Below are 57,671 nucleotides of genomic sequence, written 5' to 3'. Positions count from 1 at the left end.
AGTCCGGTGAGTTCTTGCAGCCAAAATGGAAGCAAATAGCATATGTAATTACGCGTGCTGTCTTCCCGCAACGGATTAAAACGCGCCAGAAAGTCCAAACCCTCTTGTTGAAAGGGAGCTGGAAACGTGGACGTCCGTTCCTCTGCTTGACGAAATACTTTTTCCAATTCGTCTTTGTATGCAAAATACCATTCCATCGCCATCACCTGCATCTCTTATGAATATTTTTATAGCGATTTCTAGTTGTTACCCGCCATTATACAACAGATTGCAAATTTCAATATTTTGTTATTTTTACATTGAGAATGTTGTAAAAAGGATATCGACAAAAATCCCGGCTGGGAAGATCCCGCCGGGATTTTGTTTTTTCAAAATTAGATGATCTCTAAATAGTCAATATAAGCATCCCATGTTCCATCATCGGCTGTTACAACAAGCTCAATCTCTTGATTTCCGGTTCCATGGCTGACATTGTTTAAAGTATAGACCGCAGGACTGCTCCCGCCGTAGTAGAAGGTACCCTTCGTTTGTCCACCAATTTTCAAGTCAACTTTGGCCATGTTGGAATTATTTGAAGCACCACGGAGTGAAAAACTATGGGTGCCGCTGGTAAAATTCTGTGTGAATTTCACTGAATCATTGTTGGAGTATAAAGCCACTCCGTTGAACGGCGAGCTGATATTTGAAGTATACTGACCGCCTTTGGTCATATTTTCTGCTTCCACTTTTGTGCCTTTGTTTGGCGGCGTTTCGCCGTTTCCGCCATCAGGCGCTACCGCCCGGCCATTGCTTGGTGAGATCATACCAGAGCAAAGGTTACGGTTTTTGAGGTTCTGTGCAATTTGTGGAATAGCTTGGAGTGTAGTCTGGTACTGATCATGCATCAGGATCACATCGCCGTTTTTAAGTTTGCCCGCAGCAGCTACGATCTGTGCGGTGGAGGCGCCGTTCCAGTCTTGGGAGTCAACGTTCCACAATACTTCGGTAAGACCGTTTTGGGTCTCAATGGATTTGAGGGTTGCGTTGGTCTCGCCATACGGAGGACGGAACAACTTTGGTGCCGTGCCAGTAATGGACTGTATCGTTTGCTGCGTGCGTGTAATTTCCGATGACATCTGCGATGTGCTCAGTTGTGTCATATGCGGATGTGACCATGAATGATTACCGATCCACATGCCTGCTGCTTGCTGGTCACGTACAAGCGAAGGATTATTCTGCGCGTTTTGTCCAAGATTAAAGAGCGTCGCACGTAAACCGTTTTGCTTCAGAGCACTGAGCAGCGCTTTGGTGTTAGAGGGATTGGGACCATCGTCGAAGGTTAACGCTACATAACCGCTCGAGCAATCAGCCGCAAGCGCCTGGTTGCTCGAGATCACCAGCGAGCCTGTGAATAAAGACAAGGTGATTGCCATAATCGCCGTCCATTTTCCTGCTTTAGCTATAAACATGGGTCTACCTCCTAGCTATTTTAATATAGTATGGATGTTCCGATACTCCGAACCGATTCAACTCTTTACTAGATTTGAAATTTTAGTCGATCTCCAAATAGTCAATATAAGCATCCCATGTCCCGTCATCGGCTGTTACAACGAGCTCGATCTCTTGGTTTCTGGTGCCATTATTGCCGCTAATCGTAATTGTATTACTAGTTACATTGGCACTCCGACTGCTTTGGTATCCCTCTACAGTAAGTGAAGCTTCATACATCTTGTCCATGTTTTCTCACTTTTTGAAGTGCTCGCTGACCGAAATGGTTTTGCTCGTGCGTTTGGATGTCCATAAAAATAACCTTATTTTTTTGTTTCATTGGACTTTCCTCCTGTAGCCTCACTATGATGCAGTGCATTCTGTAGTAGCTTGATGCAACATGTCTTTCAAAAATCAATTGTAAGCGTTTACGATTTGATTTTATCATATTTTCCTTAATATATAACTTGAAAAATTTCAAGTTATATTGTAGAAAGTATAGTTATTCATTCTTACTCACTCTACAGGATAGGGTTCCCAAGGAGCGCGTGTAGATCGAAGGTTGGGTGTAATTGTGATAGCAATGTTCATAATTTCTTTTTCCCGTCTTATGGTTACTTAACAGGCGAAAATATGAATAAAAATAGCGGGAAAAGAAAATATTATTTTAAAAAGGATGAAAGAAGGGTCTGCAACATGAAAAAACAATGGAAATTGACCGCTGCTATTCTGTATGGAGGAGTGATGATGTATGGCACTGCGGGTGCAGCAGGAGCTTCCGGGACCGAACCGGGTAATTCGTTGCAAACTCTCACTCCCAACGGTTCTATCCAAGGGGCAGCCCACCAATGGAATGTTGAACCACAGGACGACCACGGACATGGGCATGTTCACAGACATAGGCACGGCAAAAGGCCTGGCGGCTTGAATCACCATCTCAACGAGAAAGTAGCTAGGTTGCTGGGCATTACTCCTGTCCAGTTAGAGAAAGAGCTGGGACAAGGGAAGTCGTTGGCCGAGGTTGCTAAAAGCAAAGGCATCAAAGAAGATCAGCTCATTGATAAATTGAAGAATGAAATGACTATGGATCTGAAACGACTTGTGAACCGTAAAGGCCCGATTACATTCGATCGTAAGTCCGGCGCTTCGAATGAAGCTCAATTAAAACATGAGGCAGGGACGCCCTCAACCTCGGCTAACGAAAACTAAATGTATCTTTTTGCACTAAAAAACCTTGAGAATGGCGGTCCTCAAGGTTTCCATATTCACCGGGCGGTCCGCATCGGATTCCTGCTCTCGCAGGGTACCTTGGTCTGGCACAGTCCGCAACCAGCACCCGATTTGGCCTCGCCGCCGTTTAGAACCGCAAAGTCCCGTGATGCCTGGCCGTACACAAAATTCATGCAGGCGATTTTGTCATGTCCGCCGTCTTTGCTGATGGCCTGCACAGGGCAGCGGGTAATGCATACACCGCAGATGCCCTTGCTGCATAGCAGGCAGTTACCAGTATGTCCTGTGGCTGATATTCTGGCATCAGGCGGCACCTTGAGATCGGTCACCACGGACAGCAGGCGGATGGCAATTCCTTTTTCGGTGATGAAGCCGTCATTGATACTGAAGGTGCCGAGACCCGCAGCATATGCAATGTGGCGCTCCGACCAGTTGGAGATCGGCCCCCCCTCGGCGCCATGGATGCTGTACCAATCCGTATCCAGCGGTGCAACCGCACGGTAACCAAGGCCTGTTAAGTATCCCGCCAAATGCCGCCTTGCAGACTGTACAAAATATTCATCGCCAAAGGTCCGCAGCAGCGCCCATTCCCTTGAGGCTCTTTCTTTTTGCGCACGATTAGCCTTACGGATCGTCTCGCTGATCGGCAGCACAACGCTGATAACGGTGCCTCCATCAAAACTCTCCGTTCCAAAGGAACGTTCAAATGCTTCCTGCGGCGTGGCGTGATCGGGCCCCACTACTCTTTTGTACTCCTCAAACAAAGGATCATTAGCCGCAGCAAATTGGATAATCGGCTCCTCGTAATAAGGACTCCGCAGTTCTTCACAAACATTGCCTTTGTCTTCGCTCACATAGGTTTTCATCTCGGCTGCGATGTTTTCTCTCATATCCGGTACGGATTCAACCATCCTATCCACATCCCTCTCCGTGGTTATTGTTCACAGTAAAGCTTCCCTTGATACGGCAATAAACATTTCGATCTTTTTCGTGTATATACACGAATTGAACACAACTCCACCTGGATGAGGAGCCGTCTAATATCCATCCAAATTTTCAATCTTGGATAAGAGTGTGTTGAGTATCTGCAACTGTCCGATTCCCAATGACTCCTGCAAAAAACGTTGCGCCTCCTCCCAAAGCCCTGCTGCGTCATTGTATACCGTTCTTCCCCTCTCCGTCAGAGTAAGGCAGCGGTTGCGACTGCCCTCAGCAGATGTATCCTCCACATACCCGTTATGCTCCAGCGCTTTCAAATTGCGAACAATCGTGGTCCGGTCGAGCCGCATCTCCAGCGCCAATTCACTTACACTTGCGGGGCCCAGTGCAGTTAAGTGCTTGAGCAGCGAGAATTGGCTAATATTGAGTCCGCTCGGGGCCAGATACCGGTCATACAGTCCTGTAATAGCCATCGAGGAACGGCGCAGATTGATGCAGGTACAGACTGAGGCTGATCGCTTCTGCGAAGATTTCTTATTCTTTCCTGTCGTTTTCATAAGTTCTCCATTCGTGTACTGTTTCGTGTATCTACACCATCTCAAAAGTGGTAGGTTTTGTAAGCGATATTTGTCACAGCAGTCAGTTCTGTCGGTCTATCATGATTTATCCCCTGTAGTCCTTCCTACTAATGAAAAGTTGAAATAACCAGTCGCACGAAATCAACCAGCGACTGGTTATTTAGCTTTGCTAGAATATGAGTTGAGCGCTACCTATAATAGCTTTTTAAGCTGGGAAATACGGCCTTGGGATACGCCGAGCCATTCAGCATATTCGCCTTGCTTGGCTGTTGGATGCTCGCGCATGAGTTTTCTTAGATTTTCAACTAATTGTTATGAAGACGACCGATGGTTACTTTTTTCTTTGTACGCAGATTTCTTTACGACAGGAACAGGTAATGGACTTACACCTATATTTCCCTTCAGATCGTTTATGCATTTTTTACATAAAAATGAATCCCTGAAATAGCTTAAATCCTGAATCGAATAGCATAAGTGACAGCAGACTCCAATATACTTCCGCATACTCAATAAACCTGTTTCACAATCTAAATAAAATTCTAAGGACTCACCAGCTTGAATACCCATAGAGGTTCGCATCTCTTTAGGAATAACAATTCGACCTAACGTATCCAATGGACGTGTCATACCTGTATTTTTCAAGTGATCTTCTCCTTCCATTGTCCAACATCCAATGATCTCCTAATAAAAATATAAAAATCAATAAAGTAAAAGCATTTATGTTTGTTCCAAAAGATGGTATTATCGTGAAGGAAAATCAATAATTATACTATTAGTTTCCAAACTATATTGTTTATTGAAATTGAAATTGAAATTTTATGAAAATGCTGAAAGGGTGGTTTATCCATGGAAATCACACCTACGATACAGGCAGAAATTCAAACCTATTTGAAACGAAAAGGCTTAACGATGACCAAGTTTGGTCACACGATTGATTTGAATGTAGGTACAGTTAGTAGCATTGTGACCGGTAACCGATCTATTTCTGTTCACCAACTGGATAGCATTACTGCGGGAATGAATTTACCACCGGATTATTTTTACGAACGTTATATTGAAGAATGTATTGAAGAATCTCCGCTCAACTGGAAAAAAATTAGCCCTTTCTTATACCGATGTATTGAGCTAGGACGACTGGACTGCTTGCAGCGAGTTGTAATTCTGTTATTGGATAACCCTAATTATCCGCCATCGCTCTTTGAAGTTGCCGAAAATGTATACAAAGACGGTTACAATGAAGCAGCGGCTTACCTTTACAAAAAAGTGGCTGAAAGTGAGAAGCAGCAGCATTCAGAGCGATTGGCGATCTGCCAGTATCGTTTGTTCCAAATCAATATTGGACAAGATAGAGCTATAAATCTTCAAGCTGCCATTGAATTTGCCCCTTTTGTTGATCGTTTAGACGAGATAGAGCAATTAGATGCATTAAAAGATTTGGCGAACGTGTACAGATCATTAAGTATGTGGGACAAGGTGTATGAATTTGCACATCAAATGGGTCAAATGGGAAAGATCCAATATAATTTGGTTCATAACTCTAAGCGAAAAGGAACAGAGCCACGAAAAAAGCTAAGCAGGCCACTGTTTGTATACATAGTTTACTCCGAATTGCTGTGTGCTAATGCTTGCGATGCAAAAGGCGATCATGAACAGGCATTAGAACATATCCGAGGTTATGCCGATCTAAGTTGGGTAAAGGAGAAGGACCCTGATTCACTTTATTGGAAGAAACAATATCAGCAATGGGCAAAAATTAATACTTACGTCAATAGGCTTATGTCCGGGGATATTAGTGTTCTCCCCGATTACGTAGAACATATGGCTGCCGAAAATGAGATTTTTGCCGAGCTACTAAACGTTCTTGAAGTTGCTAATCGGTACAATGTAGATGTAGACCATATCCTTCAGCGTTTTGAATCCCAAATTGAGGCTTATCAAGAACCGTCATCTTCAGACATGTATACACAGCAGGTTTTACCGGAAGAGTACGTACGCTTCTGGTACAAAATGGCTAAATACAGCCTAAATAAAGGCAGATACCTATATGGTTTCAAATGTTTAATAAACGCGTTTGAAAAAGCTGTTACAATTAATCATGTACTACTTATTGCCAATTGTTTTGGATTATTTTTTCACTTCAAAACACATGCGGCTCCCGAAACACAGACACAGTTCCAATCTATTTATGAGGAGGTGTGGGAGAAAAATGATCAAAAGGATGGCTTTCTTCTTGGCGGTAACTAGCTTTTTACTGGTGTTCACAGTACCAGTCCAAGCTGGAAATCTAAGCCATGGCACGATCCAAACACAAGGACACGTTGGTGGATCTTGACCAAACACTAATTCATTACTATTGACCAGCTTATGGCTGGTCTCTTTTTGTATTATTTTGTAATTTTTCGACTCAAAAAAGATATGACGTATTTGTACATCCCTCCTTAAAATGAGATTCATTAGGAGGTATGCAGGATGAACAGGTATGAAACGGTAACGTTAATTCAACAGATGGAACACGCCAGACAACATTTGCATGATCTTTACGAAGAGTATGGTTTCGGACATGCTTGTGTACTTGAGCAGTCTATGCTTTTGGATGAACTGATTAATCAGTACAACCGTATGTATCAGACCAGAAAGCAGCCTCACCATGTTTTGGATCAGAACATTAACAACGACGATGTTATGTTCAGTACATCCTCCCCTTTCTCTTTATGCAAAACTGTGGCTTCTCCCACGTAACGTTTATTATTATTCTATATAATGACTTATTTTAAAATAAAATACATATTCATGTCATAAAATGTTAATCACTTTTTTGAGGGGACGGCATACTAAGGCACAGAAAAGCAGAGCTCAATAAGTGAGCCCTGCCAAAGTTCATTGGAATCATAACCCCATGCTGAAACACAGACGCATAAGATTAGCCAAGCTCCTGCGTGCTTTTGGAAGCACGTTTGGAGGAAAAGAACTGGAAACGAAACGAATGCCAGTTCAACCGCTGTCTGCCTTTGGAACCAACAATCCAGTTGCCGCCGGGCAGATGGGCAAAAAGCCAGCTGATGCCCAGAGAAACACTTGCCACGACGATAAACGTAATGAGCGTAGCTGTAAAATGATGATCGCCCAGTGCAAGCGAGCGGGTGTAGTAGGATATGAAGGCCAGCACGAGCGCATGGGCCAGATATCCTCCAAAAGAATAACGCCCGATCCAGTTCAACATACGGCGAAACGGCTCGGATCGTGTATCTTTTTGCAAATGGAGCAGCAGTCCGTACAATAAAAGCAGCTGCGACACAATGAGCACAAAGGTGCTTGGCTTCAAATAGGTGGAAATATTAAGATTGATCGTATCGCCCGACTGGATCAGCATCGTGTGACCCATGAGCATGAACAAACCAATGAACACAAATACATTCCACGGCAACGTCTGTTTGGCCAGTCCACGCCACGTGTCTGTCATGTAAGCACATACTGCGCCTAGCATAAAATAGAAAAAGTACATGACAAAGTTATAGGTGCGATAATCCAGCAGAGTCTGCCAAAAGGATGGCAACCCAGTGCTCCATGCAGACATGTCATAGTAGGACCATTGTAACAGCAAAGCATAAGCTGTAGCGGCAATCAGCATAATAGCCACAACAAGCTGTTTGCGTCTTTTCGTGCTGTAACGACGTAGAAACGCTTGAACCTGCCCGGCTGCTTTTGCAAATAAAGGAAACAAAATATAAAACTGAAAGATCATCACTACAAACCATAGATGATATCCGCTGACGGGTATGATCATTTCCTCGAACATACCTTTGTAAAAATAAATATTTCCCCACTGCGCCGTTGACCAGTTTTGAGTACATACCCAATAAATAACAGTCCAGCAAAGGAAAGGAACATAAATATCTCGAAACCGCCTGCCAATATAGCGAGGATAGCCAATCGGTTTGTTGCCGTTATAAAATAGCAGCGCCGCAGACAGGAAAACGAACGTCGGTGTGCCAAAACGTGTCAAATGATACAGCATCGCGAGCATAACAGAATCTGGCTGTTGGATGTCGCTGCGATAAATATATTCGCCAATGCAATGCTGAAGCACGACAGCGAGGTAGGCAAGGCCCCGTAGTTCTGTCCACTCCGCGATACGCGGCTTACTCATCCATATCACTCCTTTTCCGCAAGATACGCACATGTTTTTCCTAGCACAATTGTAGGTATTGTAACGTAGAAACATTAGTGCAGGATTAACGCCACCTGAAAGTAAGAAGAGTGAAGTAGTTCCAATTTAATATGATTGCGTTTACAATCTAAGTAAAACTAGAATAAATTAAAGTGAATTTATAACTTAAGGATACACACAGGAAGAGGAGAGGAAGGATGAAAAAAACGCTGCTGGTATATATGCTATTGATTGCGGCCTTTGCTCTCTATGTGTTCAGGTATGAACAATCTGGCCCGTTGAATGGCACTTGGGAGGATAAAGGGCTGCGAGGCAGTATCGGAGAGACCTATATAATGATTACGTTCCAGTCCGGTTTGGAGTATTGGAAAAGCGGGCTCAAGGGCTTCGAGGATGCGGGTGATGCTTTGGGGGTGACTGTGGAGTATCGGGGAGCTACCCGTTATGATGCGCAGGAGCAGACGACCGTTATTGAGCAGGCGATTGCTCGTAAACCCGCAGGGATTGCCATATCAGCGATTGATCCTCACTCTTTGATTCCTGTGATTAATAAGGCGCTGGATGCGGGCATTCCTGTGGTATTGTTTGATGCCGAAGCGCCGGGGAGCCGGGCGTATTCCTTTTTGGGCACGGATAATTATAAGGCGGGCGTGACCGCTGCGGATAAAATGGCAGAGCTGTTGGGACGAGAAGGTCAGGTCGCTGTTCTGACGCTGCCTGGACAGCAAAATCATGAAGAACGCTCGCGTGGCTTTCGCGATACCATTCAACGGCAGTATCCTGCGATGAAGGTGGTGGAAGTCGCAGATGGCCGCGCAGACGCGATGGTCTCCCGGGATGAGTCGCAGAGACTGATGAAAGCTTATCCGAAACTGGCGGGCATTTTTGTGACTGATGCAACGGGAGGAACAGGTGTGGGTGAAGCGGTACTGAGTCAAAAAAACAGCCATCCGCTGAAAATCATTTCTTTTGATACGAATAAAGCGACACTGGATATGATTCGTGGTGGGACGATTTCGGCAACGATTGCCCAGGGAACATGGAATATGGGTTATTGGTCGCTTCAATATTTGTTCCATCTGCATCATCATTTGACGATTCCTGCACCTTCTTCCACTGGAGACAACACTCCGTTGCCCGTGCGGGTAGATACTGGGATTTCCGTGGTCACCCGGGCGAATGTAGATGATTATTATGCGAAATAAATTTTGGGAGCGTATCCAATTAGGGGTGCGCCAAATGATGCCGCGGTTACGCTTGCGCAATATGCCTTTACGTTATCAGCTCATGCTGCTGTTCCTGTTGTTTGGCATTGTGCCTTCGCTGGGATTAGGTCTGCTGGTCAATTGGACGGTGGAACGGATTATTGAGCGGCAGGTGGAAGATCATACGATGCAGTTGATTGGCAAGGTGAACGAAGCGCTGGATACCAAAATGGAAAATTTGCAAAACATGACGTATCTGATTGCTTTTAACCCCGATATCGGGGAGTTCTGGAAAGGGAAGACGCTGGCTGACGGCCACGCGGGTCATGCGAGTATCGTAACGCCGGAAAACCAGACTCTCACTTCCAAGCAGGCATTAAGTTCTGTACAGGAGCAGGATACGCTGTATAAAATGAAGCAATTTTTGCAGGGCTATACCACGTTATATCCTGAGATTGCAGGGATTCTGATCGTGAACGAAAAAGGCGACTATATCAGCAACGAAATGTACGCTCGAAGCACGCGTAGCCTGACGGAAGAAGGCTGGTACCAACAGGCGGCGCAGCATGCAGGCATATTCACTGTGCTAGGACAGCCGAGCCACCGTAATGTGACCACTCATGTCCGGTACAAGGACAGTGAAATTGTCTCCGTCGTTCGCTCGGTTACAGATCCGGAAACCGGACGCGTGCTAGGCACGATTATGATTGACCTCAAGCTGCGGGCTGTGTCGCAGGCTGCCAGAGATGTAACCCTGGGCAAAAGCGGGTATTTAATGGTGACAGATGCTGAGGGGCGCAGCGTGTACAGGCCGGATATGCCTTTGATTGAGCGTATTCCGCCGCAATGGTTCGGGGCAGGTGACAGCGGGATGTTTACCCGTGAAGCTGGGGGCAGGGAATTGCTGTTCATGTTCAGGGCTTCCGAATTCACGGGCTGGAGAACAGTGGGGGTATTCCCGGCACGCGAATCTACACTGGAAGTGCGGCAAATTCAGTTCTATGTCATCTGTTTTGTTTTCATTGTATGTCTATTTGGGTTAACGGCATCCTTGCGATTGTCGAGTTCCATTGCGCAGCCGATTTTCCGGCTGATGTCCTATATGCGGACGGCAGAGACAGGGGATCTTACAGTTCGCCAATGGAGTGACCGTGGGGATGAAGTTGGAATGCTGGGGCGGAGCTTTAACCGAATGCTGGAGCAAATTCGCCGTCTCATGTCACTTAGCGAACTGAGGGAACGGCAAAAACGGGATGCCGAGCTGCGCAGCCTTCAGGAGCATATTAAGCCCCATTTTCTATACAATACGCTAGATACGATTCATTGGATGGCCCGAAAAAATGGAGCAGACGACGTGTCCGATATGGTGGGAGCGCTATCGAGATTGTTCCGTCTCGGGCTGAGCAAGGGGGATGACTTTATTCCACTGCGCTCCGAGATTGAGCATATATCTAGCTATATGCAAATCCAGCAAACCCGCTATCGTGACCGACTTCGCTGGGAATTGAATCTACCTGACGAGCTAAAGGATCTGTTCGTGTTGAAGTTAATGCTTCAGCCTGTAGTGGAAAACGCGATTTATCACGGCATCAAGGCCAGACGTGGCCCAGGCACGATTTGGATAGAAGCTAAAGCTGAGGACGACAAGCTGCTGCTGACGGTACGTGACGATGGCGCAGGGATGACGGCGGACCGTCTGCTTGAATTGCGTGAATGGCTGGAAATACCCCTGGAGGCGATGGAAGTAAAGCAGAAGCAAAAGGGAGTTAGTACCCATGGCAGAAGCTATGGCATGCTGAATGTACAAGCGCGTATCCGGTTATCTTTTGGCGAGGAATATGGAATTGTACTGGAGAGCAAAGAAGGGACAGGTACCTGCGTGACGATCACTCATCCGTTGCTGCTGGATATGGCGCAACTGAAGAAGCCTTATGAAAAAGGAGAGGGTCAGGATGACGAAATCAAAGGCCACACACAACTCGACAACGGCGAGTCTGATTGACCAGGCCATAACAGAAGTGACCATAGGAACGGCAAAACGTTACCAAGTATTGATCGCAGATGATGAGCCGATCATTCGTGAGGGGATTCGAGATTGCATAGATTGGGCGGCACTGGGCATGGAGGTGGCAGCAGAGGCGGAGGACGGAGAAGAAGCGCTGGAGCTGGTGGGTCAGCTTCATATCGACATCGTGCTGGTCGATATGAATATGCCGTTCATGGACGGGATTGAACTGATTCGGCGGCTGCGGGAAGATCGTCCGGAATGCCGCTGTCTGATCATTTCCGGGCATGATGAATTTGCTTATGCGCAGGAGGCTGTCCGACTTGGCGTAGAGGATTATATTTTGAAGCCGGTAAATGCGGATCAGCTTCATGCTGCACTGTTGCGGCTTCGTCAGCGAATGGACGAAGAGTATAAGCGTGCCGCCTATGTAGAACAAGCTGCTGGTCAGATTGAACGGAATATTCCGCTGCTGCGCCAGCGGTTTTGCCTGGAATGGCTGGAAGGCCAACACACAGGGAAAGACATCATGGAACAGTTGGCGTTTTTACGGCTTCCATCGCGACCGCCTGCTCAGATCGGTGTGGTGCGGTGGCCTGCGGCAGAGGCACGGCAGACGATTATGCGTGAGAATGACCGCCAGTTGTTTCTTTTTGCCGCTGAAAATATTATTGGCGAACTGCTGGAGGACCGACCGCATGTGTTGTTCCGCGATGCGAACGGGCTGATCGGCATATGCCTGTGGCAGGGGGCACCCGAGACGATAGGCGCTTCCATGGAACAGGCGATTGGACGCTACCTGAATATAGCGGTTCATACGCATGTGGAGTCCAACGCGGGTGGACTAGAAGGTGCAATTGACGCGTACCGGGTGAGTCGGGATCGAGTGTATGGCGAATCGCAGCTGTCTCCCATCGTACGTCGGGCCCGGCAGCTCATTCAGGAAGGTTACGCCGATCGGGAATTAACGCTGGAAGCCCTTGCTTCGCGGCTACAAGTATCCGCCGTATATCTCAGCCGCGTGCTCAAAAAGGAGCTCAACGACAGCTTCGTGACCCTCGTCACGCGTGCCCGTATCCGTAAAGCAGTGCAGCTGTTGGATTCCACGACGTTGTCTATCTATGATATAGCAGAACGTACGGGTTACGACAGTCAGCACTATTTTAGCACCGCTTTTAAAAAGACTATGGGCGTGTCCCCTGTGCAGTACCGTAAAGGCGGGGGAATTCAAGAAAACACGGTGGAGTAGGAAGGATTGAAATGGGGGATGAGTCCCACACTGTCTAATAATAAACTGTAAGAAAAAATGTGTGTGTAATCACACCTACGCATTCAGGGGTTTGTTACGCTGGGGATAACGAACAAATATCTATCAATATTTGGAGGAAAACGATATGTTTTGTTATCAGTGTGAACAGACGCCGAGTGGCGGGTGTAAAGTAGTTGGGGTGTGCGGGAAGGATGAGACGATAGCGAGCTTGCAGGATACGATGATTTTTGCATTAAAAGGGATCGCTGCCTATGCGACACATGCTCGTCAGTTGGGATATAGCGATCCTGAGGTGGATCGGATCACGCACGAAGCGTTATATATGACCTTAACCAATTCTAACTTTAATGTACAAGAGCATTTGGAAATGGCGATGAAGGTCGGAAATGCGGCTGTACGGATCATGGATGTGCTGGATCGTGCGCATACGGATCGTTTTGGTATTCCGCAGCCGATTACCGTCAGTCAGAATAAAATCGAAGGCCAATGTATCGTCGTGACTGGACATAATTTATATGCGCTGGAGGAATTGTTGCGGCAGACGGAGGGTAAAGGTATCAACATCTATACCCACTCAGAAATGCTGCCTGCCCACGGCTATCCGGCATTGAAGAAATATGCACATCTCAAAGGGAATATCGGTAAAGCCTGGTACGATCAGCGTAGACTGTTCGAGGAGTTCCCGGGTGCGATTCTCGCCACGACGAATTGTGTTATGCCGATTAAAGGCACGTATGCAGACCGCTTCTTCTCTTATGAAGTAGCTGGGCTAGAGGGAGTAGCCAAGATCATGGACGACGACTTTTCACCATTGATCGAGCGTGCGTTAGCCCTGCCAGCCGCAGATGTAGATTCGGAGCAGGTGCTTACGACAGGATATCATCACGAAACGGTTATCGGGCTGGCTCCTGAGATTATTCAGGCGGTTAAAGACGGGCATATCCGCCGTTTCTTCGTCATTGCAGGCTGCGACGCACCGGGCAAAGGCGGCAACTATTACCGCGAGCTAGCTACATCCTTGCCGAATGATACGGTCATTCTGACCACTTCCTGTGGTAAATTCCGCTTTAATGACGTGGATTATGGCACCGTTGGAGATACCGGCATTCCGCGTTATATTGATTTGGGGCAATGCAACAATTCGGGTTCTACTGTGAAAATCGCTCTGGCATTAGCGGATGCTTTCGGTTGTACGGTGAACGAGCTGCCTGTCAGCATTGTACTGTCCTGGTTTGAGCAAAAAGCGGTTGCCATCCTGCTGGGCTTGTTCAGCCTTGGCATCCAGGATATTCGCATTGGACCGAAGCCGCCTGAGTTTATTTCTTCTGGCGTACTGGATGTGCTGGTGGAGATGTTTGGCTTGAAGCTGATTACAACAGCAGAGGAAGATATGAAAGCGATGTTGGCATTGTCGTAAGGGATTGGTGGGGAACTGCAAAGTGCAGTTCCTTTTTTTGTTTCATCGTTCATCGATTCTTATAAAGATGTCTGTAAGAATCTTTAATGCCAGCTCAGTATCTTTGGATTCACGAGTTCTTAGGAGAGTCAAAATGGTTTTTATACTCGAATCTTCTTCGGTAAGCTCATCATTGTCCTTTACATATGTAAGCAACTGATAGACGCCCACGTTCAATGCCTTCGCTATTTTCTCCAGATTTTTCAAAGATATATTTCTCTCCGCACGCTCAATGAAACCAATATAACTCGAATTGAATCCTGCTTTTTCGGCTAAAGCTTCTTGGGAAAGTCCTTTAGACTTTCGAATATCTCGAATACGCGTACCGACTAATTCTAAAAGTTCTGACATGATTACACCTCTCTATAGTAAGAATTTCACAAAATTCGATTCCAATCGCTCCGAAATGTAATATATAGACGAACGAGATCATCTCGATCTATATATTATTTATTGGAAGTCGCTTATTGGATTTTGCAAAATCCTCTAGTTAGAAGTGTAGAGAAAGAGTTACATCTAATTAATAAGTGTTAGTAAGTAAATTGAATTAAAAACTACTATATAGTAGTATTCATTATGAAGCTTGTCCGATAGCTAGAAAATTATACATCTTGATGGTTACATAATTGTGCTACGTTGCTCACATTTGTTTCAGGATTTTGCAAAATTCTCGTTTATGAAATTTTAATTCAGGAGTTGATTCCCCTTGAAACATTACTCCTTAAGTCCCCAACTACATAGTGATTCCGATTTCAAATTGCCTAAGTACAGCGACACCTACATATTGAACTGCATGATGGATTTTCAAAAGCTTGCCGAATACCAGATCAAGCTCGCACAGATGATGCGCGACCATCATCAGTTTCACAACTGCCTCATTCTTTGTGATCGAGCGATGTTTTCGATGGCTAAGGCCATTTATGTTCATCGAAACCAAATCATACCATTGTATATTCGTTTATCCGTGACTGACCTGTTCCCTTTAATTCACACAGAGGCTGAGCCTAATTTAGATATGGTGCTGTTTATCGGTACGGTACATTATCTGGTTTCGGGAGAAGATGATGTATCTAAAGAGCCGATGAAGCTGGGGGAAGTAGACAAGTTGCTTTATAAAACGGACTCTATTCTAGAGTCTCTGTCACAGCGGATCGTAGCTGATCCGTCTAAGCGGTATCCGTCTATTTATAAAGGAAATCCATTTAATGAGTCGTTAGATCTTTTATCAATAATACCCGATTCTTTTTGAGCCAATGATATAATGACGAAAAGGAAGATGTTGGATGCAGGCTAACGCTTCCACATCAGAAAGGGTGTTATTTCATATGCCTACATACAACAAACTGGTGCGGGATCGGATTCCGCATATTATTATGTCTCAGGGCAAGGAATGTCGGACACGCATTTTGGATCCTGAGGAATATAAGCAGGAGCTGAGAACGAAGCTTCGTGAAGAAGCAGAGGAATACTTTGAAGCGGACAAAGATCAGGATGCGCTGGAAGAGCTGGCGGATATACTGGAAGTCATCCGAGCGCTGGCAGAAGTACATGGGGCGAATGCAGAAGAGCTGGACAAGCTGCGGGCAGACAAAGCCGAGGCACGGGGCGGATTTCAGGAACGGGTGTTTTTAATTGATGTGGATGAAGCTTAATGTCAAGCTCATTACGGATAATTTAGTTGATGGGCTTATAGCCGGGGTACAATATGCTTCTAGGATGAACCGCTGAGATCTGCTTAACGTCTTTTTCATTTTCAGAAGTATAAGAGGAAACGTATTACAAATGAAGCAAATCATCAATATCAAAGGAGTGAATATTTATAAAGAAAGGCGAAATTTCTATGGGGTGCTCGCTACTTGTTCTTGTGGAAATAAGCTTGTACGAGAAATGAAGTAAACAAGTTTGAAGGTGTATTTTTGTGAAGATAATTTTTATTGCAAGCAATACGGAGAATGCTCACAGCAAGAAGGATAACATTATTTTTAGGAGATCAGATGAACAGCTGAGTATAGTGTTATAATTTGTAAAGGCACAGCGTCTCAGATGTTTAAGGTCGGGAGCTAAAGCCAAAGATAGTAAGAAAATTATTGATGGGGGATCGCCATTATGAATACACTAAAAAAAAATTTAGCTGAATTACAACAACTAGCTAAAGAGCGGACCGTTAAAACGCAAAGTATTGAATATGATTTGGAAACTTTAGTGAAAAAAATTACTAGGAACACAATTAAACTTGATCCAGAGTACCAAAGAAATCATAGATGGAACGAAGAAACTTCTTCAAAGTTAATTGAAAGTTTGATACTAAACATTCCTGTTCCTTTGGTATATCTATCACAGGATGTGGACGTGGATGATGAGGCTGACGATTTGGCTCGGTACTCTGTAATAGATGGGCAACAACGATTAACTGCAATTTTTAATTTCATGACAAACAAGTTGGTTTTAGAAGGGATGGAAGTATTAAAACCTTTAAACGGATCATTCTATAAAGATTTACCGCCGTTTCTGATTAGAAGATTGGAGGAAAGAACAATTAAGTGTTTAAGAATCGACTCCACCCTTGATCCACAAGTGAAATATGACATATTTGAGAGGTTGAATTCTGGTTCTGTTAAGTTGGAAGCGCAAGAATTACGTAATGCTATATATAGAGGATCATTTAACAAGTTGATTAAGGAACTTGCTAAACACGATGATTTCAGAGTTTTAAACCAAATCAACTTGGAGAATCCAGATGAAAGTAAGAAAGTTCAAAAGATGGAGGATATAGAACTGGTTCTTCGTTTTTTTGCTTTACGGAATAACAACTATAAGAATTTAAAGAAGGGTTTCAAACTTTTCCTCTCTGAATCTATGGAAGAATTCAACAAATTGTCAGATGCTGAATTAGTACTACTAAGAGAAAAATTTCTAAAAACAATGAAAGTAATAAGAGAACACTTTGGAGATCAGGCCTTTGCAAAATATAGATTCGAAAATGGAGAATTTGTCCAAATGTCTAAATTTAATGCGGCGGTATACGATGCGTTAGCAATAGCTGTTGTAGATAGTATTGACTTAGACTCCCAAGATTTCTCAAAACTGAACAAGGACACTTTTCAAGCATTATTCAAAGATGCAACTTTCTTCGATACAGTATCTGGAAGTGTAAATGATAGAGAAAAGGTCACTAAACGAATTGATGCTGTTAAGGGGTTGCTCAAATGACTCCTTTTTACAATCATGTGAGCGAAGAAGGTGCAGAGTCTAGCACATTTGCTTCTCTGTTTATTATAGAATTAGAGGAGCGATGGTCAGAGATAGAGATACTTATAGAACAAATAAAATTACAAAGTAATGATGACGTAAAAAATGTTCTTTGTAGATCAGCTGTAGTTCTATTGGTTGCTCATCTTGAAGGATTTATGAAAGAAGCCGCTGATACTTTAATCAAGGACTTAAACAAGCATTGTAGTTTCGTGGAATTTCCAAAACGTATCCAAAAAACTTTCTGCTCTTTGTTTTTATCAACTATAAATGATAGCGGCGGTATTGATAATAGAATACAAGGGAAATTATTGGAAAAATTTGGGGAGTTAAACGCTCGACTTTCTGTGGAACCTTTTTTATTTGAACGCAATAAGAATCCATCTCCAACAGTTATAGAAATCATTCTCAATAACTTTGGAGTAAATGACTTCTTTAAACTACTACACAAGTCTTCTTTAGATATAGTGTTTGAAAATAATAGCTCAGAAACATTAACTCTTCTAAAAGATTTGAAAAATTATACGACACAAGCAGTTGTTAGTTATCCATATGAAATAAATTTAGAAAAATACAAAATGTCGATAATGGATGGAAAACTAGCAAGAGAAGATTCTCTATGGATAGTATTCATTGATGAATTATTAAAAAAAAGGCACTCTATTGCACATGGATCGAGTTTCCAAAATGAAATAGCTGTAAATGAGCTGGAGGATGCAAAAACTAAAGTTCAAATATTACAATATGCAATAGCGTTGGTATTATTTAATTCGGCATTATAAGTCCAGTTTTAAAGTAAAACAACAATTTAGTGAAAATAGTCTTGAAATTTAAGACTTGTAGTTTGTTGATGCACATGTAATTACTTGCAAGTATCTCCTTTTCAAATTAAATTTAACTAATCAGATTCTAATTGAACGCAGTAGCCGAAAAAATTGCTTCGAGGTTACCGATGATGAGGCCACAATTGAAAGTCAATTGAATTAGAACGGGACAATGTTGCTTGAGCTTAAATTTTAGCCACTGTAATCTCGCTCTTGAACGTAGCAGAGCTCATTGATATTGGAATGAAGAGAGAAATCATCGGAGAATTATGAGTTTACGAGCAATGTGGGAAGTTCTTAGTGTAAGATTGAAAAGAGAGGAAATTAATGAGAACTTTGCTCTAGCTGTTTTCTAATCGAACGAATTATATTATTACTGATATCTCTTACTCAAGGTAAACTTAACGTACTTTAACTTGAGAGGGTATTTTCTATGTCGTGGAGGCCTTTATCAATTTGGAACCAATATATTATATAAGGAACAGTCGTCGTATTAGTTGCAGCATCAATACGCTCCTGAGAACTCGGTTTTCTTGGTCGGAAGAAGCTTTTGAGATCGCCAAGCGCGAGAATAACCCATCTTCACTTCTATTCGGCATATCTACTCAATGACTCACATGTACTTGTCATTAGTAAGTTGTAAATATTTAGATATTGATATAATGATTCAACAATTTGAGACTTTGCCAATAGTAAAAAGGCCAAAGTCTTTTTGCATTTTCAAGGTATATGTGCGATCCTGTTGATCCTTATTCCAACTTAAATCCCTCCTCCTTCCCACACAAAGGTTAAAATTTTATAAAAAAAGTTCAAAACCAGCAAAGACCTTTCCCGGCCCGGAATGATACCATGTGTTTGCACATAAAAAAAGGAGAGGTACTCGTTGCCTCACTTATGTAAGCGCTATCTAATTTCAACTCTAATCAGCACTTACCTTCAAATTGACCCGCATCACATGAGGAAAGGGGAACTTCATATGAAAAAAGGAGCTGTTGTCGTATGGCTTCTGGTTTTGGCCCTGATGCTTTCGGCCTGTAATTTGGCAGAGAGTGGAACGGGCAGCAAGGAAAAAGGCTATGTGGGCATTTCCATGCCGACCAAATCGTCCGAGCGTTGGGTAGGGGACGGAGAGAATATGGTCCGGTTGTTTCAGGAGCAAGGCTATAAAACGGATTTACAGTACGCCGAGGACGTGGTGGAAAACCAAATCTCCCAAATCGAAAATATGATCACCAAGGGCGTCAATGTTATGGTGATCGCTTCGGTCGACGGAAACACGCTGACGGATGTAATTCAGAAGGCACACGACCGAGGCATTCAGGTCATTTCTTACGACCGGCTGATTCGCAACACACCGTATCTGACGTATTATGCAACCTTCGATAACTTTAAGGTGGGCGTGCTACAGGCGGCGTATATTGAGAAAAAGTTAGGACTTAAGGAAGGCAAAGGCCCATTCAATATCGAGCTATTCGGTGGTTCACCGGATGACAATAACGCTTATTTCTTCTTTAATGGTGCGATGTCCGTACTGAAACCGTACGTGGATTCCGGCAAACTGGTCGTGCGCAGCAAGCAGATGACGATGGCGCAGATCGCTACACTGCGGTGGGATGGAGCATTGGCCCAGTCGCGGATGGATAACCTGCTGAGTGCGTACTATTCGGGGGCTAATCTGGACGCGGTACTATCCCCTTATGACGGAATCAGTATCGGTATCATTTCATCCCTAAAAGGGGTCGGATATGGATCAGCGAACAAGCCGCTGCCGATCATTACAGGGCAGGATGCGGAGCTGGCTTCCATCAAGTCGATTGTGGCTGGGGAGCAGACGCAAACTGTATTTAAGGATACTCGCAAGCTGGCTGAGCAAACGGTCGTGATGGCCAACAGCATTTTACAGGGAAAACAAGCGGAAGTGAATGACACCGAATCCTATAACAACGGCAAAAAGATCATTCCTGCTTACTTACTTGATCCAATCTCGGTGGATCGGACGAATGTGGAAAAGGATATTGTCGGCAGTCACTATTACACCAAAGAGCAAATCGGACTGAAATAAGAGTAAGAATCCAACCGAAAGGAGCGTATCCCATGACTGGAATCATTTTGGAAATGAAGGGAATTACCAAAACCTTTCCCGGCGTGAAGGCATTGGAAAATGTAAATCTCAAGGTCAAGGAAGGCGAAATCCATTCCCTGTGCGGTGAGAACGGTGCAGGCAAATCGACGCTGATGAAGGTACTAAGCGGTGTATATCCGCATGGAACCTATGAAGGGGATATTGTTTTCCAGGGCAAAACGTGTGAGTTCAAGGATATCAAGCAGAGCGAGGAATTGGGCATTGTCATTATCCATCAGGAGCTGGCGCTGATTCCGTATCTCTCGATTGCTGAAAATATTTATCTGGGCAACGAACGCGCCAGTGGCGGTGTGATTGATTGGAAAGAGACTTTTGTGGGTACACGCGATCTGCTGTCCAAGGTCGGTTTGAGTGAGAATCCCAATACATTAGTTACGAACATCGGGGTCGGGAAGCAACAACTGGTCGAAATTGCGAAAGCGCTCTCTAAAAAGGTAAAGCTGCTTATTCTCGATGAACCGACAGCGGCGTTGAATGAGGATGATAGTGAGAATCTGCTTAATTTGATGCTGGAATTTAAAAGACAGGGCATCTCCTGCATTCTCATCTCCCACAAGCTGAATGAAGTCGCAAAGGTGTCGGATTCAATTACGATTTTACGGGACGGGAAGACGATTGAGACACTGGATATGAAAAAGGATGAGGTCACGGAGGATCGGATCATTAGCGGGATGGTTGGACGTGATCTGACCAGCCGTTATCCAGAGCGTCATGCCGAGATTGGCAAAGTCGTTTTGGAAGTGAAGGATTGGACGGTGTATCACGAGCATCATGCAGACCGCAAGGTGCTGGATCAGGTGAATTTGAACATTCGTCGCGGTGAAATTGTCGGTATTGCCGGGCTGATGGGGGCGGGACGGACCGAGCTGGCGATGAGCATTTTTGGCAAGTCGTACGGACGCAACATATCCGGTCAGCTGATTAAAGACGGCAAGCCGATCCAGAACAACACGGTTACGGACGCGATCAACAACGGCTTTGCCTATGTAACGGAGGATCGCAAGGAGTATGGCCTCATTCTAATGGATGATATCAAGCGTAATATTTCGCTGACTGGACTGAACAAGCTGACGAAGGGCGCTGTCGTCAATGAGCAGGAGGAAGTCGTTGTTGCAGAGGAAATGAAAAAAAGCATGAACATCAAAGCGCCGAGCATTTTACAGAAAACGGGTAATCTGAGTGGCGGCAATCAGCAGAAGGTGGTGCTGAGCAAATGGATTTTTGCCGGGCCGGATATTCTGATTCTAGATGAACCGACACGCGGCATTGATGTGGGCGCCAAATATGAAATTTACACGATTATTCATCGACTTGCCGCTGAAGGCAAGGGAGTGCTGGTCATTTCGTCCGAACTGCCCGAGGTACTAGGCTTGTGTGACCGGATTTATGTCATGAATGCTGGGCGGATCACTGGAGAAGTTGGCCGTGAGGACGCGTCGCAGGAAACGTTGATGAGATATATGACCAAGTCAGGAGGCGTGAAGCATGGAAACCATAACTAAACTATTTAAAAATAACATCCGCCAATATGGCATGATGATTGCGCTGGTCGTCATTATGATTTTGTTCGAGGTGCTGACGGGCGGCCTGCTGTTGAAGCCGATTAATATTACCAATCTGATTCTACAAAACAGCTACATTCTCGTGCTGGCCATCGGGATGGTGCTGGTTATCATCACTGGACATATTGATTTGTCCGTCGGCTCCATAGCCGCTTTTGTCGGTGCGGTTGCCGCCATAATGATGGTCGACTGGCAGCTTCCAGCATGGATCGCTGTGATTGCATCTTTGCTGGTCGGGGCGTTAATCGGCGCATGGCAAGGGTTCTGGGTCGCTTATGTACGGATTCCGGCATTTATCGTTACATTGGCGGGGATGCTGCTCTTCCGTGGATTGACCATGATCGTGCTGGAAGGCCAATCTATCTCTCCATTTCCAGGGGGATTCCAGAAAATCAGTTCAGGCTTCCTACCGGATTTTTCATCTACCGGTTATAACCTGGTATCCATCATTGTCGGTATTGCACTCACGGTATGGTTTATCGTGAACGAACTTCGCGAACGCCGTTCTCAGCTTAAATATGGATTCGAGGTTCCGTCACAAACGTTATTTGTACTCAAGTTGATTGTGGTAGCTGCGGTCATCAATTTGTTCACCTTTATGCTCGCGAGCTACGCGGGGATACCTAACATTCTCGTGCTGCTGTTCATACTGATCGTTGTATACTCCTTCGTCATGAACCGCACGATTATGGGCCGTCATGTGTATGCGTTGGGTGGAAATGAAAAGGCAGCGGGTCTGTCCGGTGTCAAAACGAAAAAGGTAACGTTCTGGGTATTCGTTAACATGGGCGTGCTGGCCGCCATTTCCGGTCTGATCTTTGCTGCACGTCTGAACGCGGCTACGCCGAGAGCAGGTACGAACTTTGAGCTGGATGCCATCGCAGCTTGCTTTATCGGCGGTGCTTCGGCATCTGGCGGGATCGGAACCGTTTTTGGAGCCATTATCGGTGGTTTGGTCATGGGCGTACTGAATAACGGCATGTCTCTGATTGGTCTGGGTATTGACTGGCAGCAAGGCATCAAGGGCTTAGTACTTCTGCTGGCAGTTGCCTTCGATATTTACAACAAAAACAAAAGATCAGCTTAAGCTCAGATTCGATATCGTAAAACAAGACACCTCCAGTCCCACTTAAAATGTGGATGTTGGAGGTGTCTTGTTTGTTAGGTCTTGTCAGCTAACGCAACTAATCCGTCACCATTTGTCCGCCATTGACATGCAGCGTTTGCCCTGTAATGTAGGAACCATCATCCGAAGCCAGCAGCACATAGGCGGGGGCCAATTCATAAGGCTGCCCAGCACGCTTCATCGGCGTATTGGTGCCAAAGGTACGGATCGCTTCGGGCGGCTGTGTCGCGGCATTCAGTGGAGTCCAGATCGGACCGGGAGCAATGGCGTTCACGCGGATGCACTGATCGACCAGATTATTAGCCAGAGCGCGGGTGAAGCTGACAATGGCTCCTTTGGTAGCTGAATAGTCGATCAGATTTTTTTGACCAACATAGCCGTAACCGATGCCGTATTGACGATGCTGGCACCAGCCCGCATATACGGCAATGCTTCTGTAGTCATATGGAAGAAGGAAATAATATTCGTATCAAACGTATCACGAAGCTGCTGTTCGCTGATATCCAGATACGATTCGCGCACAAACTGAACACCCAGGTTGTTAATCAGAATGTCAATCCGACCGAAGATTTCCATCGTTTTTTGAACAACCAGACAGCAGTTGCTTTTTAGCCTTAGATCGCCCGGAATTAACAAACAACGTCTGCCGAGCTTATGAATGACATCACGGGTTTCCATAGCATCTCGATGCTCATCGAGATAGGCAATGACCACATCGGCCCCTTCTTTGGCAAAAGCCACAGCAACCGCACGACCAATACCGCTGTCTCCGCCGCTAATAATAGCCACCCGATCCAGAAGCTTTCCGGTGCCGATATACTTTGGATTATCATAAATAGGGCGTGGAACCATCAGGTATTCCAACCCCGGCTGTCTATATTGATGCTGGGGAGGAAAGACAATCGGAACTTCTTTACATTGGGTTTCTGTACCATAATAAGGATATTGCCAATTCATTGATAATCCCTTCTTTAGGCGTTTTGAAATCCAATATATTCAAAATGGGCGCAAGCGGTGACTCGGGATTATCGCCTTATCCCGAAATCGTCGCTCCATCTGATGGAATATGGACACGTCCCTCCAAACCTTCACGGTTGATGTGTTCCGTAAGCTCGGAGCGAGTTAGTAAACAATGGTTGATTGCTTCCATGTGGACAGCCACGATTTGTGTGTAAGAGGCATGCTGCGCAACAGCCGTTACATCTTGGGCAGTCATAATGATGGGATCACCAATCGTAAACCGAGCCCCTCCAGCGTTCACAATTGTCCACTCCGGACGGTATTTATCCAGTGCTTCCGCGACTTCACTGCACCAGATCGTATCCCCGGCCAAATAGACGACAGGTTCACCTGGTGCCTGAAACACAAAGCCGGATACGGGTCCCATCTGTTCCCCGATTTCTCCGGTGCCGTGATGCCCGGTAGTACGGATGATCTCAATTTCTCCCACGGAGCCAGCCACCGAAATCGGAGTAACCTGTGTAAAACCGTCAGCAGTAATTTGTTCTTCGTTTCCGGGCTGGCAGAAGACGGGAAGTTGTTTGTCCAACCAGCGTACTGCTGCCGGGTCCCAATGATCGGGATGCAAATGTGTGACGATGACAACGTCAGGCTGTCCGAGTGCCTGCCATTGCGGTGGCAAGGGAACCAGCGGATTACGGCGGGCATTTTCCGTATTGGGAACCGGCGGATTTACGCCAGCATCACTCAACATCGGATCAATCAGAAATTTTACTCCAGCGTATTCGATCCATAAGGTTGCGTTGCGGATTAGTGTGATTGTCATCTATGGAAGCTCCCTTGGTAGTGAATGTTTTTGGACAGAGTGTATTTTCGGTGGTTCTTTGTTTCTGTTACAATCATATCTGACGCAAGGAGCTACAGGCTACGGCCTGCTGAAAGGAAAACCAGCATTATCGTTTCATCATGAAAGGAAAAATAACTATGGAACTATTCGTACCTGATGACACCGATCTGCGCATTCTCCATCATTTAATTGAAGACAGCTCTTTATCGCACAAGGAGATCGGTCAGCTTGTTCATTTGACAGGCCAAGCAGTAGGAGCGCGTGTTCGAAAAATGCAGGATGCGGGCATTATCGAGGGCTATACGCTGCGTTGGAACCCTGAGAAAATTGGACAGACGATTCATGCCTTTATTACGGTTTTTTTGAATTCAGGAACAACTCACAGTGCTTTCCAGGCTTTTGCACGGGAGCATCCCTATATTGTCGAAATCCATCGAGTGAGTGGGGAAGGCTGTTATTGGATGCGCTTGCGCATGTCATCACAGGCAGAGTTAAATACCATGCTGGATGAGCTTACGAAGTTTGGTAATTACAAATTGAGTTTTTCCATTGGTGAGATTTAACGATAAAAGCTTTCGGCGTTTGTGCCGAAAGCTTTTTTATTTGGGCGAGGGCTATGAGGTCAACGTTATAGGCTCATTTTTAAAATATGCTGCAAGCCGTGTTGTCCCATTTTAGTGTTGCCTTCATCGATAAAGCCGCATTTGCGATACAGACTTTGGGCAGATAGATTACGGGCATTGACGCACAGTACAATCTCGCGAATATGTGGGAAGTGTCTGGCGATGAACTGTGGTAGTAGAAGCAGCCCTTTCTTAGCGAATCCTTGTCCCTGATCTGCGTAATGAATAGAGAACGCGCGCAGCAGCAGTGCCTCAGAAGTATTCGTATAGTCCGCTAATTCATCCCCATCGTATAAAATGAAAAATCCAACGGGTCTTCTAGTAGCCGTAATCACGACAGGATGGCGGTGCGGATCTTCCTTGGCCAGTGTCAGCATTTCATCCGGCATTCCAGTAAACTGCTTCTGCTCCTCAGGCAAGTAGAAGGTATGTAAAATGGCATCATGTTCACAATGGTAAGGGACAAGCTCTACATTATTCATCATTACACTCCGATCTGTATGGATTTTTGCTTACTATATCATCTAGTTTGCTAAAAAAAGAAACCTGAACTCGCCTTACTTACGTATTACCCATACATAAACTAGCATAGTCAAAAGGAGACGTCTACGGTTATGAAGCAGCTTACAGAATATCGGGAAAGCCAGGACGTATTGCGTCATGAGCTGAAGAATATTGAAAAATGGGAAAAGGAACAGAAGGACATTTTTTTCTGGGAAAAAATCGGCAGATGGCCTTTTATGTTGCTGGATCGGCTGACGCCCAAAGTCATTAAAGACAAGCTGGAGCAACTGCTTAATGAGATGGGTAGTTTCATTCAGAACGGCGGTAAATATTTGGTGAAGGAAGAAACGGTTCTGAACAGGCTGAAAAAGACGGCCCATGAACATGTAATTCAGCAAAATGGCGCAGATTCCGTGTCGGATACGCAGGACCTGCCTCGTGCCGGGGAAAACGCTGATTCGGAACATAGTGCCGAACCTAGGTGGGAGTTGAAGCAGGCGGCTGAGCTCCCGCTAACAATCATGGATCGGACTGCTGACGATATGACGTCGGCTCGCATTACCTTTGCTACCGCTCAGGGAGCAACAACGGGAATTGGCGGTGTGTTTACGATTGCGGCGGATATTCCTCTTTTGCTCGGCTTGTCACTCAAAGTGCTTCAGGAAATAGCCTTGTGTTATGGCTTTAATCCTCATGATAAGCAGGAACGCATTTTTATTATTAAATGTATGCAATTTGCTTCATCTGATATTGTGGGTAAGAAGGCCGTATTAGAGGAGCTGGCTTTGTTCGATGATCCTTCACGTCAGGCACAGGTTTTTTCCCAGATGCAGGGATGGAGAGAGGTCATTAACACTTATCGTGACCAGTTTGGATGGAAAAAGCTGCTTCAAATGGTCCCGATTGCGGGTATTTTGTTTGGCTCCATTGCGAACCGAAGCGCTATTAGTGACGTAGCTGAAGCAGGGAAAATGCTGTATCGGAAGCGTCGGATTTTAATGCGTTTGGAAGAAGTAGAGAGTGAGGAGTTACGTTAGTTGGGTATAAAGGTGTGTAGCGGCCAAGATGGCCGCTGCACGTTTGCCTGTTACACTTCGGCTCCATTTTCTTCCGCCCAGCGGTTCAGGGTTTTATCTGTAGGAAGCAGGAAGGTTAAGATGCCGAGCAGTGGCAAAAAGCCGCACAGGAACATGATGTGGGTGATGCCTACCTTGTCGATCCAGTTGCCGAGCACGAGTGCGCCCACACCCCCAAGGCCAAAAGCGAGGCCCGTAATGAGGCCGGACACCGTTCCGATTTTGCCGGGCACGAGCATCTGTGCATATACGACTGTAACCGAAAAGCTAGACAGCATAATAAATCCGATAATTGCCAGTAGGATCGCCGTCCAGAATTGGTTGGCATAAGGTAGTGCCAGCGCGAGTGGTGCAGCTAATACCATGGACAGAAAAATCATGTTGCGTTTACCAAAACGGTCCGCGAGCGGACCGCCAAAGAAGGTGCCCAGCGCTCCAGCCCCGAGGAACAGGAAAATGTAGAGCTGTGCATCAGCCAATGGCATTTTGAATACTTCCATCAGGTAAAACGAATAGTAGCTTCCGACCGAGGTCGAGTACCATGAACGGACGAATACCAGTAGAATGAGGACAATCATGGCAAACATAACACGGTTACGCACTTCAGGCTTCATGCGGCGTGCCACCGCTTTTTTGCGTGCAATGCCTTCTGTACGCAGGACGTTACCGTACCAGCGGGCGATGAACGATTGCACCACAATTCCCGCTGCCGCAATACCTGTGAACCAGATCGCACCAAATTGTCCTAACGGGATAAAAATCCAGCTCGTGAGCATCGGCGCCAGCGATTGGCCCGCATTGCCGCCAACTTGAAAAATGGATTGTGCCAATCCCCGACGCGGCCCGGCCGCCATATGGGATACGCGCGAGCCTTCAGGGTGAAAGGCAGCCGAGCCCAGACCCACAAAGATGACTGCGATCAGCACCGCTTTATAATCGGCAGCATAGGCGAGCAACAGCATGCCAGTCAGCGTAAAGCCCATGCCGATGGGAAGGATAGCGGGCGTAGGCCGTTTGTCTGAAAACAAGCCAATCACAGGCTGCATGATTGAAGCTGTAAAATTGATCGCGAATGAAATCCAGCCGATCTGCGTGTAGTTCAGGCTCATAGATTCCTTCAAGATCGGAAAGATCGCTGGAATGACCGATTGAATCGAGTCATTGAACAGATGGACAAAACTGATCGCAATCAGAATTGCAAAAACGGTGCCTTTCGCTTGTGGACCCGGGAGGGGGAGCGATCGGCCCGTTTCAGTTTTTGTAGCAGATTTACTAGTCATGGCAACCTCCGAATATGTATGTATATTTTAAGATATAGGAAGCGATCCGTTTGCAGCAAATGGCTGAAAGTGGGATTAAGGTCACCTTTACTCATTACTGCTTGCCCATCCTGCTGGATACTCTTCATTGCTCCATTTAGTTAGAATTTCTAAAATGACATATCCAAATTCAAACATTTACCATCCTCAAAACCGATATATATGTGAGTATTTTGCATAAGTCCCAAGAGCGCTTTTCAAATCAGCAATATAGAGATCGAAGTGATCTAGTTCGTCTATATAATGTATTTTTGAGCGTTGGGAATGGAATTATGCAAAATACTGATATGGAAATATAGATAGAAAAGGGGATCCGCGATGAGAAAAGCAACGAAGATTTTGCTGGCATTATCTATGGTATGTGGAGCGGTGGTGGGAACTACGTTAAACACTGGAGAAACAGCAGTAGCGGCAAATGTAACGACGAACAACACTTGGAAAAACGCTAAAATTATAGACGTGATCGACCGGAATAACTACATACTGGATGACGGTTCTTTATGGAGAAAGAGTATAGATGGCCCGGTTATTGAGAAATTGAATTTGAAAGGCATTACAGGCAGCAAAAACGAGAGCCAAGGTTATTATGGCTGGACTGAGGACGGGAAGGTAGCCATCTGGGATGATAACTCCGACCCAAAAGTGACGGCTCAATCCTCAGGAGTTAAAGAAATTACAGGTGAGGGTTTGGCTATTAAAACCGATGGGACGATCTCCTGGGGAAGAGAACAGGTTGAGGGAATATCGGATGCTATAGACGGTGATAAGGTAAGTACCTACTTTACGGTTCTTACTCGATCCGGTGATGTATGGTATTCCACAGGGTACGCAGAATCTAAGCCCCGCAAGATAGGTCATGTAGATGGTGCGCTTGATATCAAAATGAGTACGGCGTATGCTGCAGTGCTTAAGGAAGATGGCCATGTCACGATGCTGGATATGCTGACCAATGAACCACCGCGCGAAGTGGGAAGTGATATTGCTTCGATTTTATGGAAAAAAGGTACACATGTCTTGATTACTGTACATCATGACGGGACTGTATGGAGCTATGACCGAATGAAGAAATATCCAGCTGTGCAGCTTAGCGGGTTATCTAATGTTGCACGGTTGGTTGATTCGCCTGACGAGCTTTTTGCACAATTAAAGGATGGCTCTTGGGTTGGCTATAAGGACGGAATCACGACTGCGCTGAGCTTGCCTACATTAACGGGTATGTCCTTGTTGACGACCTCTAAAGAGGCTGCCATCGGCGATACGATTCAATTAAATGTACAAGAGACGTATTCGAACGGTTATCGACTAACACGTCATCCCGAAGCTAGTGAGATTGAAGTGGAGAAACCGCAGGTTGCCGAGCTACAGCAGAATGGTTCCGGTACACTCAAAGTAAGGGGCATTGGAAGCACATCCGTAGCTCTGCGGACCGAAGGAATACCATCTTCTTTTACACTAAAGGTTTCGTCCGATCAAACCTTGACCGGGGCGGCTATACTGAACGGTAATGTGTATTTGCCTGTGCAGTCTGTGTTCAAGACGCTGGGTGGATCTGTTACCGTGGTGAACCAGACCTTTACGATCAAGCTGGGTAAAAACAATATCGTACTCCAAAAAGGGAGTTCCACCGCAATGGTGAATGGTAAACCTGTTGCACTGAAGGGCAAGGTTCAAACGGTTAACGGACAGGTTGTATTCCCGGGAACATTACTGACCGATCTGAAGTTGGGCGGATTCAAATGGAATCGTGACCGTCAGCAAGGAGAATTATCTGTGGGCGCTACCAAGCTGGTCATTGAGACGCCGGAAACGGCAAAAATTATCAGAGCCATTGATCTGGGCAGTCTGTCCAAATTAATTGGCAAAACCTATTGGGTCAATAACTTCTATAGCGCTGGAGAGCGATTTGGCAAGGTAACAGTTAAAGATATCGAAGTCAGCACGGACCCGAATGGTGTTAAATCTTACGAAGTTATTTTCCAGGGGGCCAATGGCGAAACTTATGACACGTTTTCCATCATCGGAGCTTCACGCATTCCACAAATGCTGTCTGATTCCGATCAATTTCTGACTTACGATCCGTACAAGAAATACCAATGGTCGCAAGCCATCTGGAACAAGATTAAAAATAATGAGGTAAGCTTGGGCATGAATACGACGCAGGTGCAGTTCGCATGGGGAAACCCAACGGTCAGAGAAAAGGGGGCTGCTTCAAACGGAACTCAAGTCGAAGCCTGGGTATACGGCAACCGTAGTCTTTATTTCAAGGCGGTAGCTTTCGTGAATGGCAAAGTCATAGAAGTATGGCTGTAGGGTAGCTGGTTTTTCTATAACGGTTTGAACGAGGTGTCTCCAGAGTCGTATATACGGCTCTTGGGATGCCTTTTTTTCATTTAACAAAACTAAGCTCTTGATTTAACAAACTTAAGATATGATTCTTTATGTCATACATCTTGTTATATAGATAATAGCTCCGTAGAGAAAGTATGAAGAGCACAAGAGAAGAGAGGATCTGATTTGAGAATGAAATCGCTAAGGAAACCACTATCAGTTGCACTACTATCTTTACCATTACTTCTAGGTTCCCTGGGTGGAAGTTATGCGAGTGCGGCAACCCTACCAACAACGGTAACTCCAACAGAACCGTCATGGGGATACTTCGTAGATCATTATAAAAATAATAGTTCTGCAAATAAGACGGAAAGCTCTAATCCGACTCTCGGATTGCTCTCCGAATTTAATAAGCTTTGGACTCCCGGTGCTACTTGGGATACAGGTACCAAGCTAAACAGCAGCGTGCTGGACGCCAATATTCAAAAAGTGATTGATATAGCTGCCCGTCGCACTTCTAGTGAGGCTGATGCAGCTTATTTGGATGATCGCAGAAACCAGAGCTACAGTGTGATCGACGGTCTGGGTTCGCTCACTGATGTATATCGAAAGAATGCAGGTGCCACGACAACGATCAACGACATTCCGGCAGATGCTCTGACTAAGAAATACGAAGATGAGGGAACGAATGCTGGGAGTACAAGCTCCAATCTCGGCAACATCGTAAATCTGGTAAATACCTTGCGCGGGGAATATTCTACGACGAACCCAGCTAAGTCTTATTTTAGCTACCCTCGCCCATTTCGCTGGAGCGATAACTCAGTAGTTGTTCCGAGCCTTATTCCCGCTCTCAAAGCCGATGCTACTAGCGATGGCGGCTTTCCTAGCGGTCATACCAATGCTGCGTATCTCAGTTCTATTGCTATGGCCTACTCCGTGCCGGAGCGTTATCAGGAACTGCTGACGCGAGCTTCGGAGCTGGGCAATAACCGTGTTGTTGCTGGTATGCATTCCCCGCTTGATGTTATGGGAGGACGTGTCATGGCAACAGCGATGGCTGCTGCTATCCTGTCTGATCCAGCCAATAGCAGCTTGAAGAAAGCAGCTTATCAGGATGCTCATAAACAATTGCTGTCCCAAAAAGGTACAGCCCCAGATCGGTTCAGCAATTATGCCACAAACAAAAAAAATTATAATCAACGATTAACATACGGATTCAGTCAGGTTAATCCAACCGCGACGCCTATGATAGTGCCTAAGGGAGCTGAGGTACTATTAGAGACACGCTTGCCTTACCTGGATAGCACACAACGTCGTTGGGTTTTGGCTACTACAGGGATTCCTTCCGGCTATCCTGTACTTGATGATGCTGAGGGATGGGGACGATTGAACTTGTTTTCCGCTGCGGATGGCTACGGTGCTTTCGCCAATAATGTGACGGTGAATATGGACGCTTCCAAAGGCGGTTTCAATGCATTGGATCGCTGGCGCAATAATATCTCTGGTGTTGGAAAGCTGACTAAAAAGGGAACAGGTACGTTGAAGCTAATGGGTAACAATACGTATTCCGGCGGTACACAGATCGACCAAGGTACTTTGGAGGGAACTTCGGAAACGGCTTTCGGAAGTGGTGGAATTACGAATAACGGGGGAACTCTTCTTAAAAATGCTTCTGGAAAGCTGATTATTGGCGGAAATTACAGACAATCTGCCAAGGGAACACTTGAGCTTAACCTGCGCAGTAAAAATGATGTACTCAAAATAAAGGGAACAGCTATACTCAACGGAAAATTACGTCTGAATTTTTCTAACAAATATGTACCGGCTAATGGTGCTACGATCTTAACTTATGCTAAACGGAATGGAGCATTTTCTTCGATTGAAACGGTAGGTTTACCAAGCAATTATAAAATGAAGGTTATCTATACAGCTGACAGTGCTCAGTTGAAAGTCACTAAGTAAAACATAATTAGCTCGCTATATAACAATTGAAGTGCACCTTTAAAATACATGGGGATAAACCAGAAGGTTATCCCAACGTGTATTCTAGGGGTGCACTTTATGGTTTAAGGATAGGGAGTATTAGCTTAACGGTTATCGATCTTTTCCGGGTACATATCATGGTTCATCATGCGGTGCTCCGCTATCTGTTCATACTTCGTTCCTGGCTTGCCGTAGTTGGTATACGGGTCGATAGAGATGCCACCGCGTGGCGTGAATTTGCCCCATACTTCAATGTAGCGAGGGTCCATCAGCTTAATCAAGTCATTCATGATGATATTGACGCAGTCTTCATGGAAATCGCCGTGGTTACGGAAGCTGAACAGGTACAGCTTAAGGGATTTGCTTTCTACCATTTTAATATCGGGAATGTAGCTGATGTAGATGGTTGCAAAATCAGGCTGTCCTGTAATCGGGCACAGGCTGGTGAACTCCGGGCAATTGAACTTTACAAAATAATCCCGATAGGGATGTTTATTATCAAAGCTTTCGAGAATGGCGGGATCATAGGCAAAAGTGTATTGTGTGCCTTGATTGCCAAGTAGGGTAACGTCGGTCATTTCTTCGGGTGTTCTTCCGGTCATATGGATGAGGCTCCTTAAGTTTAGTTTGGTAAAAGAGAGAGGGAGTTATGGTGATGGGGAGGTCGCTCCGCGAAGGATTTGAGCTTCCGATCGCTATCGCTTCTCCAGCTTCAATTCCTCCGCTTCGCTGCCGACCGCCGTCAACACCATAAAGTCCCTACCCGTTTACATATTGGTTGGGGCAGAAGTGAATAATGCTCGCTCCTATATGAAAGGAGCGTTATTTTGCGAGAAACCCCGCCCTCACGGACGAGGGTTTCTCTTTTGGATGTCGAGGGTGTACTTCGACTAATTTGGCGTAACTTGTGTATCACATACAGCTCATACGGAATATATTACATATAAGTGTTATACGCCGCGTTTGTTGCCCCATACGAGGGTGTGGAGCTGTGGGAGTACTCTTACGTCGTTTAGTCGGGAATCGTCCATGACACGGTCGATAAGCCATTCATAACGATGGAGTAGGGACTCCGCAATCTGTCCGGTGTTCTCCGTGTTTACATCTGGATTACCCGTCTGGAGGAACAGCGGTACGTGTGGATAGCGCTCGTGAACGGTGCGGGCGTAGGCAAGATCGGTGTCATCGAAGATGACGACCTTCAAGCTGCAAGCTCCGGTATAGAGCCGCGCAGATTCATTAGCGGATTCCTTCAAGCCTGTTGCGGTTGGGATGTTGGACGTAGCTCGGGACTCGCCAGCCATCTTACGGTTTGACAGACGGGCGACGATATCATCCAGCACGTCCCAGTTGGTCGTCATACCCGAGCTGGGCGGCTTCGGGGATAGGGTTACCTCATCGATATCGTACAGCCATTCCTGCCAGCGGGAGCCTTGTGTTTCGACAGCGGTGGCAATGCCTTGGCTGCGCAGCAGGGTGATTAGCTCCCCAAGCTGCGGTAGCAGGGCAGGATTGCCTCCAGAAAGGGTCACATGCGAAAACCGTTCGCCACCGATGGCCTTCAGCTCCTGCCAAATGTCTGTGGCACTCAGACGACGGATCTGATCCTTGGCGCTGCCGTCCCAGGTAAAGGCAGAGTCACACCACGAGCAATGGTAATCGCAGCCTGCGGTACGAACAAACATTGTTTTACGACCAATGACCATCCCTTCGCCCTGAACGGTGGGACCAAACACCTCCAGTACGGGAATAGGGGCTGTTGAGGCCTTGTCGGGTGTAGTCATAGGTTGGTGAGTATTTACGGTATTAGCAGTTACAGTATTACTCATCGAGCATCCACTCCCGTCGGAATTCGGCGTAGCTGGTAGGTGTCTCGAACAACCGTACAAACTCGGTACGTCCACCTTCGACACGGTTGCAGTATGCATCCGAGGTCAAGGCTGACTCCATTTGTTCAAAGATCCAGACGACCATATTTTCCGCCGTTGTATTCATTGGAGGAAGCGTCTCATTCAAGTAACGATGGTCTAGAAAAGGCTCAATCCGCTCTTTCCAGATCGTTTTGATGTCACCAAAATCCAGCGTTAGACCCGTTTCGCCCGGTATACCGCTTATGCCAAAAACGACGATGTAGGTATGACCGTGCAGATTTTTGCATTTGCCTTCGTAGCAGTGCAAATGATGTGCTGCATCGAATGTAAATTGTTTGCTGACCAATACACGTTTGCGGTGATAACGCAGCTGAGAGTGCTTAATGTCTGTCCCGAACTGCTGGAGCTTGTCGACAATGCGGAAGGTACCTGGATCACGCATGACCTTCAACTCCTTGGGAGGAAGCTCCGCGCATCGCGAGATATTGCTCGAGTCCAGCACGGCGAAGTTTGCAAGCAGGGCATTCGCCACAGCCGTCGCCAATGACGCCGTTATAGCACGTTAGTGTACGTGTTCTTACAAATTCAAAAGCTTTCAGCTCATCGGCCATCTGCCAGGTTTCGGCCTTGTTCAGCCACATGAGCGGGGTATGAATCACAAAGGGATAGTCCATCGAAAGGTTCAGTGTGACGTTCAGCGATTTGATAAAAGAATCCCGGCAATCGGGATAGCCGCTGAAATCCGTCTCACAAACGCCTGTAATCAAGTGGCGCGCTCCTTTTTGCTTGGCGAGAACTCCCGCGAAGCTCAGGAACAGAAGGTTGCGACCGTCTACAAAGGTGCTAGGCAGTTCGCCTTCCTGTTGTGTAATGTCAATGTCGGTGCGTGTGAGGGCATTAGGGGCTAGTTGATTAAGCAGGCTCATATCCAGTACCGTTTGCGGAACACCTAGTTCACGGGCGATTCCAGCGGCTACTTCGATTTCCTGCTTGTGGCGTTGACCGTAATCGAACGTCACGGTTTCTACTTCAGCAAAATGTTTTTTTGCCCAAAATAAACAGGTTGTGCTGTCTTGGCCGCCGCTGAATACGACGACTGCTTTTTCGTTTGCAAACATAAAAAAACCTCTCGATCTTCTTGGAATGGTGCAAGACACGGAGTCTTGTCACTTGGAAGAAGGAGAGTTCTTGAACCGACTTCAACAAAAAACAGGCCTTGCCCCGCGAATTCATTTTTCTTGCGGAGGACAAAGCATCGTTAGTTTTTTATAGAGGGAGTTCGCGAACCTCTCCCATGCATGACGCATGGATTTTCTTCATTAGTATCTGCCACGAGGACAGACGGCTTTAGCATTGTCATTATAGCATGGCAGGGCTATTTGATAAACACTCCACCAAATGGAATGACTTCCCGTAAAAAGCGCTTGATCACGCCATCGTCGTTCATATCCTGTTGGAGCCGCCGATGATGTTCCCCGGCATGGAATAGTACGGTACCCTGTCCGGTCATTTTAAAATGATAGTTCATATGCTGGCTGGCCAGATGGTTGCCGTACACGGTCAACTCCAGTTTGGCGTTTTCGGGATAGGCAATGACGCTGCTCGCATCCACATATATCGGCTCTGTCGGATGAAGCTGTTCTTGACATACCAATCCCTGTGTCAAAAGACCGATTTGACCCACACCGTCAAATTTCATTTTTATAACATCGCGGCTAAACAACATGTTTTTCATGCTTAGCAGCTTGGTACGCATTTGAATACCGGAGCTGTACCAGAACAGGTTGCGAAAATCGTATAACAGATCATCGCTTCCTTCAAGCTTAATCATTTTTAGACTAAAGCCAGGTGGAAGTGCGGCAATTAGGCGACAAGCACCTGTGAAATCGGCCTGAATCAGTTTGTGTTTGCGATACATGCCCTTTATATTCATTAGTTTATCACTACGGCCTGAGCTGGGTCCGCGGTATGCGATGATTTGCTGCGGATGCAGAACGTGCAGCTTTTCTCCTTCCGCCAGATCGAGCGTTACGACCGAACCGACGCTTTCATCATGGTGTTGTCCTGCTTGTATGTCCATTCAGACCTTTCATCCTTTCAGGCAGTTAGTATCTTCCCGAACGTCGACGCATCCCGTAACGCAACAGTCGGATACCGATAAAATAACCGGCCAGCAGAATTATAGCTGTGATGATGAGCATTTTATTTCGGTGTGAAGCCTGATCGCGCTGGGTTTGAAGATTTTTTAATTCTGTGACAGTGTCAGTCAGCTTGCGGTTTTGCTCCAGTAATTGGGCGTTTTGCTCTTGATAGGCTTCTAAGCTGTTACGGGCCTTCTCCAGATCCTCCTGTGTTTGTCGGTAGCTTTCCTTGAGCTGATACACATCACCGGGCAACCGCGAAAATTGCTCGAAGCCTTGGTACACATCATCCCAATAAGCAGCATGTACTTCGGGTACACGAGTTATCCCAAAAATAAACAAAAGTGCTATAGCAGCGCAGACAATGCGACGGTACAAAGCAAAACGACAAGTTGGTCGTGCCAAGAGATGTTCCCCCTTTTGATAAACCAAGATGTTAGATGATATAGATCATTACCCATATGACATGGTTACGTATAATATAACGATTCGGATGCAGATTTTAGAATAAACGGACGATAAATATGAAGAAAATGCTCTCAAAAAAAGTCGATATATTAGTTTAAGTGTACCTTAAAACGGGTATATCAAGGAAGCGGCAACATTCCGGCATTTTTCCCAGCATACGAGTAAAGAACGATCCGCACCTGATCAGGGGCTTAAGTTGAATAAATGAACTGAAATATATTAAAAATTGATATAAAAGGAGATTTTGCAAGATGAATGAGAGAGAACAAAACTATAAAACTTTAAAAATCACTGTAAATGGAAAGCCGTTATCAAAGGATCTCGTCGTAGATAGCACTACTTTTGCTCCTATATCTGATATTTGCACAAAAACGAATGTTTCTTTAACAGAAACTACAATCTCATAAGTAAATATAGAAGTAGACTATAATATAGCCCGGCATACGCCGGGCTATTTTTGCGCATTCATGTAATTCAAATGGTTTAAAATGTTATTTACCAAACTAGGTCCCCCTTCATAAAGATTCCCATGTATAATTTTCACAATCAAACATACGTTCCCTGACAATATAGTGTCAGATAACACTGTTAATTTAGAGTTACATGTTCTTTTAGGGGGAATTTACCAGTGGTGAAGTCAATGCTCAATGTAACGTACACATGGGACAAAGAGTCTATATCTGCGAATGGGTCCAAACAAGTAAATCTACTGATAGAATGGGGCTATGGAGCTATACGCAAAAGAAAAGGAAATCTAATACCGAAAGCAGCGGGATGTGACCTTCAACTCCAGTTCATTCCAGAAAACGGGGTAAGTCTATTAAAAGCTGAAGGGGTAAGGCTCGGTTTTAAACGCTCGGAAAACGGAGATAGCATGTTTGTTCACTGTGGTGATGTAAGGCGGGGAAAATATAGACAGGCTATTTTGACGTTTTCTATACCGGCTCACTCGTCCGGAAGACATACGATTGGAATGATGGAGTGGAGCTGGCGCAAGCCATCGCAGGAAAAGCGAACGCTGATCCGGACAGACCAGCTCTACATTCATTTTACGCATCATCTTGGTCTGCTGAGCATTCCATCCAACCCGAAGGTGGAAAAATACATAAAACTGAATGAGACGCCTCCTATTGTAAAAAAGGCATTGCGTATGTACGAGAAAGGGGAATATGAGCAAGGGGCGTTCATCCTTACCAGACAAGCAGATGAATTACTTATACGTGCAGCAAGAAGCGATGATATGGACTACCTGCAGGAAGCCGAGTTGCTTCTGGCTATACGTAATAAATGGAGTGGTACTTTTGTATCATTTACAGCGTATAGTTCTAAAGTCTTTTTTAATAAGGCGATATCGCTAGAAAATGTTCGTTTTACTGAAAATGATACTTTGAGATAGGCAATTATGCTAGTTTATTTGTGTAATATAGTGAGTCTAATTTACTATCTTTTTGTAAAGGAGAGACTTCCTTGACTGATCGGTTGATACGTTTAATGCGGATTATTACTATTGTTCAGGCAAATCCAGGGATATTGGCAAGAGAGCTTGCCGAACGTTGTGAAACATCAGAACGTACCATATACCGAGATATGGAGGCGCTAAGCGCTATGCATATACCGATTACGAATATGGGGCATGGCAAGGGGTACATTTTTATTAGCAATTTTGCTTTGTATCCTTTGAATTGGACGGAAGAAGAGGCAGAGGCTTTTACTAAGCTGGGAGAGATTATGGAAACGGTAAAGCCTCTTTTACCGCCAGCTTTTGAAAGTGCTTATGAGAAAGTGATGGCCTCTAGTCAGAAAAAAAAGATGGACCAGACGAGCTTCGCGCAGGAAATGAAAAATATTGTCCGGCTCGGCTCGACACTTGATCGGGAAAACCAGCCCTATCTGCTCAGGCTGATTGTTTTAGCGAGTCTTACGCAGCAGACTATTGAAGCGGAATACAGCTCACCTCAAAATGAAGATGTATCCCTCGTTCAGGTGGATCCTTATTGTTTGGTTCCGCAGGATCGGCGATTCTATATGCTTGGTTTTTGTCACAAGCAATCCGCGATGAGAACCTTTCGGATCAGTCGATTTCGGAACATGAGAATTTTGCCATATACGTTTCAAAAAAATACAACTGAAATGGAAATGTTTTTTAAAGGCACCTGGTCGGTGACCAAAGGAAATCAGAATATCCGGTTTGTGGTACGTTTTTCTGCCGAGTCTGTATATCGGGTCAAAGAAGAGGAGCTGTTCATCAAGCCTTTTCTTAGGGATTTGCCGGATGGAAGTTTGTTGTTTGAGGTGACGGTCAATCATGACCGTGAATTTTTGGATTGGCTCACTTCCTATGGAGCTGAGGCCGAGATCCTGGAGCCTTTACGGTACCGCAAACGAATGCAAGAAATGCTGCGGACCTGGGGGACATTCTATTTCGATAAAAAGGCAGGAAATCAAGAATAACAGGGGGAGATCCCCCGGAACGGGCCGGGGAGCTATCCGCTTAACGGTCCTTAAACAGGTTGGCGAGATTGCCAAAAGGACTGTACTGCTCCTGTTCTTCTTCTGGTGAGGAGTAGACGAGCTTCGATCCACGGCTTTCCTCATCGTCAGCAGCATTATGAACTAATGTAATACGATCAAAATGGTACATGAAAACCTGAGCGGTGTTCACGGCATCATCCAGTGCCCGGTGTTGTTGACCGTCAAAGTCAATGTTGCACAATTCCAGCGCCTGAGACAAGCTCAACTGACGGTACTTTCCATTGGAACCAAACAGACGAGAAATCTGCTTCTGTATATCATTTGTATTATGAATCCATCCGAGATCTACATGATGGGTACGACAATGGGATACCAGCTTCTGACGGTCATCCGGGCCCCATGCGCATAAATAATAAGGGGAATCCGTACCGAGCCAGGCTATGAATTCCTTCACAGCTTCAGGAAATAGTGGAGCGGCATCAATATCTCGTTGAGTAATACCCGTGAACTGAACGGTATCTGTAGAGAGTACAGGCCGATTCGAGGGTCTTACAAAACTGTGAAACGTATCCGCAACGTATAGACCATCGTCTCCCTGAACAACTTTGACGGCACCGATATCAATGATTTCGGAGGAATATCTGGCGTTACGACTAACGGTAAATTCAAGATCGTAAATAATGTATTGCATTTCTGGACTCCTTTCACACATATAACTGATCCCGATGGGTATCGGGACGAATGTTCTCTGCCCGAATGACTCTTCTCCATCATACCTCTCGGTTCACAACTTGTCAGCGGTTAAAAGGTTTGCTTTTAAAAAAAATATGCGATGTCCAAATGAGCTTGGACTATCGCATATCTAAAAACGCCTGACATACAGCAGCATCCGAAACCACTAGGATTCCGGATGCTGCTTTTGCTAGCTATTGAATTAGGCCGGGAGGTCTAACTTTTGTCCCGGATAAATGCGGTGAGGATTCTTCAACTTATTCAACTGCTGAAGCTGTTGCCAGGTGGTACCATGTTTGCGGGAAATGTCATACAGCGTATCCCCGGATTTCACAACATATACATGGTTATTTGTAACTTGTGCAGAATTTGATGTCTGCTGTGGCTTGGCTGTTTGAGACTTTGCCGGCGCCGGTTTTGCGGGTGCTGGTTTCGCAGCCGGTGTAGGAACGGGTTGCGGCTTTTCCTGCACAGGTGTAGGTGTTGCGGTTGAGGCAGACGGCGCAGCTTGTGTGGCAGGGACAGAAGTTTTACCGTCAGCCTTGGCTTCTTGAATGCGACCGTCCGCTTGTACTTGCAGGCTAGCGGAGCCGACCTTTTGCATATAGCGGATTAACGCCTCATCAAGCGAGCCGAACATACCTGCTTGTGGATATTTAGCGAACATCGTATATTGGTCACCACCTACGGCAGTAAAATCATTGGTGGCCAGTGTGTATGTTGCCTCAGGATCAAGTGTTTTTCCGCCGATCAGGATGGAATGAACACGGCTGCCTTTGGCTGCTGATGTGTCTATTTTGAACGTGATACCTGATACCTGTGGGAAACCTCCGCTTGGCTCTGGATAGGAGGCTGTACCATTTTCCAGTGCGCCCTGAATGTCAGAGCCCTTCACTTTCAGGGTAACGATCTGGTTGCCGAAGGGCAGTACAGTGATGATGTCTCCCTTGGTTACCGTCCCCGTCTTGATGGAAGCCCGGATGCCGCCACCATTCGTTAAAGCCACGTCTGCTCCCGAAACGTCACGCATAGCATCGGTGAGCAAGTCACCGAGATTGGTTTCACTTGCACGTACCTTTTCGCGTGCTCCTTCCAAATCCACACTCGTTTGCGTTACAACCTCTTTAAGAATAGGTTCCTGGTCCTTTTGAATGGAAGCGATCAATGCAGCAATCTCAGCGTTGGGCTGAACATCGACTGCTTGAGTCGAATCAATCAGCTTGGCTTGCTTTTGCGTAACCTTACCGCCGTCGACCCATAAGTCCACAACACCCAGATACTTGGTGTATTCACCTGCGCTAGCGATCAATGTACCATTGTCACTAACCAAGCCTTTTTCCAGTACGGTATGGCTGTGTCCATCGATGAAAATATCAATGCCAGGCACTTCCTTAACAACCTTGAGGCTGGTGTCCTTACTAGACGCATCCTGCCCCAGATGACCAAGAACAACAACGACATCTACTTTGCTACGGATTTCATTAACAGCCGCTTTGGTCTCAGCCGCAGGATCGGTGAATTGAATACCCTCAACATTTTTGGGATTCGTCTTATATGCCGTTTCTGGCGTAGTCAGACCGATAATACCAATTTTAACGCCGTCCACTTCTTTAATAACATAGGGTTCGAACAAGCGTGTTCCGTCGGTTTGTTTAATATTGGCGCTAAGCACAGGGAACTGAATCTCCTTACTTAGCTCAACAAGATGCTTCCAACCATAATTAAACTCGTGGTTACCCGGAACCATAGCATCATAGCGCAGCTTGTTAATCACTTTCACAATGCTCTCACCGTTAACCAAAGTAGCGAAGGTCGTTCCGTGAACGGTATCCCCGTCATCCAGCAGCAGTGTATTGGGATTGGAAGCCCGGTACTGATCAATGATACCCGCCAGCTTGGCGAATCCCATTTCCTTGTCGTTCGCGACCACGTGGGCATGGGTATCGTTCGTATGTAAGATGGTGATGTGTTTACCGCTGACTGGAGCCGTTGCCGTTCCCGCTGTTCCCACATTGGTTGCTGGGTCTGCTGCTGCTGTACCGAGACACCCAAGTAAAAGCGCGGCAGTCGTCAGGATTGACGAGAGTTTTTTCCATGAGTTCATGTTGTTCCTTCAACCTCCCATAAAATGAATGAATTAGAGAAACCGCTTACGACCACATTTTATCAGATGATTGTAAAAATAACTTCTATTTTATATCAAAGCATTAAAATTTTTTGATATATCGGTTGTTAAATCCATCGTCTAGTTACCTATATTATAGAGGAAGTAATCAACAGCAGCTCACAGAATGAGAACTAATGTTCTGTTTTATGATCAAAAAAAAGGGCAGTCTCTTTGGGCAGCCCGATACGGGGTAAATAGTGATCCAACGTTTCGTCAGCTAGTGGAGGTTTTCCTTCACTCAGCAAAAGCACGGCAAACCGATTGGCCTGCTGTTCAAATTTTCCTGGGGAAAAGTAGGAATGCTCCTCCATAAAAAAGCGGCTAATGCCTTTATGCAGTCGGTCATGTCCCAATTCATGCGCACAGACGAACCGTTCCCATTCGGGTGTGAGGCCATTGTGGATAACGATAAATCTTCTACGCAGCTTGTGGTAATACAGCCCTTTGGTTGTGGGGCCTAGATCGCAGTATCGGATATGGATACCCAGGGCTTTCGCAATATCGAAGGGGCAGTTGGTACGGTATTTTCGGACAAGTTTGTGAATGAGTTCGTTCATACGCTCACCTGCTATCCCTGATCTTTGCCCGTTCGGGGCTCTTTGGGCTTTTTATGTTTGTTCATCTGCTTGGCTTCCCAGAACAGACCTGTCAGTACGTCTTTGATCCGTTGGCGGTCTTTTTCATCCAGCGGAATGCCATCGAACATTAATTCGTCGTCTTCCTCCAGCATTTTTTTAAAATCCCGGCGGTCTTTAGAGGTTGCCCATTCCGGCACAGTAGAAGGATAAAGTTCATGTGGACTTTGCTCCATTGAATCATCGTCTCCCCAATATCCGGCGGCCTTCATCATTTCGGTATAGGATACGCTAAGCGCGTCCGCTATTTTGCGGAGAGTGGAGGGTTTGGGAATTCCGCGCAGTCCATTTTCAATGCGGGAAATTTGTGAATTGCTAATACCTGCAGCATCTGCCAACTGGTTGATGCTCCATTGTTTGTGCTCACGCTGCTGCTTTAAGTAAGTTCCGAATGCTGGCTGTTCCACAATGGGGGCTCCTTTCTGCAAGAGAATCATAGATATTAGTTTTATTATACCATTAGGTAAATAGTAAAAGCACGTAATATGCCAAAAGGCATAGGAAAATGAAGCGAATATCCTGTTTTTGGAGCTATACTGCTTTTTTTGACGATGGATACCTATCCTAAATAATGTTATGTTATACTCAAGATACGAACAAAAGGGGAACAAATTGTAAACACGAGCGTTTTTCTATTTCAGGATTTTGCAAAATTCGATTCCAGTCGCTTCGAAGTGCAAAATTCTCATTTAAAAATACATCATTGTCAAAAGGCATAAGATAAGGAGTGTTGCTTTACATGAGAAATAACTTACCCGAATTGGACCGTCGCAAAACGCAGAATGCATTGGAGGGTGTGTTTGAGAAATACCGAATTTATAAAACGATTACTTTTATGGATCGGGAGAGCTTTATTACTGCTGGCTATACGGATCGCCCGAACGGACCAACGAATGTGACAAGCGATCCAACGGCTCGGACAGCCGTATATAATGTAGATGCTCCTGCCGCCCGCTTGGCCTACTGCGAAATGGTGGATGCCGTAGTGAGTCGCTTGAATGAACGCGAACAGCTGCTCATCCGTGAACGTTATTTAAAGGATGACGATGTGTTTGATTACAAGGTTTACAATTACGTACTGGACCCTCCGGTCAGCAAGGATACGTATACGAAGCTTCGCACGCGTGCTTTTTACAAAATGGCGCTTGCGCTGGCGGACCAAGGAGTTTTGAATCTGGCAGGCTTGCAGAAGGGCGCGGATCGAAAACTGGGGTAATGTAATAATTATCCACTTGTTCTCATTTCTATTTTAAAATCGTTTCCTAAAAGGCTTTGATTTCCTGTAATAACAGGGATCAAGGCCTTTTTTCATGACGGGAACACACGTTCTCGAAAAACCTCCCAACTTCATCCCTAGTCTCTGCTTTTATCGTCCATTTCCCCGGCAACGCATTCGTTATTAGGGTGTAAGATTATATCATCGGGAATCAAGACAAGAGGACATACCGAAGACACACACAGTCAAACGTTAGCCGGCCATTAGGGCCGGTTTTTTCATGCGGTGATTGTCTCTGTCGGTTCCCGATGAATTCGTTGAATAGAAAGGAGGAGTCGTGTTGCCTAAGCAAGGGATGCTGCAATGCATGAGCACGAGGCTACGCCGGCTGAAAACACGGAAGTGGAAAAAAGCCTGGCTGAACAGCCACAACATGCGAACGCAGGGGACGCAAAGGTGGCATGCCGCAGGATGAGACAAGCCTTTAAGCAAAAGCTCATTGAAATTATTCCAGCGCTGCAAGGGCGTGTATACGATGTTCAGCCACCGTCGCAGACGGCAGAGGAGCCGTATGCTGTTATGGCGCTGGGCGAGGAGATCTGGAAGTCTTCCTGGGCCGGCTATCGGCAGGTTATTCGCATCAAGCTGTACGCAGGACAAGCCGGACTGGCGCAGGCTGATGTATGGGCAAATGCCCTGATTGCCGGACTGCACCGGGAATCGGTGACAGGCGAAGGTGAGGACACGTCGGCTTTTACCGCGCACTATTTGGGCGTGCGGGATGCAGAAAAGCTGGACACTGTTACGGGGAAGGCCTATAGAACGCTGCGTTTTGGCGTGTATGTGCCTGAAACGGAAGGCGGTTCGGCCGCTCCAGCAAGTGGTGCTGCACAGCCGGATGAATGGCTGGCCGCGCTGGTCCGCTGGACGCAGAAGCAACTGGGCGAAACGTGGTCGGTATACGCCAACGCATGGCCCGCACAGCCGGGGCGGCAAGCGGTACTATGGCGGATGAGCGGCTGCGAAACTAGGATGGCGGGAGCCTCCATGTATGAGCTGCGCAAACGGTTCATCGGGCATATTACCGCCCCGGACACCACTGAAGAAAACCGCGCAGCTTCCGCACTGATCGAGGGCTTTGCCGCTCAAATCCAGCTTCCTCTGGATCAGGACAAAGGCCGTTATATGTCTACAGCTGAAGCTTCAGCCGATTTGCAGGCGGATGCCATTTTAGACGGTCAGCTTCGGCTGACGCTGGTACAGCGGCGTATGCGCCCAGCTGAGGAAGCGGCGTTGATTCGCAGAGTGGAAATTCATCCTATTTTGAAATGAGGTGGTCCGAGTGACCTTGGAAAACCATGAGAAGGCCCCGGTATATGCCGGGCAGGAAGCAAGTGGCCCTCGCTATACGCTGGAGGAGCTAAAGGAGCACGCAGAACAATTGTTTTCCGTGAAAGAAGAAGTGCTGGCAGGCGCCTTTTTTGGCACACAGGACAAGCTGTTTACGGTAGCAGAAGCACACACTAAAATCGAACAATTTATGAAAGCGAAGGTGGACTAATTATGGCAGGCGGAACATGGGAAAACACGAATAAACCGGTATTGCCGGGTTTGTATATGAATTTTCAGGCAGCAGCAGCTTCAGCAATTCAAGGTGGGTCGCGTGGTACGGTCGTTGTGCCCGTTAAGGCGAATTGGGGCCCAGTACGTGAGTTTGTAGAGATCGGCAGTGAAACGGCAATTAGTCAAATCTTTTCGGGTGACAGTCTGGACGGGGCGACCGCGTATTCGACGCTGTATCTGGCTCTGCTGGGCGGTCCGAAAAAGCTGTTAGCTTACCGTTTGGCAGATGATACAGCTGCTGAAGCATCTGTGACGCTGAAAAGCGGCGGTGAGACCCCAGCGGATGTGCTGCGCCTGAAGGCTTTGTATACAGGTAGCCGTGGTAATGGTTTTGCTGTAACTGTACAGCCAACTTTGGGTGATGAGCAAGCACGTGAGGTGCGCCTTTATGAAGGAACCAAGCTGCTCGGTACGTACAAAGGCAGTGACGGTACGGCTGCCTCCATTGCCAAGGCCATGAACGAGAACAGCGAAAACGTATGGGTGAAGGCTGAGGTTGTCGGCGACGGCGGCATTCCGGTGGATGTCAGCGGCGTACACCTCACTGGCGGCAACAGCGGCAATAGCAAGCTGGTTAATGCAGATTACATCGCGATGCAGGAGGCGCTTGAAGGACAGGAATTTAATGTCTTGGCCCTGGATTATGCAGCCGATCTGGCATTGCTGCAAAGCTTTGCTGCCTGGATCAAGCGTGTCCGCAACGAAGGTAAAGGCGTAATCGCTGTATTCGGCGGTTCTGCGGCAGACGATGTGTCCAAAACAGCCGTCAGCGTGGCCTCTGCACGTTCCCTGGCACTGAACCATGAAGGCATCGTGAACGTCGGTACAGGCGTACGTCTGGCAGGTACGGACTACAGTTCTGCCCAAACGGCTGCTTATGTAGCCGGACTGATCGCAGGCCAACGTCTGAATCAATCGGCAACATATACGGTTACGCCATTTGAGGATGTAACCCGCCGCTGGACACGTTCCGAGCAGGAGCAGGCTGTCCGTAATGGTGTCTTCCTGCTGTTCTTCGACGGACGTCAGGTCAAAGCGCTGCGTGGGATTAACAGCTTGGTAAACCCGTCTGCCGGACAAAACAACGCATGGAAGAAAATCCGTTCCATCCGCGTTATGGACGCTATTAACGCTGACTTGCAGCGTGCAGCCGAAGAGACATACATTGGCAAAATCAACAACACGGTGGAAGGTCGTCTGGCGCTTATCGGTGCAATCAAAGAATACCTGGCACAGCTGTCGCTAAGCAACGTCATTGAAGCAGATGGCTACGATGTCATTCTCGACCCGGCTTACTACGGCGATGCGCCAGTCATCAAACCGGAGCCGGATCAAGTGTTCCTGCAATGGAACGTGAAGCTCACCGACGTGATGGAGCAGCTGTTCGGCACATTTTACGTGCAATAAATAAGCATTTTACGTGCATAAGTATTTCGCAGGCAATCAGTAGAAATGAAGTAGCTTGTTAACAACGAGGATTTTATGAAATCCCGAACTATATTATGGATTATTTTGAGGAGGAAAAAGAAATGTTGGATGCTTCAAGAGTCATTTTAGGTACGTATGGTCAGGCGCATGTGGACGGGGTGTGGCAGACGAATATCAATAAGCTGGAAGCCAGCGTGGAGATGGAAAAACGCGAGCTGAATCTCGTGGGCAACGAGTGGAAGGTGCACAAGCGCGGTATCAAAAAGGGAACGGGAACGATGAGTGGCTACAAGGTCACATCCGATATGATTCGTCGCGGTTTTAACCGTTTTGAGATTATTACAAAATTGGATGATCCAGAAGCCTTCGGACATGAAAGTATTCGTCTTATTCGTTGCACTCCTGACAAAATCCAACTGGCCAACTGGACAGCAGGTGAAGAAGTACAGGAAGAAACGACCTTCACCTTTGAAGGCTATGAGCTGCTAGATCCGATTGTAGCAAACTAAATTGGAAAACGGGGGATGGGATGCTGTGAGGCGTTCCGTTCCCCAAATACAAATAAACAATAAGGGAGAATGACTTATGAGCTTGAATGAGAATATGACAGAAGAACAAATTTTGGACAGTCTGTTTGAGGCCGCTGAAAAACTACCGGAGGAAACGGTTCGTATCAAGCGCCTTGATATGAAAATTGTGCTGCACGGCCTGACCTCCAGCAAGGTGGACAGCATTCGTGAGCGCTGCACGATTCGCCGAACCGTGAAGGGTGCAGTGGATGAGAAGATAGATACTGAAACGTTCAACGCCTTGTTGATTTCGGAAGCTACCGGCAAGCTGGAAGTGAAGGGCTTGTCCCTTAACGGTTGGGGCGATCCCCGGATTACAAGCCGCTTGAAGCTGTCCGGTGGTGAACAGTCTGTCCGCCGTATGCTGCTGGCGGGTGAACTGGATGCAGTAGGGGATAAGGTGCTGGAACTGTCTGGTTTTGGCGTTGAGATTGCTGATCTAAAAAACTAATCAGCTCCGGGGGAATGACGACGATGCTGTACCACTTGTGGGTCCGGCACCACCTCCGCCCCGGAGACTTTTGGCGGCTTTCCCGCGGTGAGCGTATGCTGCTGCTGGCGTTTGCCGAACAGGAAATGGATAGCATAGCAGCTTCAAAATCATAAACAAGGAGGTGAACATGATAGATGGCAGAAGCATTAAATTACCGCATGAACCTTGTGATCGATCCTAAAAACGTCATTAAGGCGAACAGAGAATTACGTGCAATGGAACGTTATTTTGAGCGGATTCAAGGACGTGTGTTGAAAATCGGCCGCACCCGCATGGCCCCGGAAATTGTGCTGAACGATATGGCTTCTAAAGGCTTGGATAATCTGTTGAACAAGATTAATCGGGTCAAATCCCAGATTATTAACGCCTCGGGGAATGTAAATGTGAAGGTGAATAGCGGCACTGCTAAAGTAGGTCCGGTTAAGTCTGATAACAACCTGAGTACGGTTTTGAAAGCAAATACTACTGCTGTAGAGGCCAATACGGCTGCTATTGCGGATTTGAGTACTAAGTTAGGCTCTCTGAAACTCGGTGGTGAGACGAAAGAAGAAGAGCCTAAGGGTTTTTTGGAAAATCTTAAAGATACCCTCGGGGGTGTCAAAAAGTTTGGCGAAGGCATGAAAGGATTTTCCGAATTAAAAACTAAAGGAGCAGCATTTAAAACGGAATGGGGTAAGGTCAAATCAGCAGGAGGAACTACAAGAAGACAAAAAATAGCTAATGGTGCGAAAAAAATATGGGAGAACAGAGCAGAATTAGGCAAGGTTACTGGTGAACTTTTTGAAAGCTTCGGCGGTACTGGAGATATGCTGGAAGGCGGAATGGATTTTTTTAAAGGCGGCGGTGGAATAATTGGGAATATTAAAAGCGGTGGCAGTGCTGCTATAGATGCAGTTTCTAGCGCGGCTTCTAGCATTATAAACCCAAGCACTGCTGGTGCAGCTGAGGAAGCCGGATCAGGCTTATTTAAGAACCTTTTAAAAGGTGGAGCGAAAAAACTGTTGGGACCTTTAAGTTATGGGATGGATATTATGAATATCGCTCAGTCCGCTCCTGGTAAAGAACGCTCACAAGCTGTAGGCTCTGCTATAGGAGGGGGAGTATTGGGAGCCGTCGGAGGTATTGTAGGTTCAGTGATTCCAGGAGCAGGTACTGTTATTGGCTCTACATTAGGCAGTATGGCAGGTGATTGGATTGGAGGTAAAATTGGCGGATTAGTCTCAGATTATGGTCCAGCCATGATGGACAAAGCGAAGTCCGCTGGTAAATTTCTTGGAGAAAAAGCTTCCCAGGTTACAGGCTGGCTTTCGGATAAGGCTGGAGACTTCGGTAAAGGCTTTTCTGATTTCTTTTCTTTTGGTAAAAAAGATGAACCTAAGAAAGAGCCAGCTAAGCCGCCTGAAGTACCTAAACCAGCAACCTCTAAACCAGCAATCCCACCTCATTCGAATTTAGGTAAGTCATTTGAGCCCTTAACGCCTATGGCTATAAATTATAGTGCTAGTGCAGTTGCAAACGTACCTCCGCAACCAGGTGCAAAAGGCGTCCCTAATCCTTATGGACCGATGGCTATAGCTAACCAGGGAGTCAATCCAAACCCACTACTGAATACTGCGGCTCATGCGAATAATGGAGCCAAAGCTAAAGGCAAAGGTAATGGTAATCCGACACCTCAAGTAGTTCAGATCAGTCCTGAACAAATGGGAACACTGTCTGGCTTTTTGAAGGATTTTAAAACGGAAACCACCAACCAATTCAATCTTCCTGCGGGGGCTGTACAGGTCACTGTACATGAGAACAAGCTAGATGTGGATGGGCTTATTACGCAAATTGGCTACCGTCTCAAAGCTGAAATTCTGCGTGCAACGCAGAATACCAAGCCAGCAGGCGCTGGAGCTATGTAATGGAGTAGATGGTAGCAACGGGGAAGGAGGAAAGAGATGGAATTTAGTTTGACAGATGGTAAAGGGAAAAAATTTCAGTTTCCGGTGAACCCTGAGGAAGTGACGATCTCACGGCAAAAGGGATTTGATACAACGACAATTTTATCCTATGGGGAGTTTGACTTCCCACAAGGGGAGAAGGTGAAGGAAATCTCCTTCTCTTCTTTTTTTCCGAAAGAATACAATCCAGCGTATTGCACATACAAAGATATCCCTGATCCGCAGGAGGCCATGAACACGTTGAATGGCTTTTTGTTATCCAAGAACCCGCTACGTTTTATTATTACGGAGACAGCCGTGAATGTGCCAGTAATTGTGGCATCTCATAATTCGATCTTTCGCGGCGGCGAGTATGGGGATGTGAATTTTGATCTGTCACTGCGGACCTGGAGTGATATGAAAGTTGCCAAAAAAGCTGGCGTCACGGGAAGTAAGGCGGCTGCGGTCAACAAAAAGCCCCGCACAGATATGAAAGAAAAGAAAAAAACATATACGGTTAAGTCCGGGGATTCCTTGTCCAAAATTGCCAAGCTGGAGTTGGGGGACAGTTCGCAATGGAGTCGTATTTATCAGCTTAATAAAAAGGTCATTGGACAAAATCCGAATGCGATTAAACCGGGGCAAAAGCTGGTGCTGTCATGAGCTATAAAGTCATTTTACAGGATAAATATGATTTGTCGCCGCTTGTGGAGAACATTAATTTGAGGGATTCGCTGGAGCAAATCGCCTATCAGGGCACGGTCAATCTGGTCGTTACGTCGGATATGCCGCCGATTTCTCCAGGGATGTCGATCCGGGTTAGCGGAATTCCTTATGGTAAAAAAGATTATGTTCCCTTGTTGTCCCCCGCAGTGATCTGGGAAGTAGAAACCTCTAACAACGGGCTCAAACGTATGACGCTGACGTTATATGACCGTACAGTGTATTTAGACAAGTCCGAGGATGAGTATTTACTCCCTGCTAAGCAGACGGCTACTCAGCGTTTTCAGAAGTATGCTAGGGACTGGAAGCTGAAAATCGCTTCATTGCCAGATACGAAAAAAACGCTGGGACGCGCCGTATACCGCACACAGTCCATCTATTCTATGATGCTGGGAGATCTGCGCGAAACGGCAAAGGCGGGGGGGAAGCTGTATCATCCACGGATGATTTCTTCCGGCTTGGAGCTGTACGAGTTGGGAACGAACAAAGATGTGTATGCTCTGGAGAGAGTCACGGATACAACTCAATCCCGTACGCTGGAAGGTGCGGCCACGAGAGTGAAGGTACTGGCTACGGCTGCCAGTGAATCAGGCAATGAGGTACCGTCCAAAGTGATGGCGCTTGAGGAAAAGGACATTGCCAAATATGGGACACTTCAGGTCATCGTTCAGGATGACGAGGTCAAGTCTGGTGCAGCAGCACGTGAGTTGGCCAAAAGTAAGCTGAGAGGCATACAACAAACGATATCGGTAAATGCACCGGACATGAACACGATCCGAGCAGGAGACGCGGTAATGTTAGGCTCCATAAAGTTGTTGGTCATTTCAGTGAGCAGGGAATTAGGCAACCCTGGCAGTATGTCGCTGGAGCTCGGAACGTATGACGATGTAAAAAGGAGGTTTTACCTTGAATAAGGACCCCTATGGGCATTTGGCTACTGCGCTGCAATCTTCATTTCATAAGCATACCAAGCAAGCGCTGAGTGGAGTGGGCGCCGTACTAGGCACGATCACTTCCACGGGACTCAAGCTGGACGATTTTAAACATGAGCTTCAGGATTATCTGGTCGCGGAGTTGCCGGGACTGCTATCTGTACCACGACATATGTACAAAGGAACCTCAACCGCAGTGGAATCGGAAAATTGGGAAGGCAAAGAGCTGAAAACTTCCTTTTATTTCGGGGAAGACGAACTGGAGGATGTGAATCTCAGTTTGAACGAAGGTCTTAAGCCCGGAGATCGTGTACTGGCAGTGCGGGTGAATAGCGGCAATGATGTGGTGGTCGTGTGCAAGGTGGTGAGTGGACGTGGCTAATTTATTTCCCGAAACAGATGATATGATCTGGACAGACACGGATATGACCGACCCGGATGTACTGGAGGATAATCGCGCTGTATTTGGGCGAAGCTGGCGGTTTGATTTTGAAGCTGGAGAGTTTGTTATGGGCCCTAGCCGTAAAATCGTGACTACAGGCGAGAAAGAAGCCTGGGTACAATGGTGTGAAAAAGCGATTCGCACTCCTCGCTACCGGCATGTGATCTATTCACCTGACTATGGTAGCGAGCTGGAGGAGCTGATTGGTAGCAGCTATGGGTACGGTGTGCAGGAAAGTGAAATTAAACGCATGGTCACGGAGGCGTTACTAGCAGATGCACGTACGGCTACTGTGGATCAATTCACGTTTCGCTGGGAAGGTGAGGCGTGCCATTTTAGCTGCCAGATTACGAACGTGCGAGATGAAACGGAAATTGTGGAAAGTGTGGTGATCTAATGGCAGACTTGCCGGAATATTTGGTAGACCAGACGGAAGAGGGAATTTTAAATCGGATGTTGGAAAAAGTGCCTTCGGACATGGATAAGTCCGAGGGCTCTTTTATTTGGGATGCGCAGGCGCCAGTGGCTTTTATGCTATCCGAAGCCGCAATCTGGGCGCAGGAGCTGCTGCGACGTGGCTTTGCCAGCACCGCAGCCAGCGATAATCCGGATTTTCGCTCGCCGGAGTTGGATTTGCGGACAGCAGAGCATGGGGTGACACGGCGAGAAGCGGTTGCTGCCTCAGGTATGGTCACGTTCAAGGGCACAGCGGGAACGACCGTTCCGGCGGGAACGCTGGTGGCGACCCCGGCAGATGATGTATCCGGGGAAGCTTCCATTGAATATGCGACCACGGCATCGGTCACGCTGGATGAACAAGGTGTTGGGGAAGCAGCTATTCGGGCGGTCAATCCCGGGCGTAGCGGCAATGTGCCTGCGGGTGTCATCCAAGTGATGGCAACCCCAGTTAGCGGGGTCGCCTCTGTGATCAATACGGAGGAAACAAAAAGCGGTACAGACGTTGAGAGCGACCAGCTGTTGCTGGAGCGTTTTTATGCCAAGGTGCGGAACCAAGGCACAAGCGGCAACAAGGCGCAGTATACCCAGTGGGCGAATGAAATTGCTGGAGTGGGTGGCGTAGAAGTTGTTCCGCTCTGGAAAGGGCCAGGAACAGTGGGGTTATATGTACTGGATACGGACAAACGAGCAGCCAGCCCGGATATCGTGGCTGCGGTGCAAAAGTATATTGATCCGACGCAGGATGGGCAAGGAGAAGGGCTGGCACCAGCGGGTCCTGTGGTGACGATCATGCCAGCGACAGAAGTGGAAATTAACATCTCAGTCAAGGTACAGCGTACCAAAGAGAAGCCGTCCACATTGGATGAAATCAAAAAGCTGATCGAAAGCGGTGTGCGGACGTATTTGAAGCAGCTTGCTTTTTACAAGGAAGACCCGTTGGTACGTTACACCCGGATTTCTGCTGTGCTGCTGGACATTCCGATTATTATTGATTTCTCTGAACTGAAAATCAATGGACAGAGCAATCAGAATATTGAGATTGGATCAGGTCAGGTGGCAGTGCTGGGGACGGTGAGCGTCAGTGAGTAACAATGGAACGAACAGTTTTGAAGATATATTGAATAACCTAGACCAGGGAAAACGTGCAAACCGTAGTGGCACTTTTGTCAATCGGGTAACTATAGCGGGAGATACAGTGGGCCAAATGAGCAGCGAGCGGGGACGCGAGCTGCTTTCCTATTTGCCTGCCTATTATGAAACCTCACGTGTGATGAGTTCCGATATGGATGCTAAAGGAAGCGAATTGGACGCCTTGTATCTTGCAATGGATGCAACGGTGGGACAGTTTTTCGTACGTACCGCCACTTGGGGGTTGGAACGCTGGGAAATGGAGCTGGGTATCGAAACCGACCTGGCGAAGCCACTGGATCAACGGCGTGCGGTGGTGGAATCGAAGCTGCGAGGGGCAGGAACTTTTTCCGGCCGGCTTGTCAAAAATGTAGCTGAAGCGTATGACGGAGGCACGGTAGATGTCACTTTTCATCCCGCCGAATGGGGATTTACGGTCAAATTTATCGATACCATTGGGATTCCGCCCAACGTGGAGGATCTTAAAGCAGCCATTGAGGAGATCAAGCCCGCTCATATGGCGGTGGAGTACAAATTACGCTACCTGACCATTGCTGAAGTTGAGTCTATGACCCTCTATGAAAATGAACATACAACCCAGGATAGATATTTAGGAGGTGGCGCATAGCATGGCAAGCGAAAAGACACCAAATCTTGGCTTAAATCAAATTGACCGCACATCGCCCAAAACCACGTATTTTGACTTGGAGAAGTATTTGGATCAAAACTGGCGCGCTGTAGACGATTTCGCAGGTGACGTGAATGATGGTGTGAATGAGATCAAGAAGCGTCTGGATACGACGGAGCGTAAGGCGGTGACTCTCGAACCCGGGGTGCAAATTGTTCATGCGGAAAAGGCATCGCCGTTTTCGCTGACGGGGATGAGCGGGCGTACGTTGGTGAATTTGTTGGGAAGATGGGGGAATTTGAGTAGCTTAAGGGTGGTAACACCGTATCAAGCTGATATAGCGCTAGATACTTTGAATAAAGGGACAATGCCTAATTCGTTAAAAGTAACGATCAAGCCTGGATATACCGTTGGAGTGGGGTTTTATAGTAATTTTAAATTTTTAGCTGGGAAATACTATGTTGCAATTGTAAGAGCTAAAGTAGGTAACGCTATAGATGCAGGAATCTCGGCTCCGAATGCTCTGGTAGAATCGAAAGTTGTAGTTACGGATAAGACTAACTTTGCTACGGCTTGGTTTAGGCTGGCACCTACCAGCGATATTATTACTAACATAGATTTGGTAACACAGGGTACTGTAGGACAGTATTCTTATTTTGAGGCTGCGCGTATCTATGAGATTTCTGCAGCAGAATATGCAGCATTAGCAACGATGACCGACGATCAAATTGACAACAAATATCCTTATGTAGATAGTGTAATGCCTGTGCGTAATCCATACGCGGTCCGGTACGGGGAGAATTTGGCCCCACACTCTTTTTATTCTTGGGACGCTACGGTCGGAACACCTCTTATTAAAGATAATCGAAATGTTGTTGTTTCTTCTTCGAATATAATGATATCTTCCATCTACCCATTAGTTCCGGGTCAGGCTTACACGGTTTCCGCTCAGTCGAGTGGAGCAACGGGCAGAATACATGTAAATATGCAAAACGAGACTGCGGTTATCGGTAATGTAACAGGTAGTGGAATTATATCTTATACATTCACAGTTCCGGCAGGTACTAAAGGTGTAGTGATCCGCTTGTTGGGCACATCCACTGCCGAAGTAACGATTTCAGACTTTATGTTCAACATCGGCAGTATTGCCAAACCATTCAAGCAGCATGAAGACTCCATGCTGGCACTGCAAACAGACCTGTACGCCGATCCAGTTACAGGGGCTAATGCTGATACAGTGTTTGAACGTGATGGGCAATATTATAAAAGCAAACGTTGGCACAGTATGACGCTTGACGGCTCGCTACCCTGGGGTTACTTCGATTCAGCCGCAGGCTACAAAGTTGTGCGGATACCTGCCACTAATGGAATGGTTGACAGTGAGAGGATAACAAAGTTTGACGGTAAGTTGGTTCAGCATGTTTTCCCGTTAAGCGGGCCGGATCAATCCCACCTTAGCCCAGAATCTGGTGTTGTGGGTCTGTCCATTTCTAGCGCAGACAGTGGATGGGGAGATAACTACACACCTACAACAGACGAAATAAAGGCGTATTTTATGGGCTGGAAGATGTATTTGGCTGGTCAAGGAGACGTTAGTAAGCCGTTTAACAATGAGGCAGTAGGGAAGGCGTGGTGTCCGCTTGATTCTATCTACGATTCGAACGGGGCCGCAGCAACGCTGTACGTAACTACTTTGCCGACAACAGCGATAACATCCTTGTCGTACGTAAGATATGGAAATTGGTCGGCATACCAACTCGTATACAAACTCGCAACGCCTACAGCAGAGCCTATCATATCCGAAGGGCAACTAACGTTCGTTGCGGGAGACAATCAGGTTGAAGTAGGTACGGGAATTGTGTTGCGCGAGCCTGCCGACGTATTTATGGAGACAGGAACTATGTTCGGCAACAGGATGAACATAAATAACGCCAGCTTTAGCGCGCGCTTGCTCAGGAACAGGTCTATACAACCGTTGACGGTATACAAAGATGGGGTCTTAGACACAAGATGGACTAAGGGCGTCGGATGGATCACGAGTGCAGGTACGTTATCGCAACTTTTGAATGCATCGGATAGCGACAGAGTATCGGCCTACAGTGTCACGTACTTTATGGTTGGTCTCTCACCCGTTGTGCCGTTCACAGGAATCTACGCAGCCAACGAAAAGACACTGCTGTTGGATTTGATAGACTGTGTGCAACAAGCAAATTTGCGCCTGTCTGTGGTGGAGAACAAAAAGGCGGACAAGGATAGCCCTTCCTGGATTACACCCACGTTGCTTAATGGCGTTACAGCAGAAACATCCTCAGTGGATATGTGGCCTCAGTACCTTAAAATGTCAGATAATCTTATTAAGATGCACGGGTCAATAAAGGTACCGACTTCTAATGCAACCGTTACATGTTTTAGGTTGCCGGAAGGATACAGGCCAAAAATACTAACGGTATTAACCTGCGCAGCATCTGATGCGGTGTCCGCTGACAAAACTGCCGTAATTGCAATATCCTCTGACGGACGTGTTGAAGTAGTAGGCAGAGGGGGCTATGGTTGGATACGTTTAGATGCCGTTCAATTTATAGCAGAAGTTTAAGGAGGATAATATATGAAAGCAGTACCTAAAGTAAATACAGATGGCCTCTATCTGGAGGACAAGCTAGTGGACGATGCCTTTTCGGGTATCGTCCCTTTTTATGCTCCATCTTCACTCATACTATCTGACACAGACCAGCAACAAGACATCTATATGCGTACTACCGA

The 57,671-nt window shown here is 46.4% G+C and carries 56 protein-coding genes, 3 pseudogenes and 1 riboswitch (2 of these 60 cut by a window edge); of the genes and pseudogenes, 37 read left to right on the top strand and 22 right to left on the bottom strand.

What is annotated here, in order from left to right:
- The 3 genes and pseudogenes from ACL9RM_RS12995 to ACL9RM_RS12985 form a co-directional block, all read right to left on the bottom strand.
- Positions 1-197 carry the start of a hypothetical protein gene (locus ACL9RM_RS12995; protein ID WP_323873175.1) on the bottom strand. 739 nt of this gene lie to the left of the window's left edge, so only the first 197 of its 936 coding nucleotides appear in the window; the start codon lies at positions 195-197; its stop codon lies beyond the left edge, outside the window.
- Between the two features lie 177 nt (positions 198-374).
- On the bottom strand, positions 375-1,448 hold the full coding sequence (locus ACL9RM_RS12990) for a polysaccharide deacetylase family protein (protein ID WP_235307524.1): 1,074 nt from the start codon (positions 1,446-1,448) through the stop codon (positions 375-377).
- 169 nt (positions 1,449-1,617) lie between these two features.
- A pseudogene (locus ACL9RM_RS12985) lies at positions 1,618-1,773 on the bottom strand (1,4-beta-xylanase); the annotation flags it as partial.
- Between the two features lie 390 nt (positions 1,774-2,163).
- On the opposite strand from ACL9RM_RS12985, the gene ACL9RM_RS12980 reads away from it, so the two are divergent.
- The gene (locus ACL9RM_RS12980) at positions 2,164-2,676 is read left to right on the top strand and encodes a hypothetical protein (protein WP_250267615.1); all 513 of its coding nucleotides are present in this window, start codon (positions 2,164-2,166) and stop codon (positions 2,674-2,676) included.
- 56 nt (positions 2,677-2,732) lie between these two features.
- Here the strand turns inward: ACL9RM_RS12980 and ACL9RM_RS12975 are convergent, their stop codons facing one another.
- The 3 genes and pseudogenes from ACL9RM_RS12975 to ACL9RM_RS12965 form a co-directional block, all read right to left on the bottom strand.
- Positions 2,733-3,608, bottom strand: a complete 876-nt coding sequence (locus ACL9RM_RS12975) for a (Fe-S)-binding protein (RefSeq protein ID WP_250267616.1) — start codon at positions 3,606-3,608, stop codon at positions 2,733-2,735.
- A gap of 126 nt (positions 3,609-3,734) precedes the next feature.
- A complete protein-coding gene (locus ACL9RM_RS12970) occupies positions 3,735-4,193 on the bottom strand; it encodes a MarR family winged helix-turn-helix transcriptional regulator (protein WP_250267617.1) in 459 nt (152 codons plus the stop codon).
- A 213-nt stretch (positions 4,194-4,406) separates the two neighbouring features.
- Positions 4,407-4,856, bottom strand: a pseudogene (locus ACL9RM_RS12965) (AbrB/MazE/SpoVT family DNA-binding domain-containing protein).
- A gap of 204 nt (positions 4,857-5,060) precedes the next feature.
- Here ACL9RM_RS12965 and ACL9RM_RS12960 point away from each other — a divergent pair.
- Both ACL9RM_RS12960 and ACL9RM_RS12955 read left to right on the top strand, forming a co-directional pair.
- The gene (locus ACL9RM_RS12960; RefSeq protein ID WP_103048980.1) at positions 5,061-6,458 is read left to right on the top strand and encodes a helix-turn-helix domain-containing protein; all 1,398 of its coding nucleotides are present in this window, start codon (positions 5,061-5,063) and stop codon (positions 6,456-6,458) included.
- A 225-nt stretch (positions 6,459-6,683) separates the two neighbouring features.
- Positions 6,684-6,953, top strand: coding sequence for an aspartyl-phosphate phosphatase Spo0E family protein (locus ACL9RM_RS12955; RefSeq protein WP_155765247.1), 270 nt, complete (start codon positions 6,684-6,686; stop codon positions 6,951-6,953).
- Between the two features lie 181 nt (positions 6,954-7,134).
- Here the strand turns inward: ACL9RM_RS12955 and ACL9RM_RS12950 are convergent, their stop codons facing one another.
- The gene (locus ACL9RM_RS12950; protein ID WP_322159425.1) at positions 7,135-8,361 is read right to left on the bottom strand and encodes an acyltransferase; all 1,227 of its coding nucleotides are present in this window, start codon (positions 8,359-8,361) and stop codon (positions 7,135-7,137) included.
- 218 nt (positions 8,362-8,579) lie between these two features.
- Here ACL9RM_RS12950 and ACL9RM_RS12945 point away from each other — a divergent pair, with 218 nt between their 5' ends.
- From ACL9RM_RS12945 to hcp, 4 genes are all read left to right on the top strand, one after another.
- Positions 8,580-9,587, top strand: coding sequence for a substrate-binding domain-containing protein (locus ACL9RM_RS12945; RefSeq protein ID WP_069291277.1), 1,008 nt, complete (start codon positions 8,580-8,582; stop codon positions 9,585-9,587).
- Positions 9,588-9,621: 34 nt separating this feature from the next.
- Positions 9,622-11,589: a cache domain-containing sensor histidine kinase gene (locus ACL9RM_RS12940; RefSeq protein ID WP_414126352.1), complete on the top strand. Its 1,968-nt coding sequence runs from the start codon at positions 9,622-9,624 to the stop codon at positions 11,587-11,589.
- Entirely contained in the window at positions 11,540-12,841 is a 1,302-nt protein-coding gene (locus tag ACL9RM_RS12935) for a response regulator (RefSeq protein WP_414126351.1), read from the top strand. Before ACL9RM_RS12940 ends, ACL9RM_RS12935 begins: the two co-directional genes overlap by 50 nt.
- A gap of 145 nt (positions 12,842-12,986) precedes the next feature.
- On the top strand, positions 12,987-14,279 hold the full coding sequence (gene hcp / locus ACL9RM_RS12930; RefSeq protein WP_013309082.1) for a hydroxylamine reductase: 1,293 nt from the start codon (positions 12,987-12,989) through the stop codon (positions 14,277-14,279).
- Between the two features lie 42 nt (positions 14,280-14,321).
- Here hcp and ACL9RM_RS12925 read toward each other — a convergent pair whose 3' ends face one another.
- Positions 14,322-14,669 (bottom strand): helix-turn-helix domain-containing protein, encoded by a 348-nt coding sequence (locus tag ACL9RM_RS12925; protein WP_023987345.1) that lies wholly within the window; start codon positions 14,667-14,669, stop codon positions 14,322-14,324.
- Between the two features lie 355 nt (positions 14,670-15,024).
- On the opposite strand from ACL9RM_RS12925, the gene ACL9RM_RS12920 reads away from it, so the two are divergent.
- The 7 genes from ACL9RM_RS12920 (at position 15,025) to mmsB (ending at position 23,183) form a co-directional block, all read left to right on the top strand.
- Entirely contained in the window at positions 15,025-15,567 is a 543-nt protein-coding gene (locus ACL9RM_RS12920; protein WP_250267623.1) for a hypothetical protein, read from the top strand.
- A 76-nt stretch (positions 15,568-15,643) separates the two neighbouring features.
- The gene (locus ACL9RM_RS12915) at positions 15,644-15,970 is read left to right on the top strand and encodes a nucleoside triphosphate pyrophosphohydrolase (RefSeq protein WP_069292084.1); all 327 of its coding nucleotides are present in this window, start codon (positions 15,644-15,646) and stop codon (positions 15,968-15,970) included.
- A 454-nt stretch (positions 15,971-16,424) separates the two neighbouring features.
- Entirely contained in the window at positions 16,425-17,528 is a 1,104-nt protein-coding gene (locus ACL9RM_RS12910) for a DUF262 domain-containing protein (RefSeq protein WP_250267624.1), read from the top strand.
- Positions 17,525-18,349: an MAE_28990/MAE_18760 family HEPN-like nuclease gene (locus tag ACL9RM_RS12905; protein WP_250267625.1), complete on the top strand. Its 825-nt coding sequence runs from the start codon at positions 17,525-17,527 to the stop codon at positions 18,347-18,349. The genes ACL9RM_RS12910 and ACL9RM_RS12905 overlap by 4 nt, the downstream gene beginning before the upstream one ends.
- Positions 18,350-19,367: 1,018 nt before the next feature.
- The gene (gene chvE, locus ACL9RM_RS12900) at positions 19,368-20,453 is read left to right on the top strand and encodes a multiple monosaccharide ABC transporter substrate-binding protein (RefSeq protein WP_053324803.1); all 1,086 of its coding nucleotides are present in this window, start codon (positions 19,368-19,370) and stop codon (positions 20,451-20,453) included.
- A gap of 32 nt (positions 20,454-20,485) precedes the next feature.
- Positions 20,486-22,036, top strand: a complete 1,551-nt coding sequence (mmsA, locus tag ACL9RM_RS12895) for a multiple monosaccharide ABC transporter ATP-binding protein (RefSeq protein ID WP_235307542.1) — start codon at positions 20,486-20,488, stop codon at positions 22,034-22,036.
- The gene (gene mmsB, locus ACL9RM_RS12890) at positions 22,020-23,183 is read left to right on the top strand and encodes a multiple monosaccharide ABC transporter permease (RefSeq protein WP_023987351.1); all 1,164 of its coding nucleotides are present in this window, start codon (positions 22,020-22,022) and stop codon (positions 23,181-23,183) included. Before mmsA ends, mmsB begins: the two co-directional genes overlap by 17 nt.
- 97 nt (positions 23,184-23,280) lie before the next feature.
- Here the strand turns inward: mmsB and ACL9RM_RS12885 are convergent.
- Both ACL9RM_RS12885 and ACL9RM_RS12880 read right to left on the bottom strand, forming a co-directional pair.
- Positions 23,281-24,179 (bottom strand): annotated as a pseudogene (locus ACL9RM_RS12885) (SDR family oxidoreductase).
- A gap of 76 nt (positions 24,180-24,255) precedes the next feature.
- Positions 24,256-25,008: an MBL fold metallo-hydrolase gene (locus ACL9RM_RS12880; RefSeq protein WP_414126350.1), complete on the bottom strand. Its 753-nt coding sequence runs from the start codon at positions 25,006-25,008 to the stop codon at positions 24,256-24,258.
- A gap of 158 nt (positions 25,009-25,166) precedes the next feature.
- Here ACL9RM_RS12880 and ACL9RM_RS12875 point away from each other — a divergent pair, with 158 nt between their 5' ends.
- Complete coding sequence (locus ACL9RM_RS12875; protein WP_025720601.1) at positions 25,167-25,592, top strand: Lrp/AsnC family transcriptional regulator; 426 nt, start codon at positions 25,167-25,169, stop codon at positions 25,590-25,592.
- Between the two features lie 65 nt (positions 25,593-25,657).
- Here the strand turns inward: ACL9RM_RS12875 and ACL9RM_RS12870 are convergent, their stop codons facing one another.
- Positions 25,658-26,134 (bottom strand): GNAT family N-acetyltransferase, encoded by a 477-nt coding sequence (locus ACL9RM_RS12870; protein ID WP_414126381.1) that lies wholly within the window; start codon positions 26,132-26,134, stop codon positions 25,658-25,660.
- Positions 26,135-26,266: 132 nt separating this feature from the next.
- Here ACL9RM_RS12870 and ACL9RM_RS12865 point away from each other — a divergent pair, with 132 nt between their 5' ends.
- Positions 26,267-27,193: an EcsC family protein gene (locus ACL9RM_RS12865; RefSeq protein ID WP_414126349.1), complete on the top strand. Its 927-nt coding sequence runs from the start codon at positions 26,267-26,269 to the stop codon at positions 27,191-27,193.
- 50 nt (positions 27,194-27,243) lie between these two features.
- Here ACL9RM_RS12865 and ACL9RM_RS12860 read toward each other — a convergent pair whose 3' ends face one another.
- Complete coding sequence (locus tag ACL9RM_RS12860; protein WP_235307549.1) at positions 27,244-28,512, bottom strand: MFS transporter; 1,269 nt, start codon at positions 28,510-28,512, stop codon at positions 27,244-27,246.
- A 357-nt stretch (positions 28,513-28,869) separates the two neighbouring features.
- On the opposite strand from ACL9RM_RS12860, the gene ACL9RM_RS12855 reads away from it, so the two are divergent.
- Positions 28,870-30,861 carry a stalk domain-containing protein gene (locus ACL9RM_RS12855; protein WP_414126348.1) on the top strand — a complete coding sequence of 664 codons (1,992 nt, stop codon included), beginning with the start codon at positions 28,870-28,872 and terminating at the stop codon, positions 30,859-30,861.
- Positions 30,862-31,071: 210 nt separating this feature from the next.
- Positions 31,072-32,841, top strand: coding sequence for an acid phosphatase (locus ACL9RM_RS12850; protein WP_250267631.1), 1,770 nt, complete (start codon positions 31,072-31,074; stop codon positions 32,839-32,841).
- Between the two features lie 125 nt (positions 32,842-32,966).
- Here the strand turns inward: ACL9RM_RS12850 and queF are convergent, their stop codons facing one another.
- The 6 genes from queF to ACL9RM_RS12820 form a co-directional block, all read right to left on the bottom strand.
- Positions 32,967-33,464 carry a preQ(1) synthase gene (gene queF, locus ACL9RM_RS12845; protein WP_013309106.1) on the bottom strand — a complete coding sequence of 166 codons (498 nt, stop codon included), beginning with the start codon at positions 33,462-33,464 and terminating at the stop codon, positions 32,967-32,969.
- A gap of 348 nt (positions 33,465-33,812) precedes the next feature.
- Entirely contained in the window at positions 33,813-34,691 is an 879-nt protein-coding gene (gene queE, locus ACL9RM_RS12840; RefSeq protein WP_250267632.1) for a 7-carboxy-7-deazaguanine synthase QueE, read from the bottom strand.
- On the bottom strand, positions 34,684-35,175 hold the full coding sequence (queD, locus tag ACL9RM_RS12835; RefSeq protein WP_061831179.1) for a 6-carboxytetrahydropterin synthase QueD: 492 nt from the start codon (positions 35,173-35,175) through the stop codon (positions 34,684-34,686). Before queD ends, queE begins: the two co-directional genes overlap by 8 nt.
- Positions 35,168-35,851: a 7-cyano-7-deazaguanine synthase QueC gene (gene queC / locus ACL9RM_RS12830; RefSeq protein ID WP_061831178.1), complete on the bottom strand. Its 684-nt coding sequence runs from the start codon at positions 35,849-35,851 to the stop codon at positions 35,168-35,170. Before queC ends, queD begins: the two co-directional genes overlap by 8 nt.
- A gap of 134 nt (positions 35,852-35,985) precedes the next feature.
- Positions 35,986-36,029: riboswitch (PreQ1 riboswitch) on the bottom strand.
- A 79-nt stretch (positions 36,030-36,108) separates the two neighbouring features.
- Positions 36,109-36,813 carry an AIM24 family protein gene (locus ACL9RM_RS12825; protein WP_013309110.1) on the bottom strand — a complete coding sequence of 235 codons (705 nt, stop codon included), beginning with the start codon at positions 36,811-36,813 and terminating at the stop codon, positions 36,109-36,111.
- A gap of 25 nt (positions 36,814-36,838) precedes the next feature.
- A complete protein-coding gene (locus tag ACL9RM_RS12820) occupies positions 36,839-37,279 on the bottom strand; it encodes a hypothetical protein (RefSeq protein WP_023987365.1) in 441 nt (146 codons plus the stop codon).
- 314 nt (positions 37,280-37,593) lie between these two features.
- On the opposite strand from ACL9RM_RS12820, the gene ACL9RM_RS12815 reads away from it, so the two are divergent.
- The 3 genes from ACL9RM_RS12815 to ACL9RM_RS12805 all read left to right on the top strand — a co-directional run bounded on the left by ACL9RM_RS12815 (position 37,594) and on the right by ACL9RM_RS12805 (position 39,793).
- On the top strand, positions 37,594-37,749 hold the full coding sequence (locus tag ACL9RM_RS12815) for a hypothetical protein (protein WP_165176511.1): 156 nt from the start codon (positions 37,594-37,596) through the stop codon (positions 37,747-37,749).
- A 221-nt stretch (positions 37,750-37,970) separates the two neighbouring features.
- Positions 37,971-38,738 carry a hypothetical protein gene (locus ACL9RM_RS12810; RefSeq protein ID WP_235307565.1) on the top strand — a complete coding sequence of 256 codons (768 nt, stop codon included), beginning with the start codon at positions 37,971-37,973 and terminating at the stop codon, positions 38,736-38,738.
- Between the two features lie 71 nt (positions 38,739-38,809).
- Positions 38,810-39,793 carry a helix-turn-helix transcriptional regulator gene (locus ACL9RM_RS12805; RefSeq protein WP_061831176.1) on the top strand — a complete coding sequence of 328 codons (984 nt, stop codon included), beginning with the start codon at positions 38,810-38,812 and terminating at the stop codon, positions 39,791-39,793.
- Positions 39,794-39,833: 40 nt separating this feature from the next.
- Here ACL9RM_RS12805 and ACL9RM_RS12800 read toward each other — a convergent pair whose 3' ends face one another.
- The 4 genes from ACL9RM_RS12800 to ACL9RM_RS12785 form a co-directional block, all read right to left on the bottom strand.
- The gene (locus ACL9RM_RS12800; protein WP_061831175.1) at positions 39,834-40,505 is read right to left on the bottom strand and encodes a 3'-5' exonuclease; all 672 of its coding nucleotides are present in this window, start codon (positions 40,503-40,505) and stop codon (positions 39,834-39,836) included.
- Between the two features lie 243 nt (positions 40,506-40,748).
- Positions 40,749-42,650 carry a 5'-nucleotidase C-terminal domain-containing protein gene (locus tag ACL9RM_RS12795; RefSeq protein WP_250267633.1) on the bottom strand — a complete coding sequence of 634 codons (1,902 nt, stop codon included), beginning with the start codon at positions 42,648-42,650 and terminating at the stop codon, positions 40,749-40,751.
- A 194-nt stretch (positions 42,651-42,844) separates the two neighbouring features.
- On the bottom strand, positions 42,845-43,270 hold the full coding sequence (locus ACL9RM_RS12790) for an ImmA/IrrE family metallo-endopeptidase (protein ID WP_250259133.1): 426 nt from the start codon (positions 43,268-43,270) through the stop codon (positions 42,845-42,847).
- 11 nt (positions 43,271-43,281) lie between these two features.
- Positions 43,282-43,755, bottom strand: coding sequence for a helix-turn-helix domain-containing protein (locus tag ACL9RM_RS12785; RefSeq protein WP_250267634.1), 474 nt, complete (start codon positions 43,753-43,755; stop codon positions 43,282-43,284).
- 332 nt (positions 43,756-44,087) lie between these two features.
- Between ACL9RM_RS12785 and ACL9RM_RS12780 the strand changes: the two genes are divergently transcribed.
- From ACL9RM_RS12780 to ACL9RM_RS12705, 16 genes are all read left to right on the top strand, one after another.
- A complete protein-coding gene (locus tag ACL9RM_RS12780) occupies positions 44,088-44,564 on the top strand; it encodes an ArpU family phage packaging/lysis transcriptional regulator (RefSeq protein ID WP_013309118.1) in 477 nt (158 codons plus the stop codon).
- A gap of 363 nt (positions 44,565-44,927) precedes the next feature.
- Positions 44,928-45,896 carry a hypothetical protein gene (locus tag ACL9RM_RS12775; protein ID WP_250267635.1) on the top strand — a complete coding sequence of 323 codons (969 nt, stop codon included), beginning with the start codon at positions 44,928-44,930 and terminating at the stop codon, positions 45,894-45,896.
- 10 nt (positions 45,897-45,906) lie between these two features.
- Complete coding sequence (locus ACL9RM_RS12770; protein WP_013309120.1) at positions 45,907-46,125, top strand: hypothetical protein; 219 nt, start codon at positions 45,907-45,909, stop codon at positions 46,123-46,125.
- 2 nt (positions 46,126-46,127) lie between these two features.
- Positions 46,128-47,594: a phage tail sheath family protein gene (locus tag ACL9RM_RS12765; RefSeq protein WP_250267637.1), complete on the top strand. Its 1,467-nt coding sequence runs from the start codon at positions 46,128-46,130 to the stop codon at positions 47,592-47,594.
- 122 nt (positions 47,595-47,716) lie between these two features.
- Complete coding sequence (locus ACL9RM_RS12760) at positions 47,717-48,124, top strand: phage tail tube protein (protein WP_007429163.1); 408 nt, start codon at positions 47,717-47,719, stop codon at positions 48,122-48,124.
- A gap of 76 nt (positions 48,125-48,200) precedes the next feature.
- Complete coding sequence (locus ACL9RM_RS12755; protein WP_250267639.1) at positions 48,201-48,635, top strand: phage tail assembly chaperone; 435 nt, start codon at positions 48,201-48,203, stop codon at positions 48,633-48,635.
- A gap of 23 nt (positions 48,636-48,658) precedes the next feature.
- Positions 48,659-48,790 (top strand): hypothetical protein, encoded by a 132-nt coding sequence (locus ACL9RM_RS12750; protein WP_323873140.1) that lies wholly within the window; start codon positions 48,659-48,661, stop codon positions 48,788-48,790.
- Positions 48,791-48,811: 21 nt separating this feature from the next.
- On the top strand, positions 48,812-50,581 hold the full coding sequence (locus ACL9RM_RS12745; protein WP_250267640.1) for a hypothetical protein: 1,770 nt from the start codon (positions 48,812-48,814) through the stop codon (positions 50,579-50,581).
- A gap of 36 nt (positions 50,582-50,617) precedes the next feature.
- Entirely contained in the window at positions 50,618-51,262 is a 645-nt protein-coding gene (locus ACL9RM_RS12740) for a LysM peptidoglycan-binding domain-containing protein (RefSeq protein ID WP_061830304.1), read from the top strand.
- The gene (locus ACL9RM_RS12735; protein ID WP_023987379.1) at positions 51,259-52,236 is read left to right on the top strand and encodes an XkdQ/YqbQ family protein; all 978 of its coding nucleotides are present in this window, start codon (positions 51,259-51,261) and stop codon (positions 52,234-52,236) included. Before ACL9RM_RS12740 ends, ACL9RM_RS12735 begins: the two co-directional genes overlap by 4 nt.
- Positions 52,229-52,636 (top strand): hypothetical protein, encoded by a 408-nt coding sequence (locus ACL9RM_RS12730; RefSeq protein ID WP_250267642.1) that lies wholly within the window; start codon positions 52,229-52,231, stop codon positions 52,634-52,636. Before ACL9RM_RS12735 ends, ACL9RM_RS12730 begins: the two co-directional genes overlap by 8 nt.
- Positions 52,629-53,093: a DUF2634 domain-containing protein gene (locus ACL9RM_RS12725; RefSeq protein ID WP_250267643.1), complete on the top strand. Its 465-nt coding sequence runs from the start codon at positions 52,629-52,631 to the stop codon at positions 53,091-53,093. Before ACL9RM_RS12730 ends, ACL9RM_RS12725 begins: the two co-directional genes overlap by 8 nt.
- Positions 53,093-54,244, top strand: a complete 1,152-nt coding sequence (locus tag ACL9RM_RS12720; RefSeq protein ID WP_069291308.1) for a baseplate J/gp47 family protein — start codon at positions 53,093-53,095, stop codon at positions 54,242-54,244. The genes ACL9RM_RS12725 and ACL9RM_RS12720 overlap by 1 nt, the downstream gene beginning before the upstream one ends.
- Positions 54,237-54,911 (top strand): YmfQ family protein, encoded by a 675-nt coding sequence (locus ACL9RM_RS12715; protein WP_250267645.1) that lies wholly within the window; start codon positions 54,237-54,239, stop codon positions 54,909-54,911. The genes ACL9RM_RS12720 and ACL9RM_RS12715 overlap by 8 nt, the downstream gene beginning before the upstream one ends.
- 1 nt (position 54,912) lies before the next feature.
- On the top strand, positions 54,913-57,504 hold the full coding sequence (locus ACL9RM_RS12710; protein ID WP_069291310.1) for a hypothetical protein: 2,592 nt from the start codon (positions 54,913-54,915) through the stop codon (positions 57,502-57,504).
- 12 nt (positions 57,505-57,516) lie between these two features.
- Positions 57,517-57,671 carry the beginning of a hypothetical protein gene (locus ACL9RM_RS12705; protein ID WP_250267646.1) on the top strand. The gene runs 457 nt beyond the window's last position, so only the first 155 of its 612 coding nucleotides appear in the window; its start codon is at positions 57,517-57,519; its stop codon lies off the right edge, out of view.

The organism is Paenibacillus sp. S29 (genome assembly GCF_049319765.1).
Lineage (GTDB): Bacteria > Bacillota > Bacilli > Paenibacillales > Paenibacillaceae > Paenibacillus > Paenibacillus polymyxa_B.
The sequence above is the reverse complement of the archived record's forward strand: the minus strand, read 5'-3'. Positions and strand labels throughout refer to the sequence as shown.

Bases quoted from the DNA above. Each gene is read 5' to 3' on its own strand.
- ACL9RM_RS12990 (WP_235307524.1), bottom strand. From the start codon at position 1,448: ATGTTTATAGCTAAAGCAGGAAAATGGACGGCGATTATGGCAATCACC.
- ACL9RM_RS12980 (WP_250267615.1), top strand. From the start codon at position 2,164: ATGAAAAAACAATGGAAATTGACCGCTGCTATTCTGTATGGAGGAGTG.
- ACL9RM_RS12975 (WP_250267616.1), bottom strand. From the start codon at position 3,608: ATGGTTGAATCCGTACCGGATATGAGAGAAAACATCGCAGCCGAGATG.
- ACL9RM_RS12970 (WP_250267617.1), bottom strand. From the start codon at position 4,193: ATGAAAACGACAGGAAAGAATAAGAAATCTTCGCAGAAGCGATCAGCC.
- ACL9RM_RS12960 (WP_103048980.1), top strand. From the start codon at position 5,061: ATGGAAATCACACCTACGATACAGGCAGAAATTCAAACCTATTTGAAA.
- ACL9RM_RS12955 (WP_155765247.1), top strand. From the start codon at position 6,684: ATGAACAGGTATGAAACGGTAACGTTAATTCAACAGATGGAACACGCC.
- ACL9RM_RS12950 (WP_322159425.1), bottom strand. From the start codon at position 8,361: ATGAGTAAGCCGCGTATCGCGGAGTGGACAGAACTACGGGGCCTTGCC.
- ACL9RM_RS12945 (WP_069291277.1), top strand. From the start codon at position 8,580: ATGAAAAAAACGCTGCTGGTATATATGCTATTGATTGCGGCCTTTGCT.
- ACL9RM_RS12940 (WP_414126352.1), top strand. From the start codon at position 9,622: ATGATGCCGCGGTTACGCTTGCGCAATATGCCTTTACGTTATCAGCTC.
- ACL9RM_RS12935 (WP_414126351.1), top strand. From the start codon at position 11,540: ATGACGAAATCAAAGGCCACACACAACTCGACAACGGCGAGTCTGATT.
- hcp (WP_013309082.1), top strand. From the start codon at position 12,987: ATGTTTTGTTATCAGTGTGAACAGACGCCGAGTGGCGGGTGTAAAGTA.
- ACL9RM_RS12925 (WP_023987345.1), bottom strand. From the start codon at position 14,669: ATGTCAGAACTTTTAGAATTAGTCGGTACGCGTATTCGAGATATTCGA.
- ACL9RM_RS12915 (WP_069292084.1), top strand. From the start codon at position 15,644: ATGCCTACATACAACAAACTGGTGCGGGATCGGATTCCGCATATTATT.
- ACL9RM_RS12910 (WP_250267624.1), top strand. From the start codon at position 16,425: ATGAATACACTAAAAAAAAATTTAGCTGAATTACAACAACTAGCTAAA.
- ACL9RM_RS12905 (WP_250267625.1), top strand. From the start codon at position 17,525: ATGACTCCTTTTTACAATCATGTGAGCGAAGAAGGTGCAGAGTCTAGC.
- chvE (WP_053324803.1), top strand. From the start codon at position 19,368: ATGAAAAAAGGAGCTGTTGTCGTATGGCTTCTGGTTTTGGCCCTGATG.
- mmsA (WP_235307542.1), top strand. From the start codon at position 20,486: ATGACTGGAATCATTTTGGAAATGAAGGGAATTACCAAAACCTTTCCC.
- mmsB (WP_023987351.1), top strand. From the start codon at position 22,020: ATGGAAACCATAACTAAACTATTTAAAAATAACATCCGCCAATATGGC.
- ACL9RM_RS12880 (WP_414126350.1), bottom strand. From the start codon at position 25,008: ATGACAATCACACTAATCCGCAACGCAACCTTATGGATCGAATACGCT.
- ACL9RM_RS12875 (WP_025720601.1), top strand. From the start codon at position 25,167: ATGGAACTATTCGTACCTGATGACACCGATCTGCGCATTCTCCATCAT.
- ACL9RM_RS12870 (WP_414126381.1), bottom strand. From the start codon at position 26,134: ATGAATAATGTAGAGCTTGTCCCTTACCATTGTGAACATGATGCCATT.
- ACL9RM_RS12865 (WP_414126349.1), top strand. From the start codon at position 26,267: ATGAAGCAGCTTACAGAATATCGGGAAAGCCAGGACGTATTGCGTCAT.
- ACL9RM_RS12860 (WP_235307549.1), bottom strand. From the start codon at position 28,512: ATGACTAGTAAATCTGCTACAAAAACTGAAACGGGCCGATCGCTCCCC.
- ACL9RM_RS12855 (WP_414126348.1), top strand. From the start codon at position 28,870: ATGAGAAAAGCAACGAAGATTTTGCTGGCATTATCTATGGTATGTGGA.
- ACL9RM_RS12850 (WP_250267631.1), top strand. From the start codon at position 31,072: ATGAAATCGCTAAGGAAACCACTATCAGTTGCACTACTATCTTTACCA.
- queF (WP_013309106.1), bottom strand. From the start codon at position 33,464: ATGACCGGAAGAACACCCGAAGAAATGACCGACGTTACCCTACTTGGC.
- queE (WP_250267632.1), bottom strand. From the start codon at position 34,691: ATGAGTAATACTGTAACTGCTAATACCGTAAATACTCACCAACCTATG.
- queD (WP_061831179.1), bottom strand. From the start codon at position 35,175: ATGCGTGATCCAGGTACCTTCCGCATTGTCGACAAGCTCCAGCAGTTC.
- queC (WP_061831178.1), bottom strand. From the start codon at position 35,851: ATGTTTGCAAACGAAAAAGCAGTCGTCGTATTCAGCGGCGGCCAAGAC.
- ACL9RM_RS12825 (WP_013309110.1), bottom strand. From the start codon at position 36,813: ATGGACATACAAGCAGGACAACACCATGATGAAAGCGTCGGTTCGGTC.
- ACL9RM_RS12815 (WP_165176511.1), top strand. From the start codon at position 37,594: ATGAATGAGAGAGAACAAAACTATAAAACTTTAAAAATCACTGTAAAT.
- ACL9RM_RS12800 (WP_061831175.1), bottom strand. From the start codon at position 40,505: ATGCAATACATTATTTACGATCTTGAATTTACCGTTAGTCGTAACGCC.
- ACL9RM_RS12795 (WP_250267633.1), bottom strand. From the start codon at position 42,650: ATGAACTCATGGAAAAAACTCTCGTCAATCCTGACGACTGCCGCGCTT.
- ACL9RM_RS12790 (WP_250259133.1), bottom strand. From the start codon at position 43,270: ATGAACGAACTCATTCACAAACTTGTCCGAAAATACCGTACCAACTGC.
- ACL9RM_RS12780 (WP_013309118.1), top strand. From the start codon at position 44,088: ATGAGAAATAACTTACCCGAATTGGACCGTCGCAAAACGCAGAATGCA.
- ACL9RM_RS12775 (WP_250267635.1), top strand. From the start codon at position 44,928: ATGCATGAGCACGAGGCTACGCCGGCTGAAAACACGGAAGTGGAAAAA.
- ACL9RM_RS12765 (WP_250267637.1), top strand. From the start codon at position 46,128: ATGGCAGGCGGAACATGGGAAAACACGAATAAACCGGTATTGCCGGGT.
- ACL9RM_RS12760 (WP_007429163.1), top strand. From the start codon at position 47,717: ATGTTGGATGCTTCAAGAGTCATTTTAGGTACGTATGGTCAGGCGCAT.
- ACL9RM_RS12755 (WP_250267639.1), top strand. From the start codon at position 48,201: ATGAGCTTGAATGAGAATATGACAGAAGAACAAATTTTGGACAGTCTG.
- ACL9RM_RS12750 (WP_323873140.1), top strand. From the start codon at position 48,659: ATGCTGTACCACTTGTGGGTCCGGCACCACCTCCGCCCCGGAGACTTT.
- ACL9RM_RS12745 (WP_250267640.1), top strand. From the start codon at position 48,812: ATGGCAGAAGCATTAAATTACCGCATGAACCTTGTGATCGATCCTAAA.
- ACL9RM_RS12740 (WP_061830304.1), top strand. From the start codon at position 50,618: ATGGAATTTAGTTTGACAGATGGTAAAGGGAAAAAATTTCAGTTTCCG.
- ACL9RM_RS12735 (WP_023987379.1), top strand. From the start codon at position 51,259: ATGAGCTATAAAGTCATTTTACAGGATAAATATGATTTGTCGCCGCTT.
- ACL9RM_RS12720 (WP_069291308.1), top strand. From the start codon at position 53,093: ATGGCAGACTTGCCGGAATATTTGGTAGACCAGACGGAAGAGGGAATT.
- ACL9RM_RS12710 (WP_069291310.1), top strand. From the start codon at position 54,913: ATGGCAAGCGAAAAGACACCAAATCTTGGCTTAAATCAAATTGACCGC.